The 55,970-nt window shown below is 63.2% G+C and carries 55 protein-coding genes and 1 pseudogene (1 of these 56 running past the window's edge); 37 read left to right on the top strand and 19 right to left on the bottom strand.

Features of this window, described 5'->3' with window-relative positions; genetic code table 11:
* Positions 1-413, bottom strand: the start of a protein-coding gene (locus tag C0456_RS09180; RefSeq protein ID WP_291050829.1) for an MFS transporter. 1,066 nt of this gene lie to the left of the window's left edge; the window shows 413 of its 1,479 coding nt (coding positions 1-413); it begins with the start codon at positions 411-413; the stop codon falls past the left edge of the window.
* A 146-nt stretch (positions 414-559) separates the two neighbouring features.
* Here C0456_RS09180 and C0456_RS09175 point away from each other — a divergent pair, with 146 nt between their 5' ends.
* From C0456_RS09175 to C0456_RS09100, 16 genes are all read left to right on the top strand, one after another.
* A complete protein-coding gene (locus C0456_RS09175) occupies positions 560-1,045 on the top strand; it encodes a hypothetical protein (RefSeq protein ID WP_291050827.1) in 486 nt (161 codons plus the stop codon).
* A 64-nt stretch (positions 1,046-1,109) separates the two neighbouring features.
* Positions 1,110-2,312 carry a DUF2336 domain-containing protein gene (locus C0456_RS09170; protein ID WP_291050826.1) on the top strand — a complete coding sequence of 401 codons (1,203 nt, stop codon included), beginning with the start codon at positions 1,110-1,112 and terminating at the stop codon, positions 2,310-2,312.
* 127 nt (positions 2,313-2,439) lie between these two features.
* Positions 2,440-2,895 carry a Na+/H+ antiporter subunit E gene (locus C0456_RS09165; protein ID WP_291050823.1) on the top strand — a complete coding sequence of 152 codons (456 nt, stop codon included), beginning with the start codon at positions 2,440-2,442 and terminating at the stop codon, positions 2,893-2,895.
* On the top strand, positions 2,892-3,188 hold the full coding sequence (locus C0456_RS09160; RefSeq protein ID WP_035593356.1) for a monovalent cation/H+ antiporter complex subunit F: 297 nt from the start codon (positions 2,892-2,894) through the stop codon (positions 3,186-3,188). Before C0456_RS09165 ends, C0456_RS09160 begins: the two co-directional genes overlap by 4 nt.
* A 1-nt stretch (position 3,189) precedes the next feature.
* The gene (gene mnhG, locus C0456_RS09155) at positions 3,190-3,558 is read left to right on the top strand and encodes a monovalent cation/H(+) antiporter subunit G (protein ID WP_291050821.1); all 369 of its coding nucleotides are present in this window, start codon (positions 3,190-3,192) and stop codon (positions 3,556-3,558) included.
* Positions 3,555-4,166: a DUF4040 domain-containing protein gene (locus tag C0456_RS09150; RefSeq protein ID WP_291050818.1), complete on the top strand. Its 612-nt coding sequence runs from the start codon at positions 3,555-3,557 to the stop codon at positions 4,164-4,166. The genes mnhG and C0456_RS09150 overlap by 4 nt, the downstream gene beginning before the upstream one ends.
* Positions 4,163-4,615 (top strand): Na(+)/H(+) antiporter subunit B, encoded by a 453-nt coding sequence (locus C0456_RS09145; RefSeq protein ID WP_291050815.1) that lies wholly within the window; start codon positions 4,163-4,165, stop codon positions 4,613-4,615. Before C0456_RS09150 ends, C0456_RS09145 begins: the two co-directional genes overlap by 4 nt.
* A gap of 3 nt (positions 4,616-4,618) precedes the next feature.
* Entirely contained in the window at positions 4,619-5,119 is a 501-nt protein-coding gene (locus tag C0456_RS09140) for a cation:proton antiporter subunit C (protein ID WP_291050813.1), read from the top strand.
* Positions 5,116-6,654 carry a monovalent cation/H+ antiporter subunit D family protein gene (locus tag C0456_RS09135; protein WP_291050812.1) on the top strand — a complete coding sequence of 513 codons (1,539 nt, stop codon included), beginning with the start codon at positions 5,116-5,118 and terminating at the stop codon, positions 6,652-6,654. The genes C0456_RS09140 and C0456_RS09135 overlap by 4 nt, the downstream gene beginning before the upstream one ends.
* Positions 6,651-8,159, top strand: coding sequence for a monovalent cation/H+ antiporter subunit D family protein (locus C0456_RS09130; protein WP_291050810.1), 1,509 nt, complete (start codon positions 6,651-6,653; stop codon positions 8,157-8,159). Before C0456_RS09135 ends, C0456_RS09130 begins: the two co-directional genes overlap by 4 nt.
* Positions 8,156-8,599: a hypothetical protein gene (locus C0456_RS09125; RefSeq protein WP_291050808.1), complete on the top strand. Its 444-nt coding sequence runs from the start codon at positions 8,156-8,158 to the stop codon at positions 8,597-8,599. Before C0456_RS09130 ends, C0456_RS09125 begins: the two co-directional genes overlap by 4 nt.
* Positions 8,599-10,374, top strand: a complete 1,776-nt coding sequence (locus tag C0456_RS09120; RefSeq protein WP_291050806.1) for a Na(+)/H(+) antiporter subunit D — start codon at positions 8,599-8,601, stop codon at positions 10,372-10,374. Before C0456_RS09125 ends, C0456_RS09120 begins: the two co-directional genes overlap by 1 nt.
* Before the next feature lie 184 nt (positions 10,375-10,558).
* On the top strand, positions 10,559-10,972 hold the full coding sequence (locus C0456_RS09115; RefSeq protein WP_291050804.1) for a MucR family transcriptional regulator: 414 nt from the start codon (positions 10,559-10,561) through the stop codon (positions 10,970-10,972).
* 147 nt (positions 10,973-11,119) lie between these two features.
* A complete protein-coding gene (locus C0456_RS09110) occupies positions 11,120-11,620 on the top strand; it encodes a PAS domain-containing protein (protein WP_291050802.1) in 501 nt (166 codons plus the stop codon).
* A gap of 100 nt (positions 11,621-11,720) precedes the next feature.
* Positions 11,721-12,065, top strand: coding sequence for a helix-turn-helix domain-containing protein (locus tag C0456_RS09105; RefSeq protein WP_291050799.1), 345 nt, complete (start codon positions 11,721-11,723; stop codon positions 12,063-12,065).
* Positions 12,062-12,724 (top strand): hypothetical protein, encoded by a 663-nt coding sequence (locus tag C0456_RS09100; protein ID WP_291050797.1) that lies wholly within the window; start codon positions 12,062-12,064, stop codon positions 12,722-12,724. Before C0456_RS09105 ends, C0456_RS09100 begins: the two co-directional genes overlap by 4 nt.
* Before the next feature lie 6 nt (positions 12,725-12,730).
* Here C0456_RS09100 and C0456_RS09095 read toward each other — a convergent pair whose 3' ends face one another.
* Together C0456_RS09095 and C0456_RS09090 are read right to left on the bottom strand one after the other, a co-directional pair.
* A complete protein-coding gene (locus tag C0456_RS09095; protein ID WP_291050795.1) occupies positions 12,731-13,150 on the bottom strand; it encodes a SufE family protein in 420 nt (139 codons plus the stop codon).
* A gap of 85 nt (positions 13,151-13,235) precedes the next feature.
* A complete protein-coding gene (locus C0456_RS09090) occupies positions 13,236-14,207 on the bottom strand; it encodes a hypothetical protein (protein WP_291050792.1) in 972 nt (323 codons plus the stop codon).
* A gap of 148 nt (positions 14,208-14,355) precedes the next feature.
* On the opposite strand from C0456_RS09090, the gene C0456_RS09085 reads away from it, so the two are divergent.
* The 8 genes from C0456_RS09085 to C0456_RS09050 all read left to right on the top strand — a co-directional run bounded on the left by C0456_RS09085 (position 14,356) and on the right by C0456_RS09050 (position 21,196).
* Positions 14,356-15,966 (top strand): HAMP domain-containing sensor histidine kinase, encoded by a 1,611-nt coding sequence (locus tag C0456_RS09085; protein ID WP_291050788.1) that lies wholly within the window; start codon positions 14,356-14,358, stop codon positions 15,964-15,966.
* A 132-nt stretch (positions 15,967-16,098) separates the two neighbouring features.
* Positions 16,099-17,337, top strand: a complete 1,239-nt coding sequence (locus tag C0456_RS09080; RefSeq protein ID WP_291050786.1) for a glycosyltransferase — start codon at positions 16,099-16,101, stop codon at positions 17,335-17,337.
* 109 nt (positions 17,338-17,446) lie between these two features.
* Positions 17,447-17,749 (top strand): hypothetical protein, encoded by a 303-nt coding sequence (locus C0456_RS09075; RefSeq protein ID WP_291050783.1) that lies wholly within the window; start codon positions 17,447-17,449, stop codon positions 17,747-17,749.
* Positions 17,750-17,790: 41 nt separating this feature from the next.
* Positions 17,791-18,150: a DUF1491 family protein gene (locus C0456_RS09070; protein ID WP_291050781.1), complete on the top strand. Its 360-nt coding sequence runs from the start codon at positions 17,791-17,793 to the stop codon at positions 18,148-18,150.
* A gap of 61 nt (positions 18,151-18,211) precedes the next feature.
* The gene (locus C0456_RS09065) at positions 18,212-18,544 is read left to right on the top strand and encodes a hypothetical protein (protein WP_291050778.1); all 333 of its coding nucleotides are present in this window, start codon (positions 18,212-18,214) and stop codon (positions 18,542-18,544) included.
* A gap of 105 nt (positions 18,545-18,649) precedes the next feature.
* Entirely contained in the window at positions 18,650-19,054 is a 405-nt protein-coding gene (locus tag C0456_RS09060) for a hypothetical protein (RefSeq protein ID WP_291050776.1), read from the top strand.
* Between the two features lie 78 nt (positions 19,055-19,132).
* The gene (locus C0456_RS09055) at positions 19,133-19,501 is read left to right on the top strand and encodes a hypothetical protein (RefSeq protein ID WP_291050773.1); all 369 of its coding nucleotides are present in this window, start codon (positions 19,133-19,135) and stop codon (positions 19,499-19,501) included.
* Between the two features lie 93 nt (positions 19,502-19,594).
* Complete coding sequence (locus C0456_RS09050; RefSeq protein ID WP_291050770.1) at positions 19,595-21,196, top strand: peptide chain release factor 3; 1,602 nt, start codon at positions 19,595-19,597, stop codon at positions 21,194-21,196.
* Here C0456_RS09050 and C0456_RS09045 read toward each other — a convergent pair.
* From C0456_RS09045 to C0456_RS09015, 7 genes are all read right to left on the bottom strand, one after another.
* A complete protein-coding gene (locus C0456_RS09045) occupies positions 21,165-21,647 on the bottom strand; it encodes a PAN/Apple domain-containing protein (RefSeq protein WP_291050768.1) in 483 nt (160 codons plus the stop codon). The genes C0456_RS09050 and C0456_RS09045 overlap by 32 nt on opposite strands.
* Before the next feature lie 80 nt (positions 21,648-21,727).
* Positions 21,728-23,554 (bottom strand): ABC-F family ATP-binding cassette domain-containing protein, encoded by a 1,827-nt coding sequence (locus C0456_RS09040; RefSeq protein WP_291050765.1) that lies wholly within the window; start codon positions 23,552-23,554, stop codon positions 21,728-21,730.
* A 32-nt stretch (positions 23,555-23,586) separates the two neighbouring features.
* Positions 23,587-24,261, bottom strand: a complete 675-nt coding sequence (locus C0456_RS09035) for a 16S rRNA pseudouridine(516) synthase (RefSeq protein ID WP_291050762.1) — start codon at positions 24,259-24,261, stop codon at positions 23,587-23,589.
* A 7-nt stretch (positions 24,262-24,268) separates the two neighbouring features.
* Positions 24,269-25,312 (bottom strand): methyltransferase, encoded by a 1,044-nt coding sequence (locus tag C0456_RS09030; RefSeq protein ID WP_291050760.1) that lies wholly within the window; start codon positions 25,310-25,312, stop codon positions 24,269-24,271.
* 143 nt (positions 25,313-25,455) lie between these two features.
* Positions 25,456-26,706 (bottom strand): acetyl-CoA C-acetyltransferase, encoded by a 1,251-nt coding sequence (locus C0456_RS09025; RefSeq protein WP_291050757.1) that lies wholly within the window; start codon positions 26,704-26,706, stop codon positions 25,456-25,458.
* A 219-nt stretch (positions 26,707-26,925) separates the two neighbouring features.
* A complete protein-coding gene (locus C0456_RS09020; protein ID WP_291050755.1) occupies positions 26,926-28,521 on the bottom strand; it encodes a DHA2 family efflux MFS transporter permease subunit in 1,596 nt (531 codons plus the stop codon).
* A 1-nt stretch (position 28,522) separates the two neighbouring features.
* Complete coding sequence (locus C0456_RS09015; protein ID WP_291050753.1) at positions 28,523-29,794, bottom strand: HlyD family secretion protein; 1,272 nt, start codon at positions 29,792-29,794, stop codon at positions 28,523-28,525.
* A 105-nt stretch (positions 29,795-29,899) separates the two neighbouring features.
* Between C0456_RS09015 and C0456_RS09010 the strand changes: the two genes are divergently transcribed.
* A complete protein-coding gene (locus C0456_RS09010; RefSeq protein ID WP_291050750.1) occupies positions 29,900-30,550 on the top strand; it encodes a TetR/AcrR family transcriptional regulator in 651 nt (216 codons plus the stop codon).
* A gap of 64 nt (positions 30,551-30,614) precedes the next feature.
* On the opposite strand, the gene dnaJ is transcribed toward C0456_RS09010, so the two are convergent.
* Together dnaJ and C0456_RS09000 are read right to left on the bottom strand one after the other, a co-directional pair.
* Entirely contained in the window at positions 30,615-31,766 is a 1,152-nt protein-coding gene (gene dnaJ / locus C0456_RS09005; protein ID WP_291050747.1) for a molecular chaperone DnaJ, read from the bottom strand.
* Between the two features lie 99 nt (positions 31,767-31,865).
* Entirely contained in the window at positions 31,866-33,167 is a 1,302-nt protein-coding gene (locus C0456_RS09000) for a penicillin-binding protein activator (protein ID WP_291050744.1), read from the bottom strand.
* 47 nt (positions 33,168-33,214) lie between these two features.
* On the opposite strand from C0456_RS09000, the gene rsmI reads away from it, so the two are divergent.
* Together rsmI and C0456_RS08990 are read left to right on the top strand one after the other, a co-directional pair.
* Complete coding sequence (rsmI, locus tag C0456_RS08995; protein WP_291050742.1) at positions 33,215-34,090, top strand: 16S rRNA (cytidine(1402)-2'-O)-methyltransferase; 876 nt, start codon at positions 33,215-33,217, stop codon at positions 34,088-34,090.
* Positions 34,080-34,448 carry a YraN family protein gene (locus tag C0456_RS08990; RefSeq protein ID WP_291050740.1) on the top strand — a complete coding sequence of 123 codons (369 nt, stop codon included), beginning with the start codon at positions 34,080-34,082 and terminating at the stop codon, positions 34,446-34,448. The genes rsmI and C0456_RS08990 overlap by 11 nt, the downstream gene beginning before the upstream one ends.
* Positions 34,449-34,455: 7 nt before the next feature.
* Here C0456_RS08990 and C0456_RS08985 read toward each other — a convergent pair whose 3' ends face one another.
* The gene (locus tag C0456_RS08985) at positions 34,456-34,914 is read right to left on the bottom strand and encodes a cytochrome c (RefSeq protein WP_291050737.1); all 459 of its coding nucleotides are present in this window, start codon (positions 34,912-34,914) and stop codon (positions 34,456-34,458) included.
* A 256-nt stretch (positions 34,915-35,170) separates the two neighbouring features.
* On the opposite strand from C0456_RS08985, the gene C0456_RS08980 reads away from it, so the two are divergent.
* Complete coding sequence (locus tag C0456_RS08980; RefSeq protein WP_291050735.1) at positions 35,171-37,180, top strand: PBP1A family penicillin-binding protein; 2,010 nt, start codon at positions 35,171-35,173, stop codon at positions 37,178-37,180.
* 9 nt (positions 37,181-37,189) lie between these two features.
* Here C0456_RS08980 and C0456_RS08975 read toward each other — a convergent pair whose 3' ends face one another.
* Together C0456_RS08975 and C0456_RS08970 are read right to left on the bottom strand one after the other, a co-directional pair.
* On the bottom strand, positions 37,190-39,574 hold the full coding sequence (locus tag C0456_RS08975; RefSeq protein WP_291050733.1) for a bifunctional diguanylate cyclase/phosphodiesterase: 2,385 nt from the start codon (positions 39,572-39,574) through the stop codon (positions 37,190-37,192).
* 152 nt (positions 39,575-39,726) lie between these two features.
* Positions 39,727-40,809, bottom strand: coding sequence for a GGDEF domain-containing protein (locus C0456_RS08970; protein WP_291050730.1), 1,083 nt, complete (start codon positions 40,807-40,809; stop codon positions 39,727-39,729).
* 434 nt (positions 40,810-41,243) lie between these two features.
* Between C0456_RS08970 and C0456_RS08965 the strand changes: the two genes are divergently transcribed.
* From C0456_RS08965 to der, 6 genes are all read left to right on the top strand, one after another.
* Positions 41,244-41,636: a hypothetical protein gene (locus tag C0456_RS08965; RefSeq protein ID WP_291050727.1), complete on the top strand. Its 393-nt coding sequence runs from the start codon at positions 41,244-41,246 to the stop codon at positions 41,634-41,636.
* 279 nt (positions 41,637-41,915) lie between these two features.
* The gene (locus tag C0456_RS08960; RefSeq protein ID WP_291050725.1) at positions 41,916-42,497 is read left to right on the top strand and encodes an NnrU family protein; all 582 of its coding nucleotides are present in this window, start codon (positions 41,916-41,918) and stop codon (positions 42,495-42,497) included.
* A 57-nt stretch (positions 42,498-42,554) separates the two neighbouring features.
* Positions 42,555-43,382, top strand: coding sequence for a 3-methyl-2-oxobutanoate hydroxymethyltransferase (gene panB / locus C0456_RS08955; protein WP_291050722.1), 828 nt, complete (start codon positions 42,555-42,557; stop codon positions 43,380-43,382).
* 79 nt (positions 43,383-43,461) lie between these two features.
* Positions 43,462-44,178, top strand: a complete 717-nt coding sequence (locus tag C0456_RS08950) for a hypothetical protein (RefSeq protein WP_291050719.1) — start codon at positions 43,462-43,464, stop codon at positions 44,176-44,178.
* The gene (locus C0456_RS08945; RefSeq protein ID WP_291050716.1) at positions 44,175-45,524 is read left to right on the top strand and encodes a PQQ-binding-like beta-propeller repeat protein; all 1,350 of its coding nucleotides are present in this window, start codon (positions 44,175-44,177) and stop codon (positions 45,522-45,524) included. The genes C0456_RS08950 and C0456_RS08945 overlap by 4 nt, the downstream gene beginning before the upstream one ends.
* A gap of 51 nt (positions 45,525-45,575) precedes the next feature.
* Positions 45,576-47,102, top strand: coding sequence for a ribosome biogenesis GTPase Der (gene der, locus C0456_RS08940; protein WP_291050714.1), 1,527 nt, complete (start codon positions 45,576-45,578; stop codon positions 47,100-47,102).
* Between the two features lie 15 nt (positions 47,103-47,117).
* Here der and C0456_RS08935 read toward each other — a convergent pair whose 3' ends face one another.
* The 3 genes from C0456_RS08935 to cysD form a co-directional block, all read right to left on the bottom strand.
* Positions 47,118-48,188 carry a mannose-1-phosphate guanylyltransferase gene (locus C0456_RS08935; RefSeq protein ID WP_291050712.1) on the bottom strand — a complete coding sequence of 357 codons (1,071 nt, stop codon included), beginning with the start codon at positions 48,186-48,188 and terminating at the stop codon, positions 47,118-47,120.
* A gap of 90 nt (positions 48,189-48,278) precedes the next feature.
* Positions 48,279-50,210: a sulfate adenylyltransferase subunit CysN gene (gene cysN, locus C0456_RS08930; protein WP_291050709.1), complete on the bottom strand. Its 1,932-nt coding sequence runs from the start codon at positions 50,208-50,210 to the stop codon at positions 48,279-48,281.
* On the bottom strand, positions 50,210-51,112 hold the full coding sequence (gene cysD, locus C0456_RS08925) for a sulfate adenylyltransferase subunit CysD (RefSeq protein WP_291050706.1): 903 nt from the start codon (positions 51,110-51,112) through the stop codon (positions 50,210-50,212). Before cysD ends, cysN begins: the two co-directional genes overlap by 1 nt.
* Positions 51,113-51,378: 266 nt before the next feature.
* Between cysD and glmS the strand changes: the two genes are divergently transcribed.
* From glmS to C0456_RS08910, 3 genes are all read left to right on the top strand, one after another.
* Positions 51,379-53,205, top strand: coding sequence for a glutamine--fructose-6-phosphate transaminase (isomerizing) (glmS, locus tag C0456_RS08920; RefSeq protein WP_291050703.1), 1,827 nt, complete (start codon positions 51,379-51,381; stop codon positions 53,203-53,205).
* A gap of 36 nt (positions 53,206-53,241) precedes the next feature.
* Positions 53,242-54,162, top strand: coding sequence for a hypothetical protein (locus tag C0456_RS08915; protein WP_291050700.1), 921 nt, complete (start codon positions 53,242-53,244; stop codon positions 54,160-54,162).
* A gap of 96 nt (positions 54,163-54,258) precedes the next feature.
* The gene (locus C0456_RS08910) at positions 54,259-55,413 is read left to right on the top strand and encodes a DegT/DnrJ/EryC1/StrS aminotransferase family protein (protein WP_291050697.1); all 1,155 of its coding nucleotides are present in this window, start codon (positions 54,259-54,261) and stop codon (positions 55,411-55,413) included.
* A 235-nt stretch (positions 55,414-55,648) separates the two neighbouring features.
* Here C0456_RS08910 and C0456_RS08905 read toward each other — a convergent pair.
* Positions 55,649-55,970, bottom strand: a pseudogene (locus C0456_RS08905) (hypothetical protein); the annotation flags it as partial.

Here is a 55,970-nt window from a genome sequence, read left to right as displayed (position 1 = left end):
TGAAGCAGGATCAGCAGCCGGCGGCCATCTGCGCGCTCGGCCACAACGCCGCCGATCAGAAGGAACACAACGGAAGGCGCCGACAAGGCCATATTGGCAAGCCCGAGCGCGAGGCCGTCCAGATGCAGGTGGTTTCGTCCGGTGATCAGGTATGGAAAGAGAACCAGCTGGAGCCCGAACGCCATGAACCAGCTGCACTGGACCCCGAGATAGGCAGGCAGCTCGATCTTCACGCCGCGGCGGAGTTTCCTGGCCCGCCAGTTGGTGGCGGTCACCAGAAAGGACGCGCCTGCCGTGATCGCTTCGCTGACGCCGCTGACGGGTGACGTCACATTCACGGTCGCATCGACTGCGGCCGGGCTGTCTTCCTGAGCGCGCGTTTCTTCGGCGTCTTTTCCGGCTTCTTCTGTCACTGATTGGTCCCCACGCGGCGCATACTCATACAAACCTGCCGATAATGGAACGCGATCGCTAGCAGCAGCCGGGCATGGTTGCAAAGGCAGGACTGTGCCGATAGGTTTTTTATGGCTTGTAAACCATGTGGGTGAGGTCTCTTCCGATGCGGACGTTCCGGTACGCGGTCAGCTGGGGGATCGCCCTCGCTCTGGCGGTGATGTTCCTGCATATGACGCTGCATCCCTGGCCGGCGCCGGGTGTGGGGGATGTGAAATTCTTCGACCCCCCTGGTCAGCACGTGGTTTTCGCTGCGCTGGCGGAGAAATCAGGAATTACCCTGTTCGAGCCGGCAGGCAGGTTTGTGGCTGGATTGCTTGAGCTTGTGGCCGCCATCCTCATCGTCTTGCCCTTCAGCCGCCGGTTCGGGGCAATAATCGCCGTCCTTATTTTCGGATCAGGCGTAGCCCTGCATCTCTCTCCCTGGCTGGGGCGGGAAATCGTGCTTCCGGATGGGGCAATGGATGGGGGAACCCATTTTCTGGTGGCTGTGATCCTGCTTGCCCTCAGCCTGTTGCTGCTGGTGGTCCATCCGGGACGCTCGCGCACAAGCCGGGTGCTGACGCCTGCCCAATACTGGCGGCATGCGTAAACCAGATTCCATTTCTCATTAATAAATTGATGCAAACCTGCCCGGCAACGCCTTAGGTTTGCGCATGGCTGACGCGACAGAGTCCAGAACACATCTGCCGGTAGGGGCTGCTCAGGAAGCGCTTCTCCGCCGGATACTGGATGTTGTCTCGATGCCGGCATCCCGTATCCCGCCTCAGGACCGGCAGATGGCGGGCGATATTCTGCTCGATATGCTGTTTCATGCCGGAGAGCGTGAGCGCGTTATGTGTTCCACCCGCCTGGCGGCGAGCCGCGAAGCGCCCCGGCGCCTCCTCCGGTATCTTGCCCAGTCGAATTTTACCGTAGCCCGGCCATTGCTGGAGGAAAGTGAAGCGTTCGATGACTGCGACCTTGCAGAGATCGTCCGGCAGACGACCCCTGAGCACCGGCTGACGGTGGCCCGGCGGCGGAACCTCTCGGTTGCCGTCACCGCTGCCATTTCAGACGTTGGCGAGCCGCACGTCATGCGGGAGCTGCTGGCCAACCGGACAGCGGCCTTCGCCGAGACAACCATGGACAGGCTCATCGCGGCCTCGCGGGATGAGCCCAGCTATTGTCCGCTCCTGGTCGACCGGATCGAGTTGCGCCCTTCCCACGCGATGGCGATGTTCTGGTGGGCTGATGCGGCCACGCGCCGGAAAATACTGACACGCCATGCGGCTGACCGTCAGGAGATGATCTCTCTCTGCTCGGATGTGTTCGAAATGGCGGCTGTGGAGGGGTGGCAGGATCCTGTCGCGCGCAAGGCGCTGCAGCTGATCGAGCGGCGGCAACGTAACCGGGCGGCGATCGAGCGCAGCCCCTATGACAGCCTTGAAGACGCTGTTCACGCTGCGGCCAGTTCTGGCATGGAAGCAAAGATTGCTCAGGAGATCGGCTATCTCTCGGGCATCAAACCGGTAACGGCCGCCAAGATACTCTCTGATCCGGGCGGGGAAGCTCTGGCAGTGCTCTGCAAGGCGACGGGTCTCAAGCGGGAATATCTCGGCATGCTCTGGACGGCGCTCCGCCGGCCGCTGGAAATCGATCCCGGTGTGCCCCATCCGCAATTCCAGCTGGTTGCGGAAACATATGAGGTGCTTTCGGTCCTCAAGGCGCAGACAACGCTGCGCTACTGGAACTGGGCTTTGTCCTCCGCTTACTCGCCTGCGGCGCTACGCCACGCCCAATCCCTGGGAGAGCCCGCCAATGAAGAGGCTGAGTTCTCGACCGCCCAACGCACTGCTCGCCTCGTCTTCGGGCGTTAGTGTCTTTTTCGGGGCGAACGGGCTTTTCAAGCGGGCCCGCGCCCTTTAGGTGGGTCGTTCACCAAATTGGGATCGGTCGGAGCTGAGGGGCGCTGTGGCGTATTTCTTGGGACTACTGGCGGCCTTGGTGGCTTTCTGGCTCGGTAATTCGGGCCATTACAAGCCGCTGATGCTCGGATTTGGCGGCGCCTCGGTGCTGCTGACGATGATACTTGCCTACCGGCTGGATATCATCGATCGCGAAGGCGCGCCCTATGTGCGGCTGCCTCAGCTGATGAAGTATTATCCCTGGCTGGCGGTCGAAGTCGTCAAGTCGAATTGGGTCGTGATCCGGGCGTGCCTGCGCGCTGATCTGGACATCACGCCGACCCTCGCGAAGATCAAAACCACCTGCAAGACCGACCTCGCCAGAGTGACGTTCGCCAATTCGATCACGATGACACCGGGCACGGTGACTGTGGAAATCGAGGGAGACAAGCTGCTGGTTCACGGGCTCTACGAGTCTGGCACGGAGCCGGAGGGGTTCATTGAAATGGACAAGCGTTGCGCTGCTGCCTGTGACCCCAAGGAGACCCGCGCATGACAGCTGCTGCTCTGATCGCCATTCTGATCGGAATGGTGTTGCTGCTCGTGCGGGCGCTGATGGGGCCGACGCTCTATGACCGCATTCTGGCGGTCAATGCGTTCGGCACCAAGACCGTGCTCGTCATAGGGCTGCTTGGCTATGTGATGGGCCGTCCCGACTTCCTGGACATCGCCATGATCTACACGCTGATCAACTTCGTCACCACGATCGCGATCCTGAAGTTCTTCCGCTACCGCTCCTTCCAGGTGCCTCTTGCGCGGCGGGTTGATCCTGCCAAAGGCGGTGAATGACATGGGCGACTTCTTCGCAAATATTGGAAATTTCTGGGAGTTCCTGCGCCACCCGCTCGGCGGGGTGGCTTGCCTTGCCGGCGGGCTTCTTTGCATTGTCAGCGCTATCGGCGTGCTGCGCTTTCCTGACTTCTATACCCGCCTGCACGCGGCCAGCGTGACCGACACATCCGGCGCCGCGCTGATCCTGATCGGCATGGCCCTGATGGCGCCCAACTGGCTGGTGCTGGTGAAGCTGCTGTGCATCTTCATATTCCTGTTCCTCACCAGCCCCACGGCCTCGCATGCGCTTGTGAACGCCGCGCATGTTGCCGGCCTGCAGCCGCGGATTGGTCCTGTCGGCGCCGCTAATCCGGAGGACGAAGCATGAGGGACCTGTTTACGGCAGATGCCGGCCCGCTGCTGATCAACATCACGCTTCTGGCTATCCTGTTTATCGTGGCGCTCGCCATTGCAAGGCTGCGCAGCCTGTTTGCCATCGTCATGCTGTCGGGCGTCTATTCGCTCGTTTCTGCTGCCTGGTATATTTCCGTTGACGCGGTGGATGTGGGCTATACCGAAGCGGCGGTCGGGGCCGGCATGTCCACGGCGGTGCTTCTGGGGGCGATGCTGTTGACCGCGCGCACCGCCAAGCCCGAAAAGCCCCTGTCGAAACTCGGCCCGTTCCTGGTTTGCGGCGCCACCGCTGCCATGCTGATTTATGCAACAGTTGACCTGCCGGGCCTCGGCGATCCCAACTCTCCCGCCAATACCGGACCGGGCATGACCTATGTGCATGTGAACTGGTTCGATACCGGCGTTCCGAACGTCGTGACCTCGGTTCTGGCAAGCTATCGTGGTTTCGACACGATGGGCGAGACAGTCGTGGTCTTTGTTGCCGGTCTGGCCGTTGCCATGCTGCTGGGCTTTGGCGAACGGTCGCTCGCCGAAACGCTGCGGAACAAAAAGCGCAAGGGCAAAGAGGGCGATGCATCATGAAGAGTGATCATCACGTGATTTTGCGCGTTATCGGAAAATGCTTCATCCCGCTGATCGTGATTTACGGGTTTTACGTCCAGTTCCATGGTGAAGTAGGGCCGGGCGGTGCCTTCCAGGCTGGTGTGGTGCTGGCCGTTGCCATCATCCTTCATTCGCTCACATTCGGCCTCGCCACTACAATGCGCGCCGTGCCGCCAGTATTTGCGCGTACGCTCGCTGCAGTCGGTGTGCTGATCTATGTCGGCGTCGGTTTCTGGTCGATGATGCAGGGCGGCCTGTTCCTGGAATACCAGGCGCTGTTCGGCGAGCCGCCGGGTGGTCATGACGGCCAGCATGCCGGTATCATCATCGTTGAGCTGGGCGTGCTGTTTGCGGTCACAGGTGCGATGATCACCATCTTCTACGCGCTGGCTGGCCGCGTGGCTGAAATCCGTGACGAGGACTGGTAAGCCATGGTCGAATTTGTTCTCGAACGCGCAGGGTACTGGGCAATCATCTGTCTTATGATGATCGGCCTCTACATTGCCTTCTCTGCTGAAAACCTCATCAAGCGCCTCGTCGGGCTGTCGATCTTCCAGACGACAATCTGTCTTTTCTATGTGTCGCTTGCCAAAGTCAGTGGCGGCACAGCGCCGATCCTTCTGCCGGAAGATACGCCGTATCATTCCGACCCGGTGCATGACGGGGTGAACGGTCCAGACTCGCTGCTGGCGGCAACCGGTGAACGCTTCGCCGACCTGCATCACCTTTATTCCAATCCGCTGCCGCACGTCCTGATGCTGACGGCGATCGTCGTTGGCGTGGCCACGCTCTCGCTTGGCCTCGCCCTGATCGTCCGCATTCGCGAAGCCTATGGCACCATCGAAGCCGATGAGGTTCGCGAGATCGACATGCAAACTGCGTTCGCCCAGGAACTCGAAGCAGACAAAGACATCAAAGAGGCTTCGGCATGACGCTGGAATCCGTGCTGACCTCCGCGCCCGCCTGGGCGCTTGCGCACGCGCCGATACTGATCGTTGCAGTGCCGATGCTGATTGCGCCGCTCGTGGCGATCCTGCCCAACGGGCGTGCGGCCTGGCTCATTTCCGTCCTGACGGCGGCGGTATCCTTCTATCTGGCCATCGTCACGCTGGGGCTGGTGCAATCCTCGCCGACAGGGGTCCTGTCCTATGAAATCGGCCGCTGGCCGCCGCCCATCGGCATCGAGTTCCGGACCGATGCGCTGAATGCGATGATCCTGCTGCTGGTGACCGGTATCGGCTTTCTGGCATCGGTATTTTCCTGGCCCACGATTGCCTCCGAGCTCAAGAACCGCAACAAGCTCGGCATGTTCTACGCGGCCTTCCTGCTCTGCATGGCGGGCCTCCTGGGCGTCGCCTCGACAGGGGATGCGTTCAACCTTTTCGTCTTCCTGGAGATCAGTTCGCTGGCCACCTATGTGATGGTTGCCATGGGTGCGCAGCGCGATCGGCGGGCGCTGCCGGCGGCCTTCAACTATCTGATCATGGGTACGCTGGGCGCCAGCTTCTACATCATCGGTATCGGCTTCCTCTATGCGGCCACCGGTACGCTGAACATGGCCGATATTGCAGACCGCCTTCCGGCGCTCACCACCAGCCGGTCGGTTCAGGTCGGCTTCGCGTTCATCATCGTCGGCCTCGGCCTGAAGGCCGCGATGTGGCCGCTCCACCAATGGCTGCCCAACGCCTATTCCTACAGCCCGAGCTTCGTCACCGTTTTCCTCTCGGCAACGGCAACCAAGGTGGCGCTCTACGCGCTGGTGCGCTTCCTGTTCACGGTGTTCCGCCCGGAATACAGCTTTGAGTTGGCAAGCTTCTCCTGGATCCTGGCGCCGCTGGGAATTGCAGCGATGGTCATCTGCAGCTTCCAGGCGGTGTTCCAGACCGATGTGCGCCGCGTCCTGGCCTATTCCTCTGTAGCGCAGGTTGGCTACATGCTGCTGGGCGTGTCACTGGCCACCGCGCCGGGCGTGGCGGCGGGCCTGCTTCACCTCTTCAACCACGCCCTGATGAAGGGCGCGCTGTTCATGGCCATTGCCGGGATCGTGATGACCCATCAGGGCACGACGATACGTGACTTTGCCGGCCTTGGCCGCACGGCGCCATGGACGATGACGGCCTTCGCAATTGCCGGTCTTTCGCTGATCGGCGTGCCGCTCACGGCAGGCTTCATCTCCAAGCTGCAGCTCGGCTACGCGCTGTTTGCCGAAGGCTGGTGGTGGGCGGTGCTGCTCGTCGTGTTCTCCAGCTTCCTGGCTGTCTTCTATGTCGGCCGCATTCTGCAGGCGGCATTCTTCCAGCCGCCCATCAACCCGCGCAAAACCCATAAGGAGGCGCCGCTGCTTATCCTTGTGCCGCTCTGGATACTGGCGCTCGCCAATCTTTATTTCGGCATTGCCGCCGATTTCCCGCTGGGCCTTGCCCGTGACGGGGCCGTGGCTGCCCTTGGTCTGGAGGCGTTCCGATGACCCCGGAAACCCTCATTGCCGCCGTCATTCTCCTGCCGCTGATGATCGCGGCGGGCATTGCCGCCATGGGCAAGTTCCCGAACATCCGGGAAGGTGTCACGATTGTCGGATCGATTGCCCTGTTTGCGGTGGTGATCCAGCTGGCGGCGCTGGTGTCGTCTGGCGCGCGCCCGGAACTGTTCGTCGGCCAGGCCGCGCCGGGGCTGGAGATTGCGTTCAAGCTGGAGCCGCTCGGCGCATTGTTTGCGATCGTGGCCAGCGGCCTGTGGATCGTGAACTCGTTCTATTCCATCGGCTACATGCGCGGGAACCGCGAGCGGAACCAGACGCGCTTCTACATCTGCTTCGCCATCGCCATCTGCGGCGCCATGGGCGTTGCGTCGGCGGCCAACCTGTTCACGCTTTTCATCTTCTATGAAGTGCTGACGCTGTCGACCTATCCGCTGGTCGCGCACAAGGGAGACGCAGCCGCCCAGCGCGGCGCGCGCATCTACCTGCTGACCCTGCTTGGCACCTCCATCGGCTTCTTCCTGACAGCCATCATGTGGACCTGGTTCGTGGCCGGTCAGCGGCTCGACTTTGTCGAGGGCGGCCTTCTGGCGAATGTCCAGATTTCGCCGGTCGTTGCCAGCGCGCTGCTGCTGCTGTTCGTGTTCGGTATCGGCAAGGCGGCGCTCATGCCGTTCCATTTCTGGCTCCCGAACGCGATGGTGGCGCCAACGCCGGTCTCTGCGCTGCTGCACGCCGTGGCGGTCGTGAAGGCAGGGGTGTTCACGGTGCTGAAGGTGTCGATGTATATCTTCGGCGCTGACCTGCTGAACGCGACCCCATCCCGCGAATTCCTGATGGATGTGGCCTGTATCACCATTGTGGTCGCGTCGCTGATTGCGTTGACCAAGGACAATCTCAAGGCGCGTCTTGCCTATTCAACGGTGGCGCAGCTGGCCTATGTCACGCTCGGTGCCATGCTGGCGGACAAGGCCGGCTTCATGGGCGGCTCGCTGCAGATCGCGGCCCACGCCGTTGCCAAGATCACGCTCTTCATGTGCGCCGGGGCTATCTATGTGGCCACGGGTCTCACCAATATCTCCGACATGCGCGGCCTTGGCCGGAAGATGCCGCTGATCTTCATCGCCTTCTTCATGGCCTCCCTCTCGATCATCGGGGTGCCGCCCTTTGCTGGGGACTGGCCGAAGTATGAGCTGATGCAGGGCGCGGTCGACCGTGGGGCAGACTGGGTGCCGTTCATCCTGATTGCGTCTTCGGTGCTGAACATTGCCTATCTGCTGCCGATCCCGATCCTGGCGCTGATGCCGCCGCCACCGGAAGCTCCGGTGAAGGAATTCAAGCGGCCGGGCGGGGCGCCCGCGCTGACGGTGGCGGCGCCGCTGTTCACCGCCTTCCTTTGCCTCATCCTCTTCCTGCTGGTTGATCCGATGGGAGATTTCCTTGCGCCCGCGCTGGATGCGGCCACAACCACAGTTCAGGAGGCCGCGCTGCCATGAGCAACGACACGACCCCTCCCGTCCGGGATACGTCCGGCCGCTTCGTGAAAACGGCGGCTGAAAAGGTGAATGCCATGAGCCGGACTTCGGAAGACGGCATTCATCCGATGTCGCGGGTGCTCTTCGGCTGGACCGAGAAGAAGGGCATTGGCGGGATCATCTTCTGGGGCATGGCTGGCCTGTCGATCCTGCTGGTTCTGCTCGATCTTGTGGTGCCCCGGCATGAAAAGATCGGCATCGCAAATGCTGTCGGTTTTTACGCGCTGTGGGGCTTTGCGGCGTTCTCGTTCGTCGTGCTCATGGGCTGGCCGCTCGGCAAGCTGCTGCGCCGTGACGAAAACTATTATGGCGATCTCAGCGGTCCGCCTGCCGATATCGATCCGGCGATTGCTGACCGCCTGAATGCGGGCGAACCCAAAGCCTTTGAGGGAGAAGAATGATGCCGGCTTGGCTTGCTGCCCTCAATCCCGGCTGGCTGATGATCCTTGTGGGCATCGCTGCCCTTTTCATCCCATACCGCCAGGTTCGCCAGGTGCTTACCGTCGGCACGCCCATCGTCGCGATCGCGCTGCTCGTGATGGCGCCACATGAGGTGGACCTGCTGACCGCCGAAGCGCTCGACATCACCTTCAGCTTTTACCGCGTCGACAGCCTGAACTTCATCTTCGGCCTCGCCTTCCTGATCGCGTCTTTGCTCAATGCCATCTATGCGCTGCACACGAACAATCCCCGCCAGGATGGCATGGCGCTGGCCTATGCCGGCGCGGCGGTTTCGGCGAGCTTTGCGGGCGACCTGATGACGCTGTTCATCTTCTGGGAAATCACCGCCATTACCTCGGTGTTCCTGGTGCTGCAGGCGGGCACGCGGGCGGCCTACTTTGCCTCGATGCGTTATCTGGTGATCCAGATCCTGTCGGGCGTGATCCTGCTCGATGGCCTGTCCTATGTCTGGCGCTACAATGGCACGCTCTCGCTCGAGGCCTTCCAGAGCTTCAGCGATCCCGGCGCGATCTACATATTCATCGCGCTCGGCATCAAGGCGGCCTTCCCCTTCATGCATAACTGGCTGCAGGATTCCTATCCCAAGGCCTCCGTGGTCGGGGCGGTGGTGCTGTCTGCCTTCACCACGAAGCTTGCGGTTTATGGTTTTGCGCGCCTGTTCCCAGGCTTCGATGCGCTGATCTGGATCGGCGCCATCATGACCGTCTTCCCGGTCTTCTTCGCCGTGATCGAGAACGATCTGCGCCGGGTTCTGGCCTATTCGCTGAACAACCAGGTCGGCTTCATGATCTGCGCCATCGGGGTCGGCACAGCCGGGGTGGGCAACGCGCTCGCCCTGAATGGCGCCAGCGCGCATGCTTTTGCGCACATCATCTACAAGGCCCTGCTGTTCATGAGCATGGGCGCGGTGCTTTACCGTACCGGTACGACCAAGGCGTCGGAACTGGGCGGGCTTTACCGCTCCATGCCCTGGACGACGCTGTTCTGCATCATCGGCGGCCTGTCGATCTCGGCCTTCCCGCTCTTCTCCGGCTTCGTCGCCAAGTCGCTGACAATGAGCGCGGTGGCGTATGAAGGCGTGTCGGATGCCGGCATGGTTGTCGTCTGGCTGATGCTGCTCTTTGCCTCGGCAGGTGTGCTTGAGCATTCGGGCATCAAGATCCCGTACTTTGCCTTCTTCGGCCACGACAGTGGCAAGCGGGTGAAGGAAGCGCCATTCAACATGCTTCTGGCAATGGGTATGGCCGCTTTCCTGTGTATCGCCGTCGGCCTCCCCGCGATCATTCCGGGCTTTGGCTATCAGTGGCTCTACAGCCTGCTGCCATATCCGGTTGAGGCTTCCAGCTATCAGCCCTTCACGCTGGAGCACATCCTCACCCAGATGCAGCTTCTGGTACTGGCTACCTTTGCCTTCATTCTGCTCAAGCGCTTCGCGCTCTATCCGGCAGAGAAGCCCGGCACGATCCTCGATACCGACTGGTTCTACCGCAAGGCCGGCTACGGCTTCGTGCAATGGTCGGGCACGGTCTGGGGCAAGATGGGGCCGGCGATGTCCGCCATGTTCTCGCGGCTGTCGGAGAGGGCCTACAAGCGGCTGGAATCTGCCTTCAGTCCGCGAGGAGAGATCGCGCGGGGTGGTTTGTCCGGCGGCGCATCGATCTGGACCGCCGTTATCCTGGCGGCTGTGCTGTTGATGTCCTTCCTGTCGAGCTGACGAAACGGCCAGCCGGAAACCCCGGCTGGCCCGTTTTTCCTGCCCGGGACACGCGCTCACGGATGCAATAAAACCTCAATGGAGGCCGCCCGCCTGGCGGCCTGTCAGACAGTCTCGGAATTTCTGTATTTGACCTTTGTCAGAGGTGACATACGCTTCCCAAGTAATGGACGGGGTGCAGGGTATGCCGGAAGAAGAGAACGTGTCGGTCAGATCGAACGATTTCGTTGTATATGCTACAGAAATTGTGGCTGCTTATGTCCGGAATAATGCGGTGCAGACGACAGAACTTCCGGACTTGATTCGCAATGTTCACCGCTCCCTCGTGGAACTTGGCGATCCCATACGCGAACCGGAGCGGCTGAAACCGGCTGTTTCCGTGAAGAAATCCATACAGCACGACTATCTGATCTGCCTCGAAGACGGGCTGAAGTTCAAATCGCTGAAACGGCACCTGCGGTCAAAATATGACATGTCGCCGGATGAGTATCGCGAGAAGTGGGGCCTGCCGGCAGACTATCCCATGGTCGCCCCAGGTTATTCTGCGCAGCGGTCAAAACTGGCCAAGAAAATGGGCCTCGGCCGCCAAGAACGCTAAGCATAGCGCAAGAAAATACAGGTCATTGCGAAATCGAAACGAAATATTTCGCTAATCTGTGTTAACAAATTCCTTCATCGACTCTTGATCCCAGAGTCTACTCGCGCGATAGGTGATTCTTATCGAATCACCGCGGGGGCGGCAGTCATGCGTCAACAGAATGTTTTTGCCGGTATCACAGATGCTCAGGAAGTGCTGATCCAGCACTGGCAGTCGCGCCGTGATGGCAAGGGGCGGGTCGCAAGAGACAACATCGATCCCGGCGCCCTGCGCAGCGCGCTGGCCTGCATTTCGATCGTCGAAGTGGATGAGGCCGGTGAATGCCGGTTCCGGATCGCCGGGTCGAGGCTGCGGGAGATTTTCGGGGTTGAGGTGCGGGGTATGCGCCTGACGGAAATCGCCGGCGCCCATGGCGAGTGTTATGCGCTTGGGCTTTCCGCTGCGCTGGAGCGGGGCGAGCCGGTCGGCGGCATTATCGAGATCGAGGGCCGGATCCATGCCTGGCTGCGTCTGCCACTGGTGGGCGATGATGGCCAGCTGAGCCAGGTTCTGTGCCATGATGAGCTGCTGCCGAGCCGCAGGCTGCTGCGGACGCTCCCCAAGGATGACGGGCTTATCCAACATTCCAGGTCACGCTTTGCCGCCTGATCCCCAGCATTTTCCGGGCACTTGCTTGCTGGAATAGGAAAGTTATCCTACACCTCTCGATCTCGGCTATGATCTCCTCATAACCGAAGAGGAGTGGTGAATGGCGGAGTTCAATCCCCAAAGAGATGAAGACAGGGCCTATCTGGCGGGCGCGCTGGTGGCTTACGCCCTTGGCCTGAAGGCCGAGGCTGTGCTGTCGGAGGAGCGTGGAAATCCGGTCCATGCGCGCGCCCGGCATATTGCGATGTATCTGACCCATACGGCCTGCGGAATGAGCCTTGCCCGCGTCGCCCGTGCCTTCGGCCGGGACCGCTCGACCATTTCCCATGCCTGCCGGATCATCGAGGATTATCGGGAGGACGCGGATTTCGACATCTGGATCGAACAGCTTTCCAGCGGCATTCAGTCGGTTGTCCTGCTGGGGGCTGCGGAGGTGGCGGTATGAGCCGGGCGAGGTTGCGCGCCTTGAGCGAAACGCAGGTGCGCCGCGTGCTGGCGGCAGGTGGCATGCTGGTGGAAAGCGGCGGCCAGTGGCGGGCCTATCGTTGCCAGGATGCAAGGATGTCGGCTGCGGGGTGCATTTCCCCGCTGATTGCGGGGCGGCTAAAGGCCGAAGGCGCGGTGCACGCGGACCCGCAAAAGCCCCGGCGTTGGCTTGCCATCCAGCCGCTTGCCCCTTCGGGCGCGGCCATTCCTCCGCCAGTCAGGCTGCTGGAAGGAAGGCGTGGGCAGAAGCCGGTTTCCCTGTTCGATACGATCACCGCTGACCTCATCAGCAAGCCCGGCGAGCTGGCAAGGCTCAGGGCGGCCAGCCAGCGTTTCCTTGTCGATATGCATCAGGCGTCCACGCGCCCGTCCAAGCTCGGTGAACGCAGGCCGCCAAGTATGGGGCCGGAGGCGGCGCTGTCACGTCTGGCTGCGCTGGAGGCCGTGATTGGATTGGATAGGTTCCGTCAGCTTGAAAGCCTTCTGGTCCGTTCGGATACGGCGAAAGCCTTTGCGCGTGAGGCCGGGCTGGAGGAACCCGGGGCTTACAAGGCCGCCCTCGCTGCGCTGATGGCGTTGATCGAGGCGTATGATCTGGCGATCAAGGCGCCGCGTTGAAGGTGCTCAGCCTGCCAGAGCGGCCCCGGCATCCCGCCGGATGCGCGCCAGCATTGAGGCGAGCCCGTTGGACCGCTGGGCCGTCAACGCGCCTTTGACGCCGATCTCGTCGAGAAAGCTTTCGGCGTCGAACGCCGCGGCTTCTTTCAGGTCCGATCCGGAGTAGAGACGGATCAGCAGGGCGATGAGACCGGAAACAATCATCGCATCGGACTCCGCCCGCACATTGATCTGGTCATTGTCGATACGGGTGACCATCCAGACTTGCGAGGCGCAGCCGCGTACCTTGTTTTCCTCGGTACGCTCACCCGCTTCCAGCGGCGGATTCTGCTTTCCCAGATCGATGATGTGGGCGTAGCGGGCCTCCCAATCCTCCAGCCAGGAGAATTCTTCGCGAATGTCGGCGGCGGCGTCTTGAATGCTCATCGCCGTCATCTGGGGCAAGCGGGGCAAAAAATAAACCCCGGCGCAGGCCACTGCGCCGGGGTTCATCGGAAATCTTTGGCAGCGCCTATTTGTAAACGGCGCCGAGGCAGTCAGCGATTTCAGCGAGGGCGTGCTGGCTGATGCAGTGGGGAACTTCAAACTCCTGGCCCACGCCGGCGACACAGCCCTGCAGCTGAAGGTTCTGCATTTTCATGCAGCTCTGGACGCTGGGCTCCAGCATCACGCGGCTGAGCCTGGCTTCCTCAACCGAGTCGGCGCCCAGGATGCGCAGCGCGGCGACCGAAGCAATCTGGTTTGCCACCGGCTCCTTGCCATACTTCACCTTCTTCTTCCCGCCCGTGAAATTGCCGGTGAGGAAGGTGGGCAGGCGCACGGCGGTTGCCACATCAGAGGCGGTTGCAACCGCTGTGGTCACGCCGGCAGCGTTGGTGTCGGAAAGCGGCGTGGCGCTGGGCGCCACAAGAGCCGCCAGGATCAGATTGTCAGCGGATTTGCCGCTGCCCTGAAGTAGTTTGACGTTTTCGGCGCGCCGGCCGCCATCCCGGATGCGCGATTTCGCCCAGCCATAACCCTGAAGGGAATATCCCTGCTCCTTGACGATGGCGGCCGTCGAATAGAGCCGTGCCAGGTCTTCATCCGTCACAGCGATGGCAGAGCCGACCGCATCATCGCCGCCTTTGAGCGAGCGCGCATAGCCACCGCCGCTGGCGAAGCTGTTGACCACGCGGTCACGGCCGTAAAATGCCTCGATGTCGCGCACATTGGCGCGGAAATCGGGATCCTGCGAGGCGACAAGGGCGGAATAGGAAATCCAGCCCCGCGTCAGCTGGTCGGCATTGTAGGAGCCGAGTGTTTCGAGGGCGGCATCAATGTCGCCCGAAGATTTGAAAGGTTTCCCGCCGACTTTGTCTGCGTCGGACTGGTAAGTCATATAGACGGCGGCCTTTTCAGAGACCGGGTCCTTGTTTTGAGCTATCGATACGCCGGCAAGCCCAGCTACTGCCAGAACCGCTGCGAAAATCCGCACTGCAGCCATGTTTCTCTCTCCCTCACGCGACACGCGATAGTGATGCCTTAACTTCCCTGACGGGGGAACCTCGCCTTGTCTGTTTGCAACATTACAAATACAGCAGGTGATCGTTCTGGCAGAAAATGCCTAATAAATCTCTCTGGGGTGTTAACGCTTGGACCCCCTTATGTCGCAGAAGCGATTACAGTTTGTCCACGTTGCCTGGCTCGCATTGTGCGGCGGCAGCGGGCTTGCGGGCCTGATCGCGGGCGCGCCCCTGTGGGCGGTGCTTGCGATTATGGTTACCGCGAGTGTGCCGGGAATCGCCGGAAGCCTCGTTCCGGCAGGTGATTCGTCCTGGCGCGGACTGGTCGTGATTTCCTGGACGTTGGTGGCGCTTGCCGGCTTGATTCTGACCGGTGGCGGGGCCTCACCCTTAACCATACTGCTGCTGGCGGCGCCGCTGGCGGGGCTTTTGGCTGGCGCACGGCGCATGGCGGCCGAAGCAGGGGTGTTTGCGACCCTTGCCCTTTTCCTGGCGCTGGTGGGGGGGCAGCTGGGCTGGGTGCCTCAGCCTGCCGCCTGGGCCGGGGCTGTGGCGGTGCCATTTGCCTTCTCAGGGCTCGTCGTTTCGGCCCTGATGGTGTGGATGCTGGTGCATTCCGGCATGGCCGAAAAACTCCAACAGAAACTCCAACCAGCGGCCGTTTCAGTCCCGGAAAACTCCAACGGCGCGGCCGCCGCGCGGCCGCAGGTTCCACGGGTGCCGGGACGCGGCGCAGCGCTGCTGGATGTGACGCCGGAAGGGCGCCTGCGCGGGGTGGCCGGGGATACATTCGGGCTGCATGCCCTGAGACCGGGCGCGGCGCTGACATCGCTTTTCGAACCCGGCGGATTACCCGGCGACGTTACCCAGCCTGGCGCGCGGGTGACCGGGGAGGCCACTCTGGTATCTGGCCAGCGCGTGCTGATTGCTGCCGAGACGAGTTCTGGCGGTGCCACCCTGCTCCTTTTCGCGCCGCCGGCCGGATTGGCTGATCCCGCTGAGGACGCCCGCGTGGCGTTTGAGGAAGAACTGAAACGGCGCACGGCCTTCTTCGCCTCTCTCGGCCATGATTTGCGCACGCCGCTGCACGCCATCCTGGGCTATGCCGAGATCATGCAGGCCGAACTCATGGGGCCGATGCCCGAAGTGTATGCGGACTATCCGGCGATCATCCATGAGAGTGGTACGGACCTTCTGCTGCTGGTCGATGATATACTCGACCTTGCCCGCGCCGAGGCTGGCCAGCCGCGTCTTGATCCCGAACCGGTGGATCTGGCGGCGTCTGCCGAATCTGTCATGCGCCAGCTGAAGGGCCACGCAGACCGGGCCGGGGTGACGCTGAAGCTGAAGTCGCAAGGCGAGGCCTGGGCAGAGGCGGACGCGCGCGCCGTGCGGCAGATCTGGCAGAACCTCGTTTCCAACGCGATCAAATATTCGGGTAACGGCAAGACGGTGACACTGGAAACGCGGATCGAGGGGGGCGCCGCAATCCTCAGCGTTCAGGACAGGGGCGCGGGTATTCCCGCTGACGATCTTGCCCGTCTCACCCAGCCCTTCGTCCAGGCGACCGGTGCCAAGGCTGGAACCGGGCTTGGCCTGTCGGTCGTACGCCGGTTTGCAGAGTTGCACGGCGGCGAGCTGCGCCTGAGTTCGAAACCGGGACGGGGAACCAGGGCAGAGGTCATCCTGCCCCGTGCCAGCGAGGCCGATCTCCGACCACTGGACGAAGCGGCGGAGTGACCACCATTTCGCCGCGATTATGTGCGGAATGTAGGGTAAATCCGGTGTCAGCGGGGCTTCTAGCATGAAGCTTGCAGGCGCCCGGATGGCTGGGATTTTACCGGGTGTAGGGACGCGCCCGGGAGATTGGGGATGTCTGTGAAGGTATTGTATATAGCCACGCGCTGGCCGTGGCCGGTCGAGATGGGCCGTCAGCGCATGATTGCGCAGACGCTTGAATTTGCGTCTGCGCTTGGCGAGGTTCACCTCCTCTCCTTCGGAGAAGCGCCCAAGACGCCCGCCCCGGATTACATCCGGTCCTCCGCAATGCTGGAAATGTCGGGGATAATGGGGCTGGCCCTCAGCCTGATCACGCGCCCGCTGCTGCCGCTGCAGAGCCATCTGTTCCTGAACAGGAAGGCGACCACGGCCGTGATGGACACAGTCGAACGCATTCGTCCCGATGTCATCGTGTTCGACATGGCGCGCCTCTCCCATCTCGCCCTCGCCATTCATCGCCGCTACCCCGACGTTCGCCTTGTCCTCGACATGGATGACCGGTTGTCGAAACGGTATCAGCGGATGCTGGCCAATGAGACTGTGGGCGATCTGGGCGGCACATTTGAATCGCGGCTTCCGGGCGCCATCCGCTTCCTCGTGCCGAGGCTCAAGAAGCTGCTGCTGCGCGTGGAAAAGCAGTTGATGGAACGCTCCGAACGCCGCGCGGCGGATGTATTTGACGCGATCCTGATGGTGTCGGCGCTGGAAGCGGACGAGATGCGGGCAGACTGCCCTGGAAGGGCCAGTGTTGTTGCCTTCCCGCCGCTGATCGCCGAACTGCCGGTGCCGCTGCAGGATTTCAGCCGGAGCGTGCGTTTTGTCTTCATCGGCAATGCCGGTTACGCGCCCAACGCCGAAGCGCTTGACCTGCTCGATCGCGCCGCTGTGCAAGTGAGCCGGAATACAAGCAGTTCGGATGCGGATTACTGCTTCCAGGCAGCCGGCAAGCCGCTGGCCGATGCGGCCTATCAGAAGGTCGAGGTGGCCGGTTTCGTGCCCGACCTTTCAGAGTTTCTGGCAGGCGACGCCGTGCTGGTGGCGCCCATCCTTCAAGGCACGGGCATCAAGACAAAGATCATCGATGCGCTGGAGCACAGTGTTCCGGTCATCACCACGCCGGTCGGCGCCGAAGGCCTCGGTTTGACCGAGGATGAGCACTTCATCTGCGTGCAGGGGGAAGACGATCTGGCGCAGGCCTGTCTTGACATCGTCCGCTCTCCCGAAGCCCGTGGACGCCTTGCGAGAATGGCGGCAGCGGCGCGCGACAAGGGCCTGACGACCCAGAACCGCACGATCCTCAGGGACCGGTTGGCTTTTGCGTTCGGTCTTTGAGGCGCAGCCCGGCCGCCATCATTCCGGCCTCAAAAAGCGGTGGCTTAGCCTCCCGAAGCGTGGCACGCTTGCCTATTACTATCAGCCAAGGGGATATCTCAAAATGAGAATGGCAATTGTGGCGGGCGCACTGGCGCTTGCGCTGACCGCATGCGGCGGTACTGGGGCAGCCAAGGCCTCGATAGTGAAAGCCTGTACGGAGTCGGCCGCAGACAACGCAATGTGTACGTGTATTGCTGATGGCTTGGAGAAAACTCTCGACGCCAAAACCTTCAACACTGTTGGCAAGGCAATGGCCAAGGGTGAAGAAAAGGGGGGTGAGGTTCTTGATAAGCTCCCGGCTTCGGAGAAGGCAAAGATAGAAGGCGCGATGATGTCCGTCGGCATGCAGTGCGCCTTTGGCGGCGCCTGAAGCGTGACGGGCAGGCGTGAGGCGGGACATTCGGACCGATGATGGAACGCCTGCCAGCCAGACTATGGACGGACGCGCTGATCCGCCGGGCAAATCTTGCCGGCGCCAGCGCGTTCGTCACCCAGCACGGCGATGAAGATCGCGGCGATGTGCTGGTGAAGGTTGCCCGTCTCGATGGCACGGCCGCAGCCTATATTCCGTCCATGAACATGGAGGGCGAACGGGTCTTCCTCAATCTTCTGGTCCAGGGGATCGGCCCGGACGAAGCTGCCGTGGACGACTATGTCCGCCGCGCGAAGGCACGCGACAGCGACCTGTGGGTCATCGAGATCGAGGATCGGCAGGGCCGCCATTTCCTGACCGAAGACGTTGAAGGCGAGCCCCCCGGATCAGGGGAATGACTGCGGCACGCGAGTGGGTAGCGTTCCCATCGGGGGAACCACCGGCTTGCAGGAGTGCCTTATGCTGAGATTTCCGGGAACATGTCTCGTCGCGGTCTGCCTGAGTGGCATCGCTTTGGCTGAAAACATGCCCGCCTGCGGACCTGAACTTGATGAAGCCATGCGCCTCGCCGCCAGAGAGGAAGCCCGGCAACACATTCTCCTAAACGAACTGGCTGAGATCCTCACATGGATCGAGTACGACTATGATGCTGGCCGGATCGAGGAGGCTGAATTCCTGGAAGAGATGGAAAACGGGGAACCCGAATTCCCGATTTATCAGGCCCGCTACGATGCCGCCAAAGCTGCCCATGACCGTCTGAAAGCAGCCCAGGCCGCTTGCCCGGCCGAGTGAGACGCTGGGGCCGCGCCCCTTTTCCGCCGCAAGACTGATGCGACTGTAATCTGGCCATCTTGCAATGCGCGAGGCATCCTCCCTTCACTGATAGGAGGAGATTCCATGAAACTGATCATTGCCTGCGCGCTGGCCGCGCTGACGCTTACCCCCGCCGCCTTTGCCTGCGAATCCTATGTCGCCGATGTGAACAAGGCCGGTCTTGCCGTGAAGGCGGCCAACAATGAGCGGATGGCGGTGCAGACCCGGTTTGAGGACGCCGAAAAGGAGCGCAGCCTCGTCCGCAAGGAAATCGACACCAAGGGCAATACGCCGGAGCGTCAGGCCGAGATCGATTTCTTCCGGGGCGAGATCCGCGCCGCCGAGCTTGCCTGGACCGACCGCCAGCCCGAATGGGACGCGGCAGAGGCTGAGTTGGTCACCGCGATTGCCGCCCATGAAGGCGCGTGTGGCGCAAATGCGCGCACCGGTGTCCTGATGGAAGCCCTCGGACTGAAACTGAACCGCTGACGGCAGCCACATAAACCGCCTGTTTACCCTATCCCCGCAGGTTGTGGCCTGCTGGGATAATCGGGGGCTTGGGCGGCAATGCTGTTCCTTCTGAATGACATCGTGACCGAGATCGAGGCGCCCGAAATGCGGCTGCTCGTGCGGAAAGCCGTGTTTGGCGGCGATGTGCACGGGATGCGGCCCCGCGAGGCGATGGACCTGGTGCGCGGCCGCCTGCAGGCGCTGCATGACCGGGGCCAGGTGCCCGACCGGGCGATGGTCGATGACCTCGCCGCCCTGATCATCGCCAAGACCGGCGCCAATGCGGCGCTGTTCCCCGTGCATGACGGCCGCGTGGCCGAAGCGCGCCTGACGATCCTGCCGGAAGCCATCCTCGACGCTGTGCGTACGCGCCTCGCCGAAGGCCGGGGCACCGATACGGGCGCGTTCTGGACGCGGGCGGCTTAGGCGGGAGCGGCCCGCCAAGGCAGGCAACCCCTTCTATCCATGGCCTAAATCGGTTAGGCCCTCGGCCAGATCATCTAAGACCGGCCCATCCCCATGTCGCACGTTACCGAAGCCGCCCGGCGGCGCACCTTTGCCATTATCTCCCACCCTGACGCGGGCAAGACCACGCTGACGGAGAATATCCTCCTGGCGGGCGGTGCCATCCGGGCGGCAGGGGAAGTGGCTGCGCGCGGCGAGGCCCGGCGCACAAAGTCTGACTGGATGAAGATCGAGCGCGACCGGGGCATCTCGGTTTCCGCCTCGGTGATGACGTTCGAATTTGACGGCTTCATGTTCAACCTGCTCGACACGCCGGGCCACGAAGACTTCTCCGAAGACACCTACCGCACGCTGACCGCCGCTGACTGCGCCGTCATGGTGCTCGACGCCGCCAAGGGTATCGAGCCGCAGACGCTGAAACTGTTTGAAGTCTGCCGGATGCGGGACATTCCGATTGTCACCTTCATCAACAAGATGGACCGCGAAGCGCTTGAGCCCATCGCGCTGCTGGATGAAGTGCAGGACAAGCTGCAACTCGACACCGCGCCGCTCTACTGGCCCGCCGCCAGCGGCCAGCGCTTTGCCGGCATGCTGGACCTTGCCCGCAACCAGTTCCTCCAGTTTGAGCGCCGCCCCGGCGAGCCAGCGCGCATCGGTCCGGCCACGGAAATCCCCGGCGATGAGGTCAGCCTCAAGGCGGGTCTCGACCCCTACGTCTTCGCCGAAATGGTGGAGGGGATTGAAATGGCCCGCAGCCTGCTGCCGGAGTTTGACCCGGAAGCCTTCCGCGCCGGGAATATGACGCCGGTGGTGTTCGGCTCGGCGCTGCGCTATTTCGGCGTGGCGGAACTGCTCCGCACGCTGCATGCCTATGCCCCCGGCCCCCGGTCTCAGAAGGCCGTGAAGAAGGGCGCTGAAGTCATGATCTCGCCGGACGAGCCTTCCGTCAGCGGATTTGTCTTCAAGATCCAGGCGAACATGGACCCCAACCACCGGGACCGTGTGGCGTTCCTGCGTCTCTGCTCGGGTGAGTTCCGGCGCGGCATGCGCCTGAAGACCACCAGCGGCAAGCAGCTCAACATCCACAATCCCCTGATGTTCATGGCGCAGGACCGCGAGATCGCCGAGACCGCCTATGCCGGCGATGTGATCGGCGTGCCCAACCATGGCCAGCTGCGTGTGGGGGACTCGCTCTCTGAGAATGGCGACATCCAGTTCGGCGGCATCCCAAACTTCGCCCCGGAACTCCTCCGCCGCGCCCGCGTGAAAGACCCGATGAAGGCCAAACACCTGCGCAAGGCGCTGGAAAGCCTCGCCGAAGAGGGTGTCACGCAGCTGTTCCTGCCCGCCATCGGCTCCGACATGATCGTCGGCGCCGTCGGACAGCTGCAGTTTGAGGTGATGATCGAGCGGATGACGGCGGAGTATAATCTCGAAGTCATGTTCGAGCAGGCGCCCTATAACGTTGCCCGCTGGATGGCATCAGACGATCCGAAGAAGCTCGAAGAGTTCCTTGAGCGGAACAAGTCAGCCACCGGAACAGACCTTGACGGCGCGCCGGTATACCTCGCGAAGAATGCCTGGGATGTTGGCTATGCCCAGGAGAAAAATCCGGGCATCCGCTTTACGGCAACGAAGGAGCGGGCGCTGGCGTAAGCCCGCCGCTGAGCTGGCCCGGTTCAATCTGCGGGGCGGGTGCCGGTTCGGGCACATCCCCAAGAATTGCCGTCTTGAGGCGGTTGGCGACGCCGGAGGTGGCGAGCGGATTTTCTTCCTTCCGGCCCTGGCCGCGCTTCAGTTCGCAGCGTGCCCGGGAGGCGCCGTAAGTATCCACATAAGACCAGGCCTTGCAGCTGGCGTCCTCGTCACAGGCCGTTTCGCAGGCGAGCGCCGAGGCGGTGTCGACCACGGAATATGTCGCGCCAAAACGATAGATATTCGGTTCATGACTGGCCGGGGCGGGCGTGTAGGCCGCCTCGGTCACCGTTCCGGTGGCCTCCAGCGGCGCAATGGGTCTGACGGAAAGCGTCCTGCCCTCCTTGCCATCGGCATGGGCGCTGGCGGCAAGGCCAAGACAGGCGGCGGCGATCAGCATGGCAAGGCGCATGGGTTCGGGCTCCGGCAATAATCTGCGGCGAAGGCTACCCGCCCCGTATTAACGAAGCGTTTGCCTTACAATTCGAGGGCCTAGTTGCCGAGGCTTTCCCGCTTCTCCTCGATTTCCAGCCACTCCATCTCAATCCCCTCAAGCTCGTTACGCGCCGCGCCAATACGGGCAGACTTCTTGTTGAAGCCGCCTGGATCACGGGCATAGAGCTGCGGATCGGCAAGGTCTGCCTCCAGCTTTGCAATTTCCGCCTGAAGCTTCGGTATGAGCCCGTTGATCTCCTTCTGGCGGTGCTCGTCCTTGAAGGAGAGTTTCGTCTGAGCTTTGGCTTTGGCCGGGGCGGGCGCGGTGGCAGACGACTTCTGAGGCTCCGCCTTCGGAGCATCCTTCCGGCGCACGTCTTTGAGCTGTTCCTGCGCGTCGCTCCATCCGCCCGCCGTCTGGATCCATTCGCCCCCGCCGATGGGCGAGAGACAGCTCGTCACCGTCGCATCCAGAAAGGCGCGGTCATGGCTGACGAGGATCAGCGTGCCCTCATAATTCAGCAGCATGTCTTCCAGGAGGTCGAGCGTCTGCATGTCGAGATCGTTGGTCGGCTCGTCCATCACCAGAAGGTTTGACGTGCGCGCCAGGCCAATGGCGAGGGCCAGCCGGTTGCGCTCCCCGCCCGACAGCGCGCCAACAGGCTGGCGCAGCTGCTCCGGCTTGAACAGGAAGTCCTTCGCATAGGCGGCCACATGGCGCTGATGGCCCTGCACCGTGATCGAATCCCCGCCTTCCGGCGCGAGGGCTTCCCAGATCGTGTCCCTGGCGTTGAGGGTATCGCGCGTCTGATCCTGATAGGTCACCTGCAGCGTCTTGGAATGGTAGAGCGTGCCGGCATCGGGCGGGATTTCGCCCAGCAGCAGGCGCACCAGCGTCGTCTTGCCCGCCCCATTTGGCCCGATAATGCCGATCCGGTCGCCCCGCAGGATGCGCAGATCGAGATCCTTCGCAATGATGAGTTCCGTGCCGTCCGGGGTCTGATAGGTTTTCGAAAGGCCCTTGGCCTCAATCACCTTCTTGCTGAGGGAGTCGCCGGCATCCGCCGTAATCGTCGCCAATGCCTTGCGGTCGTTCAGCGCGCTGCGCACCTGCGCATGTTCCACCTTCAGCTGGCGCAGCCGGGCGAGGCGGCCCTGGTTACGCTTGCGCCGGGCGGTGACGCCGCGCGCCAGCCAGTGCTGTTCGTCCTTGAGGTGAGTTGTCATCCGCTTCAGCTGGCGCTCATCCTCCTCCTCGATCTGCTCGGCCCACTGATCAAACTTCACATAGCCTTCCGGGCTTTTCAGCACCTTGCCCTGCCGCAGCCAAAGCGTGTTTGTGGAGACATTCTCCAGAAAGCGCCGGTCATGGCTTACCACCAGCACAACCCCGTTGAACGCCTTCAGCCGGCCTTCCAGAAACTCGATCATCGGTACGTCGAGATGGTTTGTCGGCTCGTCGAGCAGGAGTATCGTCGGTTCCTGCGCAAATGCCTTGGCGAGCGCGGCGCGGCGCATCTGCCCGCCTGACAGTGTCTTGGGATCGGCGGCCGGATCGATGCCGAACTCCATCAGCTCGGCCTCGGCCATATAGGCCGCCTCCAGCCCGTCAGCGGCATAGTCGAGCACTGTGGCGTAGCCGGAGAGGTCCGGTTCCTGCGCCACGCTGGCGAAGGTCACGCCCGGCTGGCGCCACACTTCGCCGGAATCGGGCTCGGCCGCTTCCGAGACGATCTTCATCAGCGTGGATTTGCCCGCGCCATTGCGCCCCACCAAGGCGGCCCGCTCGCCCTTCGACAGCGCCAGCGTCACCCCTTCAAACAGGGGCGTATTGCCAAATGAAAGCCGCACATCGGTGAGTGTAATCAGGGGAGGTTGAGCCATAGCGGTGAGATAGCGGCTGGCGCCGCCCCGCGCTAGGGGCAGATCGCCGCCCGCTCCTCCGTTGTCAGCAGGCGCCATTTGCCTTCTGCCAGATCGCCCAGCGTCAGCGGGCCAAACCGACTCCGGTGGAGGGCTTCGACATGGTTGCCGGCGGCGGCGAACATGCGGCGCACCTGGTGGTAGCGGCCTTCGGTGAGGGTGAGGCGGGCGGTGCGCGCTCCGGTCACTTCAAGCTCTGCCGGCAGGCAGGGCTTGTCCTCGCCGCGCAGGATGAGAGAGCCAGAGGCGAAAAACTCGCGCTCAAACCCCTCCAGCGGGCGCGCCAGCGTCGCCTCATAGGTCTTGGGGATGTCAGACTTTGGCGAGATCAGCTTGTGCAGCAGTGCCCCATCATCTGTGAACAGAAGAAGACCGGTCGTGTCCGCGTCGAGTCGTCCGACAGAGGAAATCTTGGGGTCGCGCTTGAGAAAGCGCGGTGGCAGAAGATCATAAACCAGCTTTCCCTGATCCTGATGCGAGCAGGTATAGCCCGCCGGCTTGTGTATCATCAGCACCATGCCGGGCGCGGGGTCCAGCGGCTCGTCGTCAAAGCGCACATCCTCGCCCCAGCCGGTGACCCGTCCGCGCCGGATGGCCACTTCCATTTCCTTGCGCGAGCCATAGCCGAGGCCGGCAAGGTATTTTGCGAGCTTGCGGGTATCGTTCATGCCCGGCTCATTTCTGGCGCTTGGGCTTTTCAGCCTTGATGATCTTGTAGCCGTCTTCGTCTTCCAGCATTTCCTGACCGCGGAAGCAGGCAGAAATTTCTGCCTCATACGGAAGATGCCGGTTGGCCACCAGCCACAGCGTGCCCGAGGGCTTCAGCGTAGCGGCGGCGGCCCGGATGAAGGCGCGGCCAAGCTCGGAATTGTCTGCCCGCCCCGTATGGAAAGGCGGGTTCATCACGGCGAAATCATAGGTCGCCCGGGGCATGTCCTTCAGCGCGTCGCCCCAGGTCAGGGTGCAGCGCTCTCCAAACTCCGCCATTGTCTGTTCCTGGCAGAACAGCGCGCGGTAATCGGCCTCGAAGAGGTCCATCCGTTCGACCTTGTCGCAATGGCGCAGGATTTCCCGGCTGAGGAATCCGTTGCCGGCGCCGATGTCGACCCCGATGCCCTTGGTGTATTCCGGCACGCTGTCGGCCAGAAGCTCACTGCCCGGATCAATCCGGTCCCAGCTGAAAAGGCCCGGCCGGCTCCAGAGGCCCGGTTCGATTTCGCGCGGGGCGTCCTCCTCGATCCATTCCTGCGCCAGGTCTTCATTCACGAGGCTGGCATGCTTCACGGTCCAGAAGGCCCGGCATTTGTGCTTCGACAGGCTTTCGGCGTCACCGGCAATCTCGGCCAGGGTCTTCTCGGCCGTCTTGCCGCCCAGCGTATTTGGCAGGCTGGCCAGCACATAGCCGCCCTCGGGCGCCGCCAGCAGGGCGCGGGCATAGAGCGCGCGAGCATAGTCACGCTGCCGGGGCGGCACCACGATGGTCAGCATCGCCTCGGGAATGTCCACGCTGTCAGGCGTCAACACATTGTAGCCCGCTGCCTTCAGGGTGTCATATGCCGGCTTGAGGCTCGTGCGGCAGACTACGCGCTCCTTTGGCAGCTGAGCCATCCAGCTGCCCGGTTCGGCATTCAGCACCAGGATCGGGCCGTGTTCGGGCACGGGAACGGCGCCCGTATCCAGCGCCAGCAGCAATGTATCAAAAACAACAGTATCCATCATGCAGGCACCGATAGCCGCCCGCGCGCCCGGAGGAAAGCCGTCTCGCGCTGAGGGCGCAGGGGAATCTGCACCTGCCAGCCCGCCAAAGAAAAACCCCGCCGGCGCGAACCGGCGGGGTTTTGCCTTTATTGCGGATGGGAAAATCAGGCGCTGAGGCGCTCGATGATGATCGCCGGGGCCATGCCGCCAGCGGCACACATCGTCACGAGACCATAGCGCTTCTGCGAACGCTCAAGCTCGTCAAGGGCGGTGCCGATGAGGATCGAGCCGGTAGCGCCGATCGGGTGGCCCAGCGCCATGGCGCCGCCATTGATGTTCACCTTCTCGCGGTCGAGCTTCAGGTCACGGATGAATTTCTCGGCAACCACCGAGAAGGCCTCGTTGATTTCCCAGACGTCGATATCGCTGGTGGTGAGACCGGCTTTCTCGAGCACTTTCTTCGCGGCCGGAACCGGCGCGTTCAGCATCAGCGTCGGGCAGTCGCCCATGTTTGCTGTGGCCACGATGCGGGCGCGCGGCTTCAGGCCATGTTTCTTCATGTAGTTTTCAGACGCCATCAGCACGCCGCCCGAACCGTCGACGACGCCTGAGGAGTTACCGGCATGGTGCACGTGCTGGATCTTGCCCTTGAGCTGCGGATAGCGGCTCTCGATCAGGCTGCCATAGGTGGTGCCCTGGTCGTCGACCGGGATGTTCCAGAACATGTTGAACACGGTCTTCAGGCCACCCAGGCTTTCCATCGTGGTGCCGGGGCGGGGGAATTCTTCATGGTCGAGGGCGAGCGTGCCATCGACATTGTAAACCGGAACAACCGACTTGTTGAAACGGCCTTCCTTGATCGCCTGGGCAGCGCGCTCCTGAGAGACGACGGCGAGGCGGTCAACCGCTTCCCGGTCGATGCCTTCCAGCGTCGCGATGGCGTCCGCGCAGCAGCCCTGCTGGGATTGCGGATGCGATGCGCGCAGGCGCAGGTTGCCAGCGTCCATCATCGGCGGGGTTTTCGGGTCAGCCGAAGCGGCCGTGTAGCTCATCATTTCGCAGCCGCCGGCGATCACGCAATCTTCCATGCCGGACATGATCTGTGCCGCCGCGAGGCTCACCGTGGTGATGCCCGAGCCGCAGAAACGGTCCAGCGTCACGCCCGAGGCCTTGACGTTGTAGCCCGCGTCGAGGGCGGCCATGCGGCCCATGTCCCCACCCTGCGCGCCGCGCTGGCTGGAGGTGCCCCAGATGATGTCGTCGACGGTCTCGGTGTCCAGCTTGTTGCGGTCGCGCAGCTGGCTGAGAACGGTGGCCGCAAGGTGCTGCGGGTGCATGTGGGCGAGAGCGCCCTTGCCGACCTTGCCGACGCCGCGCGGCGTACGGACGGCATCAACGATAAAGGCATCAGCCATGATGTTACTCCCTGTCTTTGTGATGGTAGGCGCGTTCAGGCAGCGTCTGTTTTCAAGGCTTACGCGTGCGTAAGGAGCATGGGAAGCCGTGACGCCGGGTCAGTCGATGAGATGGTTTTCCGGCCGTTAAGTTCTGCGCCGGTCATCCGTGCGGCTTCCTGGTCCGGGTTCTCCGCCTGAATTGCGGACCGCCAGAGGAAGTCGAGCGCCCGTCCCGCGTCAGTGCGCCGGGCCTGCGGGGGCATTTACCGGCTTCTTCAGCACAAGCAGCGCCAGAAGCATCAGGCAGAATGCCATCGCCATCGCCATGAACAGGTTGTTGAACGTCATGGTCATCGCTTCGATCTTCATCCGCATCACCAGCTGCGCATAGGCCGCGGCCGCCGGATCCGTCAGGCCATGGGCCGCGCCGGCCGCTTCGGCCTGTTGCAGGAAAGCCTGCACTTCCGGCCGCGCGGGATCGAGGCCGGAGGCAATTTCCTGCTCATGCAGGGCGGTGAAATGATAGGTCATCGTGTTCAGCGCCGCGATGCCGAAAGCCCCGCCCAGATTGCGCACCACGGTAAACAGGCCCGAAGCATTCGCCACCATCGGCGCAGGCAAGGTGCCAAGCGCCAGGTTGGACACCGGCACCATGGTCATGATGAGGCCGATCCCGCGCAGCGCCTGCGGCCACATCAGCTCGTTGAATCCCGATTGTGCGGTCAGCTGCGCATTGCCCCAGAGGCCCGCCGTCACCAGTACGATGCCCATGCCCACCACAAGCCGCGGATCATACCGCTTCGTCAGCGCGCCCGAGAGTGGCCCGCCGATGAACATCGCGATGCCGGAAATACTCATGATCTGGCCGATCTGCAGCGGCGAAAACCCCCGCACCTGCCCGAGGAACAGCGGCAGGATATAGACCGAGCCGTAAAGCCCGAGGCCAACAATGGTGGCAATCACGGCGCCGGACCAGAAGTTCCGGTTACGGAACACCATCAGGTCCACGATCGGCGTATGATAGGTAAAGGAGCGGAAGAAGAAGATCACGCCCGCCACTGCGCACAGGGCCGCCCCGTACACGATGCCCCTGTCGGTGAACCAGCCTGCGCTCGGGCCTTCGTCGACGACCCATTCGAGGCTGCCGAGAAACAGCGCCATCGCCGCAAAGCCAAGCACATCCAGCCGGCGTAGCAGAGCGAAGTCGCCCTTCTGTTTGGGTACGAACAGATAGACCAGCACGCAGGCGGCAATGCCAGGGCCGATATTGATCAGGAACAGCCAGTGCCAGCCCAGATGCTCGGTCACCCAGCCGCCCAGTGTCGGGCCAATCGACGGGGCAAGCGTGGCCACCATGCCGATCATCACCTGCTGCGTCATCGATCGCCCACCGGGAAACAGGGTGAAGGCTGCCGCCATCGTGGTGGGCACCATCGCCGCGCCGGCAAAGCCCTGAATGGCGCGGAAGAAGATCAGCGAGTCGAGATCCCAGGAAAGCGCGCAGAGCAGGCTGGTAACGGTAAATGCGCCCGCCGACAAGATGAACAGGCGCCGCAGGCCGAACACCCGGTTGAGGAAGCCCGAGAGCGGAATGCCCACAACCTCGGCAATCAGATAACCGGTCTGTACCCAGGCGATCTCTTCGCCGCTGGCGGCCACGCCCGCCTGGATCTGACGGATGGAACTTGCCACGATCTGCACGTCAAGGATCGACATGAACATGCCGATCACCATTGCGAAGAAGCCGATATGCAGCGTCAGGGGTATCTTCTCTTCCGCCGCGCTGGCTGCGGGAGAAGTGCCTGCACCGGGTGAGGCGGTGGCGGCGGTCATGTCAGCTCTTGGCGGGCTTTACCGAAACAGTTGCCTCAACCGACAGGCCAGGCCGCATCAGGCCCGTGGCGAGCGCGTCCTCGGCAATCGCAATCCGCACCGGAACCCGCTGCACGATCTTGGTGAAGTTGCCCGTCGCTGTATCCATCGGAATGAGGCTGAACTGGCCGCCAGAGGCGGGGGCCAGCGATTCCACAATGCCATGCACCTTCATGTCCGGATACGCATCAATATGCAGCTCCACCGGCTGTCCAGGCCGCATCCGGCCAAGCTGGGTTTCCTTGAAATTGGCAATCACATAAGCGCTCTGTGTCGGGACGATCGCCATTGTCTGCTGGCCGGGACTGACCAGTTGCCCCTGCGAAACCGTCCGGTTGGTGACGATCCCGTCCACTGGCGCGCGGATTTCAAACCGGCCGCTGTCAAGGGTGGCGGCGTCAACGCGCGCCTTCGCCGCGGCCACCTGCGCGTCGGCGCTGGCGATGGCGGCTTCTGCAGCGCCAATGTCTTCCTGCGCGCGGGCGAGCGATGTGCGCGCCACAGAGATGCGGCTTTTCTGGGAAATGATGGCGGCGCTGGCCTGATCGGCCGACGCATTGGCCGCGTCCGCCCTGGTGGCGGCCGTGTCGAGCCCGGCCTTGGGATAGAAGCCGCGCTCTGCAAGCTTCTGGTCGCGGGCAAGTTCATCCTGGGCGAGGCGGGCATTGGCATTGGCGGCCTCGGCCCCGGCGTTGAGTTCGGAGAGGCGGTCGTTTTCAGCGGCGAGGCTGGCAGCCGTGCCCGCAGCGGTGGATTTCAGCGAAGCCAGCTGGGCGCGGGCCCGGGCGGCTTCTGCCTCGGCGGCGGCCAGGGCGGCGCGCGCCTCTTCCATCCGCGCGGCAGCATCCGCCCCTTCCAGCCGGATCAGGAGATCGCCGGCCTTCACCGGCTGATTGTCCGTCACGGCCACTTCTTCAACATAGCCCTGCACCTTGGGCGCCACCAGCGTGATGTCGGCGCGCACATAGGCGTTGTCGGTGGAAACGTCGAACCGTCCGGTGGTCCACCAATCGATGCCTTTCCAACCGATGACCAGGGCCAGCAGCAGGCCAAGCCCGGTCAGGATGTGGCGGCGATACCGCTGGGCAAAGCCGGCCGGTTCAGGCTCGGCACTGGCATCTTCGGCAGGGGTGGCGGGAGGGGGTGGGGACGGTTGGGAGGGCGCAGGCCCGGGCTCAGAACGGGGAGGAATCGGCTGAGCGGCAGGCTTCGGGGAGAGAGTTTGTGGGCGCATGGCACTTGTTTCTGATGTCCGGGCTGATGATTTCCCGAAACTGTAATCTTGATTACACCATCAAAATGTGTAATGTCAATTACACCAATTCGGGAAAGTGCATCCATGTCTGACTCTTCGGAAAAAGCTTCAGAAACAGCGCTTACGGGGCGCCCGGGCCGGGCCGCCCAGCGCCGCGAGGCGTTTCTGGATGCTGCGCGGGATGTGTTCCTGGAGCAGGGATATGAAGCCGCCAGCATGGCCGAGATCGTGGCGCGGGCAGGCGGCTCGCTCTCCACGCTCTATGCCCAGTTCGGAGACAAGGAGGGGCTGTTCCTCGCCGTCGTCACCCGCCGCGTGAAGGAGCTTTCCGGCGCCCTGCAGCTGGAAATCTCCGCCCAGGCACCGGCGGAGCAGGGTCTGCGCCGCATCGGCCAGAACTTCGTCGCCCATCTGCTGACGCCCACCGGCGTTGGGCTTTACCGCGTCATCCTCGGCCTCGCGCCAAAGTTCCCGGATCTATCCCGCCAGTTCTACGAGAAAGGCCTCAGCGAAGTGCGCGCCGCCGTTGCCGCCTATCTGATAGACCGGGAAGCGGCCTGCGAACTCAAACTGCGCGACCCCCACCGCGCCGCCAGCTTCTTCCTAGAAATGGTCCGCGGCACCCTGGCGCACCGCGCCCTTCTGAACCCCGGATACTTTCCGGATGCAGACGAAATTCGTGACGTGGTGGACGATGCCGTCAGCCTCTTCCTGGACGGCCTGCGCCAACGCTGAGCAGCCGCGCCCGTGCCGCTTTGTCAGATAACAGAGGATAGGCTGGCGGTGTGAAGTCGCGCTGTCAAACCGGGCGTTTCTCGTCGCCTTCGCCGCCCCAGAAGCGTTTGATCTTGCCGAGGAAGCCTTCGCTTTCCGGGTGGCAGTCTGCGCCGGAGCAGTCACAGAACTGGCGCAGCAGTTCCTTCTGGCGGGCTGTGAGGTTCTGCGGGGTTTCCACGAACATCTCGACATAGAGATCGCCCGTCTGCCCATTGGCGCGCACGCTCGGCATGCCCTTGCCGCGCAGGCGCAGCTTGCGGCCCGTCTGCGCGCCTTCGGGGATGGCCACGCGGGCGCGGCCGCCATCGATGGTCGGAATGTCGATCTCGCCGCCAAGGGCAGCCGTGGTCATCGGCACCGGCGCGCGGCAATAGAGGTTGGGCCCGTCGCGCTCGAAGATGTCATGATCCACCACTTCGACGAAGATGTAGAGGTCGCCCTTCGGCCCGCCGGCGCTGCCCGGTTCGCCCTCGCCGGAAAGCCGGATGCGCATCCCGCTCTCGACGCCGGCGGGGATCTTCACCTGCAGCTTGCGTTCTTCCTTCACCTGGCCGGCGCCGCCGCAATTCTTGCACGGCTTGCGGATGATCTGGCCGCGCCCCTGACAGATATGGCAGGTGCGTTCCATGGTGAAAAAGCCCTGCTGGGCGCGCACGCGGCCATGGCCGCCACAGGTCTCGCAGGTTTCCGGCTTGGTGCCCGGCGAGGCGCCGCTGCCTTCGCACGGGCGGCAGGTCACCGCCTGGGGCACATGGATGGTTTCATCCTTGCCGTAGAAGGCTTCTTCCAGCGTGATTTCGAGGTCATAGCGCAGGTCTGCGCCGCGCTGCGGGCCGCTGCGGCGGCGGCTGGAGGCAAAGCCCCCGCCAAATACCTGGCTGAACAGATCCTGGAAGATGTCTTCCGGATTGCCGCCCTGGCCGAACGGGTTGCCGCCCATCCCGCCATTCTCAAAGGCGCCATGGCCATAGCGGTCATAGGCTGCCCGTTTCTGCGGATCGGAGAGCACGGCATAAGCCTCGCCGACCTCCTTGAACTTCTCTTCTGCTGCGGCATCCCCGGCATTCTGGTCGGGGTGATACTTCATCGCCAGCTTGCGATAGGCTGATTTCAGCGCCTTCTCGTCGACGCCGCGGTCAACGCCGAGCACTTCGTAATAGTCGCGCTTGTTCATGTTTTCGTCGCTGCCTGAACTCTGGTCCGCCCTGTGCGGGTCATTTGGGGCGCCCTCCGGCCCCCCGCAAGGGCCGGAGTCAGGTGCAGTTCAGGCCAATTAGCTACCACCCGGCGGGAATTGGGTAATACCTTTCTCCACGACAGAGGCGCCGCCGCCGCCGATCTGCTTCACGGCCAACCCGCGCTGGGCGGTGCCGTCGAGGCGATAGCGGAAGAGGCCGTTAACCCCCATGAAGCCGTTGGGATCGGTCACGCCCGAATGCTGGATCGCCCCGGTAGCCGACAGGTTCACCGCCATGGCCGCAGCGTCATAGGCGGCGGCTGCCAGGTCGGTCGGCGCGCGGCCATAGATCCGGCGATAGGTGTCCCTGAAGGTCGTCATATTGTCCGGATCTGGCGTGGCGAAGATGCCGCCTTCCAGCGTCGGCTCGCGCCAGACGGAGCTGTCATCCCAGTTGCTCGTCCCCATCAGGCGCACGCGCTTCAGGTCCACGCCATTATAGGGCAGCAGCGGCGCCACTGCGAGCAGGCGTGTGCCGCGCTCGGGGATCATCACGCCCACCCGCTGGTTGGCGCCGGCATATTCGGCCTTCACCACGCTGGCGATCTGGCGGGCCTGATCGCCGGCCCCGGAGTCTGCCGGATAGAAGGCGCTCGAGGCCATCCGCCAGCCATTCCGGGCCGCTTCGGCGCGCATCGCGGCTTCCACCTGGCGGCCATACGGGCTGTCCGGGCCGAGATACACAAAGGTGCGCGTGCCCCGGCTGGCGGCATAGCCCATCACGCGGATGACTTCCTCCTCCGGCATGATCGAGGCGAGATACGCCCCGCCACCCGCAGCGGTCGGATCGTTCGAGAAGGCCACCACGGGGATCGATTTGCGATTGGCTGCCTGTTTCACCCCGCCCACATTGGCGGCAAACAGCGGCCCCAGAATGATGTCGGCGCCTTCCTTGATGGCTTCATCGGCCCGCGCTTCGGCGGTGGAGGCGCGGCCTGCCGTGTCCATCGGCATGATCAGGAAGTCGGTTCCCGCCAGTTCGAACAGCGCCAGTTCGATCCCGGCCAGCATGCTCTCGGCTTCGGCGCGCACATTGGCGCTCGGATGGGTGAAGGGCAGCAGCACGGCGGCACGTTTCACATCCTTCCCGCGCATGAATTCCGGCGTCAGACCGCCATCATCGCGGTAATAGGGTTCGGCCATCTGGCCGGTGTCGTAAGTCTCGCCGGGCCTTGGCTGAACCGGCTCCCCGGTCACCGGATCGACGCGCGGCTGGCCTGTCCCGATGGAGACCGGCGGACGCGCCGGCGCCGAGGCGCAGGCTGTCGCCAGAAGCAGCGAAGCCAGCACAAGGCTTGGCGCCCGGAGTTTCCTGAGTAAGGGTGGCAACAATGTCATCTTCCGATCCTTCCGACGCCAGTTCGATTCCAGCCGAAGGCGACTCTATGAGCGCCGCCGGTGCCGGGCAACAGCCCGTTGCCGTTTCTCCCGGCCTCTATGTTGTTTCCACCCCGATCGGCAACCTCCGGGACATCACCCTGCGCGCGCTGGACATCCTGTCCGCTGCCGATGAGGTACTGGCCGAAGACACCCGCGTGGCGGCAAAACTAATGTCCGCCTACGGGATTAAAGCCCGTCTCAGCCCGTACCATGACCATAATGGGGCCGAACGGCGGCCACAGATCCTCGCCCGCCTCGCAGCAGGTGGCCGCATCGCCCTGATTTCGGATGCTGGTACGCCGCTGGTGTCGGACCCCGGCTGGAAGCTGGTGCATGACGCGCTGGAGGCGGGCCACAAGGTTCATCCCGTGCCCGGCGCCTCAGCGCTGCTGGCGGGGCTCGTCGCCTCGGGCCTGCCGAGCGACCGGTTCATGTTTGCCGGCTTCCTGCCGCCCAAATCCGGCGCCCGCAAATCCGCGCTCGAAACCCTCAAACACGTCCCCGCCACGCTTGTCTTCTATGAGAGCGGCCCACGCCTTGCCGAAAGCCTGGCCGATCTCGCCAGCGTTCTGGGCGGGGGCCGCACCGCCGCCGTCGCCCGCGAGCTGACCAAGATGTTTGAGGAAACAAGGCGCGGCACGCTGGAAAGCCTCGCCCGTCATTATGAAGAGGCCGGGCCCCCGCGCGGCGAGATTGTCGTCCTCGCCGGGCCGCCGGAAGAAAGACACGCCACCGCCGCTGATCTCGACTCCGCCCTGCGCGACGCCCTGAAAACTATGCCCACCAAGGAAGCGGCCAGCAGTGTCTCCGAAGCCCTCGGCCTGCCGCGCCGCGAGGTCTATCAGCGCGCCCTCCAGATCAGATCGGAAGATGCCGGCTAAGCGCCAGATCGCCGAGGCGCGGGGGCGGTCTGCCGAGCGCCGCGCCGCCCTCTGGCTGCGCCTGAAGGGCTATTCCATCCTGGCTGCCCGCGTGAAGCTGCCGGTGGGCGAGATCGATCTTGTCGCGCGCAAGGGAAAGCTGATTGCCTTTGTCGAGGTCAAGGCCCGCGCCCGGCAGGAGGATGCCCTCGGCGCCGTCAGCGTGCAGTCCTGGCAGCGCATTGCCCGCGCCGCCGAGGCCTGGATGGGCCAGCGCCCGAAATTCGCAGATTATGGCTGGCGCTATGACATCGTCGCGCTCGCCCCCGGCCGCCTGCCACATCACCTGAAGGATGCCTGGCGTCCCGGCCTGGCTTAGCCGGGCCTCACTCCACCGCGGTGGGCGGGGTCTCCTGAATGCTCACCAGATAGGCCAGCAGCACATCCATCCCGAGATCGCCGAACACGAAATCCGGCATCGTCTCATGACCGACATGGATGCCCGCCCGGAAGTCTTCAGACAGGTTTTCCGGGGAGTAGAGCGACAGCACATAGCGCAGCGGCGGGGCGTCTGCCCGCAGGCTCGCATCCTGGTCCAGCCCATGGCAGATCGCGCAATGGGTCTGCGCAATCGCCTTGCCATCGGCAATCGAGGCCTCATCCATCGGGATGCCCAGCGCTTCCACATCGAAGACCGGCGCGGCCGGCTCCGCCGGGGTCTCCAGCCCCACACCGGGCGAGGGCACATGCGGCTGCTCTACCGGCTGGCGCTCACAGGCGGCCAGCGTCATGAAGCCTGCGGCCAGCAGGATGGCAACCGGGCGGAAAGGCAGGGAAGGGCGCATCGGCGGGCTCCTTTGCAGAAAGTTGGGGCAGGGCGCTGCAGGCCAGAATCGGCCCTTGATCCCTCACTATATCACACTTTCATCCTGCCACCGGCCTCCCGGAAGGCAAATCCCGTACTTTTCCCTAGCGGGGTGCACGCTCAGGGCCTGTACTCAGCGTTCCGTTCCAGCCGGTGCCTTCACCCTGCCGTAATCTTCTATCAGTTAGGCTCCGGGTTTCAGGCACACTCCAGCATTCAGGCCGGGCCATTCACGCATGACCGACAGCCATCAACCGCCCCGCATGCCAAGGGTCATCCGCGTTCCCGCGCAGGCGCTTTCGCCGCGCCGGCTGAGCCCGCTGCGCATCCTGCTGATCGCGATCGGCGCCATCGCCCTCTGCGCCGGCGCCTGGGGCCTGTGGAAGTGGCAGAGCCTGCATTCGGGCATGCCCCGCCTGCCCGAAGTGTCCGAGCTCTGGCAGGCCCAGCGCGAGGCGGCCATCGAGTTCATCGACGCGGAAGGCAAAACTCTCGCCGTGCGCGGCCCCCGCTATGGCCGCGCCATCACCGTGACGGAGCTGCCCAAACACGTCTCCCAGGCCTTCATCGCGGCCGAAGACAAGCGCTTCTACGAGCATGACGGCGCCGATGAGGCCGCCATCGCCCGCGCCGCCCTCTCCAACGCCGCGGCCGGCGAAACCGTCTCGGGTGCCTCCACCATCACCCAGCAGGTGGTGAAAAACCTCGTTCTCGACAGCCGCCAGACGATGCAGCGCAAGGCGCAGGAAATCACCCTCGCCCGCCAGCTCGAAAAACGGATGACGAAAGACGAGATCCTCTCGCTCTATCTCAACCGCATCTATTTCGGCGCAGGCCTCTACGGCATCGACGCGGCCTCGCGCTTCTATTTCGGCAAGCCTCCGGCCGAGCTTCAGATCCATGAAGCCGCCCTCCTGGCCGCGCTGCCCAAGGCCCCCTCCAAGCTCAACCTGCGCGACAATCTGGAAGGCGCCAAATCCCGCCAGCTCTATGTGCTCAAGGAGATGGAGAGCGAGCGCTACATCTCGCGCCAGGAAGCCGCCGCCGCCCGGGAAGCGCCGATCAACATCATCGCCGCCCCGCGCTACGATCCCCAGCTTGGCTACGCCCTCGACATTGCTGCCGAGCGCCTGAAAACCCTGCTGCCGCGCGTGCCGGGGGATGCCGTCGTCCAGCTGACCATCGATCCGAAAATCCAGCAGAAGACGCAGACGCTGCTCAGCGAGCGGATGACCAAGGATGGCAAGGCCGTTGCCGCCAGCCAGGTCTCGGCCCTGATCCTTGATCGCAATGGCGCCGTCGTGGCCCTCACGGGCGGGGTCGATTACGCTGCCTCGCCCTTCAACCGGGTCACCCAGTCACGGCGCCAGCCCGGCTCCAGCTTCAAGCCCTTCGTCTATGCCCTCGCCCTGGAAGACGGCTATTCGCCCTATGACGTGTTCAATGACCGGCCGATTTCCATCGGCAAATGGCAGCCGGTGAATTATAGCGGCGAGTATCACGGGCCGATGACACTGTCTGAAGCGCTCGCCCGCTCCACCAACACGGTGGCGGCCGAGCTTGGCAACGAAACCAATCCCGAGCGGATTGCGGCCCTGGCCAAACGCTTCGGCATCGCGAGCGAGATGAAGCCCTTCCCCTCCATCGCCCTTGGCAGTCAGGAAGTCAGCCTCTGGGAACTCGTGCGCGCCTATGGCGTCTTCCAGTCCGGCGGCTACCGGATGGAGCCCTACCTCATCGCCCGCGTGACGGATTCGCGCGGCCAGGTCTATTTCGAACATCCCGTCTCCGAGCGCGAACGTGTGTACCCGGAAGACCTCGCCGCAGAGATGAACGCCATGATGATGCGGGTCATCACCGCCTCCTTCGGCACCGGCGGGCGCGCCCGCATCCCGAACTGGACCGTCGCGGGCAAGACCGGCACCAGCCAGGAATCGCGCGACGCCTGGTTTGTCGGCTTCACGGCGGCCTATATCGGCGGTGTCTGGGTCGGCAATGATGATGACAGCCCCATGCGCCGGGTCACCGGCGGCGGCCTCCCGGCTGAACTCTGGGCAGACATCATGAAGGTTGCCCATGAGGGCAAGAAACCTGAAGCTCTCTTCGGGGCAAACCGGGCCGTGGTGCTTGATCCGGCAGCGGAGCAGCGCATCACCTTCTATCGCGGCATGGCCCAGGCCTTCGCAGCCGCTTCGGGGGGCTCCCGCAGCGCCAGCCGCGGCGGCCCGGTCCAGCAGACGGAATAACGGCCGCGATCAGTTGGCGCGGGCAATCTTCTGCAGCGGGGCCTCATCGGGCTCGGCTGGCAGGGACGCTTCGTACTCCGCCGCCGCCGCGTCGATCAGATGCTGCATGGCCTCCATCGGCTGGGGCCGCCCGACCAGATAGCCCTGCAGCTCGTCACAGCCATGGCCGCTGAGGAAGTCTGCCTGGTAGAGTGTTTCCACCCCTTCGGCCGTGCAGCGCAGTCCCAGCAGCTTGGCCAGCGCCAGCGTCGCCTGCGTGATGGCGCGGCTTTCCGCATCGGTCTCGATCCCGCGCACAAAGCTCTGATCGATCTTGATCTTGTGGAAGGGGAACATCCGCAGATAGCTCAGCGAGGAATATCCCGTCCCGAAATCATCCAGTGAAATCCGCAGGCCCATATCGCGCAGCTGATGCAGACGCTCCAGCGCAAAGCCGGTATCTGCCATCAGGACCGATTCAGTGATCTCCAGATCTATGCGGGACGGGTCCAGCTGGTTGGCGGCCAGCGCATGCACAATCGTAGACACAAGGCTTGTCGCGTTCATCTGCAGCGGGGAGATATTGATCGCCATGCGGATATTCGCCGGAAGCTGAGCCGCTTGCGCCATGGCCGTGCGGATAATCCATTCGCCCATGGGCACGATCAGGCCGTTTTCCTCCGCCAGCGGAATGAACTCGGAAGGCGGAATGATGCCAAGCTTGGGGTGATGCCACCGCACCAGGGCCTCAAAGCCCACCACCTTGCGCGTCTCTGCGCTGACCTGGGGCTGATAAACGAGGCGCAGCTGACCCTGGGTGATGGCTTCGCGCAGTTCCACTTCCCCGCGCAGGCGCGCGGCGGCCTTGTTGGCCATGTCCGGGGTGAATAGCGCCCATCGTCCGTTGCCCTTCTGGCGCGCGGCATGCATCGCCAAGTCTGCATGGTTCATTGCCATTGCGGCATCGAGATCGGGTTCGTCAAACCGGCGCACGCCAATCGAGGCGGTACACACAATCGTTGCGTCCCATATGGAGTAGGGTTCGTTCAGATAGGCGCTCAGCATATCGAGGAATGCTTCCAGCCCGCCGACGCTGGCCTGGCGTTTCACCGCCAGGATAAAACCATCGCTGGAAATCCGGGCCACGAGGTCGTCGGCGGCCGCATGTTCGGTCAGCCGGTTTGTCACCTGCCGCAGCAACTGGTCTGCCGCCTTGTGGCCAAGCGTGTCATTGATCACCTTGAAGGAATCAAGATCGAGACAGATCATCGCCCGCATCGAGGAAATTTCCAGCGGCGCGCGCGTCCACTCCTCCAGAAGCTCCAGAATATGGGCGCGATTGGGCAGGCCGGTGAGGTCATCATAATGGGCCAGCCGTTCGATCCGGTCTTCGGCCTGCTTGGCCTGCGTCACGTTCGAGGCCACCCCGCGGAAGCCCATGAACCGCCCGTCCTCATAGATCGGCTTGCCGGTCAGGGCGACCCAGCACTTTTCCGGGCCAGACACGCGCACCTGCAGCACCACATCATGGAAAGGTTCGTGGGCGTGCATGGCCTCTTCAAGTTTCCGGCGCGCTTCGCAGCTCTGGAACAGCGAGAAGAAATTGCGGTCCGCGTGCATGAAGGATCTCGAAGCGTCGGTATTCTGCCCATTGCAGGGCACGCTCTCCATCCGGAAATCAGCGTTGGTCTGCCACAGCCAGTCCGAAGAACTTTCGCCGAAATCCCGCAGCAGCAGGCTGATCACCTGAGATTGTTCACTGACTGCCGCCTCGCTGAGGAATTGCAGCACGAACTGCCGGTGGGCCCAGAGAACGGAATAGATCAGCACAAAGACATATATGATGGACAATACGCCAACCACCTGGCTGGTCGCGTCTCCGCGCAGGAAGCCCGCGCCGCTCATGCCGAGGCTGATCGGCACAATGAAGCAGAGGGCCGCGCGCGGCACGCGGGCGAGCAGGAAGGTGCCGCCAAATGCCATGCCGGTCGCAATCAGCATCGTCACCATGAATTGCATGTCCGGCGCGTTGATGGCCACCAGCATGGGCAGGGCCGCCCAGAAGAGCCCATGCATCGTCGAATTCTTTGCGCCTATATCCAGCTTCCGGGCGGCATAGTCTTCCTTGTGGCTGTATTTCAGTCCCCGGACGTGATGCACATAGGTCACGATGTTCAGAAGGGTCAGCGCGGCGCCCCAGACAATCATCATCGGGTTCAGGTTTTTCGAGCCCAGTTCCAGGAGGACAATTGCGGTATTCATCAGCCCGACAAGAATCATCAGCACAATCAGATGGTTGATGGAACTGACCTGTTTGGCCTGAAGCGCTGCCTGCAGTTTCTCCGGCACAGGCACTGGCCGGATAAACATTGCCAGTTTTTCGACCTCTGTGCGGATTCTGCGGAGAATTGCCATTGCCAGCCTCTTGGGCACTAATTTGGCATTTTCTCTAACATATCAGAGTTAACTTCCCGGAAAGACCGCGCTGGGAAGTTGTGCGGAAGGGATTTACTCTTTGCAAGGAATTGATCCGGCGGCCAGGGCGGGCCTGGCGGCGCCGTGATGGATTATCCCAGCCCCGGCGCGCAGACGCGGTTGCGGCCCTTGGCCTTGGCCTCATAGAGGTATTTATCCGCCTTCTGCATAAGTTCGCGCGGGGTCATTTCCGGCTTGTACTGCACCACGCCGAAGGACGCGGTGACCACCGGCAAGGCTACCGGATTGCCATCCAGCTGGTGCTCGGTCTGGCTCAGCAGATGCTTGATGTTCACCAGCCGGTTATAGGCCTCCATCAGCTGGCTGCCGGGGAAGAGGATTGCAAATTCCTCGCCGCCATGCCGGGCCACCAGCCGCGGCTCATCCGCATTGGACGAGATCAGCCGCGCGAAGTTCTGCAACACCACGTCACCGGCCTCGTGCCCGTAAGTGTCATTCAGCGCCTTGAAATGGTCGAGGTCTGCCATCGCCACGCACAGCGGCTCGCGCGTGCGGTTGGCCTGCTTGATGGCGTCTTCCAGCGTCTTGTCGAAGGCGCGGCGGTTGGGAATGGAGGTCAGCGGGTCGCGCAGGCTCTGCGAGCGCACCTCGTCCAGCTGGTCGCTCAGAACCGCGATGAGGGTCTGCGACCGGACAAGGCCCTGGTTGAGCTCCATCGTCATCGCGCTCATCCGGCGGTTTTCCTCGATCAGTCCGGAAACCAGAGAGTTGAGCTGTTCGGGTGAGGTTGCCGCCTTGGGCAGGTCCTGCTCCAGCGTCGTCAGCGTCTCGGAAAACGCCGAATTCTGCTGCAGGCTCGCATCGATCACGCTCAGCACTTCGCCAATCTCGTCGCCAATCGCCTGGCTCAGATCATGCGCTGCAAAAGCGCTTTGGTCCTCGGCCAGATAGGCCTGGAACAGAACGTCGATGTCATAGGGCGAAATCGTGTCCTGCCCCAGCAGCAACTCGTCAATCTCGGCCACAAGCGCCGGATCAGACTTGGTCGAATAGGCAAACCACACCGCATAGGCATTGGGGTAGGGCGCCGTCTTGTATTTCTCGCTGAGCTGAAAAACGCGCACGGCGGCCCTGCAGGCCTCTCGAAAATTCAGCTGGGCCCTGGCGTCAGAGCCATGGGTCAGCAGGGTCCGGTCGATCAGTTGCGCGCCCATGGCGGGTCTATCCAGTCTTGGTCAGATGTTATGGCATACCATAAGAGAGTTTGAGGACAGTTAATACCGGTTGCCGCGTTTTTTTTGTCCTTAAAGGTTGCAAAAGCGTTCCGGAAGTGTCCGGACCTGCCTTTGGAGCGCCGTTGGAGTTTTTTTGGAGCTTTCTGCAAAAAACTCCAACGCCGCAGCCCTCACCTCCCACGCGCTTCGCGCGCGGGCCCCTCCTCTCCCAGAGGGAGAGGGGTTGGGACCTCACCGCGAGCACAACGCTAAACCCCTCTCCCGCGAAGTGGGAGAGGAGGGGCCCATCGCAAGGCGATGGGAGGTGAGGGCCTTCAACCCTATCCAACAAATTTCCCGCTGAACCTGCAGCACTTAGGCGATTTCCAGAAATTTCATCCACCCCCTCCGGGAACGGAGGTATACTCCTTCGCATGTCGCCCCAGATCGCCGCCCGCCTCTATGCCCACGTATTGCCAGTCTTCTGGCCATACCTCTGGCTGCAGCTGCGCTGGATCTTCAAACGTCAGGACAAGGAACTCAGGACGCTTCTGATCTCGGTCTCCAAATGGGGTCACGTCCACATCGTCCATGTCGGCGACTACTGGCGCGCTTACAAAAAGCCGAAAGCCGTCAAACCGAGCTGGGATGATCCCGTCTGGGAAAGCCACACTGCGCCAAACCTCGTTGGAGTTTTTCAGGAGGACTCCAAAACCCTTCTGGCTGCCAATTCCTCAGCCCCCAACACAAGTATCCTCCCCTGCGAAGCGGGGGAGGTGGACGCGAAGCGGACGGAGGGGGGAGCCCCACACCCCGACACCTCCTAGCTGCAAGCAGCCCCACCCCCACCCTCCCCGCTTGCGGGGAGGGGGCAAGTCGCGCCCTAGGGGAAAGTCGCCCTCCGCTGAAACCCTACCTCTCCCCACAAAGCAACAGGCCCCCTCCCCACGGATGTGGGGAGGGATGGGGTGGGGCACCTCTCAAGAAAAAAGCAAACACCGGCCGCGCCCCCCGCGCGTTCCGGCCCTCCGTGCTGCCCCAAACGCGGCGCTTCCCGCCATTCCCCAATCAGTTTACCCTGCCGCCAAACGCTGGGAGGCACCGCCATGACCTATCTCATTCTGGGGATCATCATCTTTTTCGGAGCGCATCTGTTCAGCGCCTTCCGCAGCCGCGCGCCGGGGAAGGATCTGAAGGCAAAGCTCGGCTACGGCCCCTATATGGGCCTCTACAGCCTTGTTTCGGCTGTGGGGCTTGGCCTGATGATCTGGGGCTTTGACGCCGCCCGGCCCGCGCCCATCCTCTACACGCCCCCTACGGGCCTCGCCCACCTCAACCTTGCCCTGATGCTGCCGGCGATGATCCTGCTGGCGGCCGCCTATCTGCCCACCGGACGCATCAAGAAGGCGGCGAAGCATCCGATGCTGGCGGCGGTGAAGATCTGGGCGCTGGGCCACCTGCTGGCCAATGGCGAGCTGAATTCCGTCCTCCTTTTCGGCAGCTTCCTTGCCTATGGGGTGATTGACCGGATTGCCCTCAAAAAGCGCGGCGATATCGGCCCCGGCCCGGACGCGCCGGTTTCCGCCGTTGGCGACATCGGCGCGGTGGTCATCGGGGCAGGGGTGTATGCCGCCATCCTGCTCTGGCTCCACCCGATCCTCTTCGGCATGCCCGCCCTCCCGCAATAACCAGCCCGGCAAAGGCATTGCTTGCCCGCCGGGGGCGGACCCTGTAATCGCAGGGCCATGTCAAAACAGACCCAGACCGCCAGAAAGACCGTCAAGGACATCGCCGCCGCCAAGGGCGCGACGCCGCTTGTCATGTTGACGGCTTATGACGCTCCGACCGCCGCGATCCTCGATCCCCATTGCGACATCCTGCTGGTGGGCGACAGCCTCGGCATGGTCGTCCATGGCCTCCCGTCGACCGTCGGCGTCACGATGGAGATGATGATCCTGCATGGCCAGGCCGTCATGCGCGGCTCGCAAAGTGCGATGGTCGTCGTCGATATGCCTTTCGGTTCGTATGAAACCAATGCCGATCAGGCCTTCCTGAACGCGGTGCGGATCATGAAGGAAACCGGCTGCCAGGCGATCAAGATCGAAAGCGGGGCTTATGCCGCCGGCCAGATCGCCCACCTCGTGGAGCGCGGCATCCCGGTGATGGGCCATATCGGCCTGCGCCCGCAGGCGATCCATGTCGATGGCGGCTTCCGCGCCAAGGGCCGCACGGAAGATGAACGCGCCCGCGTCCTCGCCGAGGCCCGCGCCGCCGCCGATGCCGGCGCCTTCTGCATCGTCATCGAAGGCGTCGCCGAGGATCTCGCCGCCGCCATCACCGCCGAAGTCAGCTGCCCTACCATCGGGATCGGCGCCTCGGCCGCCTGCGACGGCCAGGTTCTGGTCACCCAGGACATGCTCGGCCTGTTCGACTGGACGCCCAAGTTCGTCCGCCGCTACGCCGATCTGCGCGAGGCCATCGATCAGGCCGCCGCAGAATACGCCGCTGACGTGCGCGCCCGGCGCTTCCCGGGCACGGCTGAAACCTACAGCCTGCGAAAACAAGGGTCTTAACAGCGCTGATCCGTTGCAGGCCCGCCTTGGGCCGTCTAGGTTCGCGCCCGAGTCCCCAAACCCCCGCCGGAGCCCCAGCGTGAGCGACATTTTCACTGAAGTTGACGAAGGCATTCGCCAGGAAAAGCTGGGAACCCTTTGGAAGAAATGGCGGCCCTTCGTTTATGGCGGCGTGGCGGCCCTGATCATCGGCGTCGCCGTCAATGAGTTTGTGCTGGCCCCGCAGGCCGAAGCCCGGCGCGAAGCCCGCGCCCTGGCGCTGGAAAACGGCATCCGCGCGCTGGAAGACGCCCGCTATGCCGAGGCTGAGGAAGCCTTCACCAGGATCATGAACGAGGATGCCAAGCTCGCCCCGCTGGCCGCCCATTTCCTTGCCCAGACCAAATATGAAGGCGGCGGCGATGCCGCCGGCGCGGCTGAGCTGCTCGCCTCGGTCGGCGGGGTCGAAGGCGGCCCGTATGAGCGCCTTGCCCTCCTGAAGTCGGCCTACTTCAAGGCAGACGAGCTGAGCCTCGCAGACCTTGAGACCACCCTTGGCAGCCTCGTCACCGATGACAGCACGGTCGGCGCGCTCGCCCGGGAGCTGGTGGCGGCCAAGGCCTATGAAGCGGGCGATTTTGCCCGCGCCCGTACCGAATATAACCGGCTGCGCCTCGACGCTTATGCGCCGCAGGGGCTGGTCCGGCGGGCCGAGATCGCCCTGGCGGCGATCCCGGTTCAGACCGGAACTGAAGAAGCAACAGAGGCCGCGCCCGCCGAGGCGGCACCGGCCGAGCCGCAGGAGACCGGCCAATGAAGTTTGCCCGCACCATTCTTGTCAGCACGACACTGGCAGCCGCGCTCGCCCTGTCGAGCTGCAGCAGCCTGCCGAGCTTTGGCAACAACAAGAAGGCGGAGCAGACCGCTGAAGAGAGAGCCGGCCGTCTGGCGATGGTGCTGGATGATGAGCGGGTAACGCCCGAGCCCGGCCTCGCCGGCGTGGCCATCGACCTGCCGCCAGCCGTCTCGGTCAATGCCTGGCCCGAAGCGGGCGGCAACCCGGCCAAGGTCACCGGCCACATCCAGGCCGCGCCGGATCTGAAGATCGACTGGCGGCGCTCCGTCGGCAAGGGCTCCAACAAGCGCTCCGCCCTGACCTCCGCCCCGGTCACCGATGGCACCCTCATCTATGTGCTCGATTCCCAGCAGACCGTGCGCGCCCTGCGCCTGTCGGATGGCGGCGCTGTGTGGTCGGAACGGCTGAAAGGGCTCTCCCGCCGTGACAAGGCCGCCGTCGGCGGCGGCCTGGCAGTTACCGGCGATACGCTGGTCGTCGCCAGCGGCTATGGCTATGTCGCCGCTCTGAACGCGGCCAATGGCGCCGAAAAATGGAAGCGCCCGCTCGGCGTGCCGATGACCGGTTCGCCGACGATTGCCGATGGGCGCGTATTCATCAATTCCAACAATAATGAGATATTCGCCCTTGATCTGGCCACCGGCCAGACGCTGTGGAGCGATCAGGCCATCTCCGAAACCGCCCGCGTGCTGGGCAGCCCGAGCGTAGCCGCGGTCGAAGAGTTCGTGATTGCGCCTTTCTCTTCGGGTGAGATCATTGCCTATCTGGCCGCCAATGGCCGCCGTCTATGGACCGATGCGATCCAGCAGGCCGGCGGTTTCACGCCCATTTCGGAGATCAACGATATCGGCTCGCGCCCGATCCTCGGCTCCGGTCTGGTGTTTGCGTCCAACCAGTCGGGCGCCACGGTGGCCATTGATGGCCGCACCGGCACCCGCGTCTGGGGCAAGACCATCGGCTCCACTCGCGCGCCTGCCCTGGCCGGCCGCTATCTGTTCGTGGTTGGCATCAATGGCGAACTCGCCTGCCTCGACGCCCAGAATGGCGATGCTTTCTGGGTGACGGAGCTGCCGCAGTTCAAGAATGAGAAGAAAAAGAAGAACCGGATCAGCTATTCTTCCCCGATTATCGCGTCTGACCGGGTCCTGGTGGCCTCTTCAGAGGGGGAACTGCTTGCATTCTCCACGCAGACCGGGCAGCAGACCGCTTCGCTGAAACTTGGCGATACGGTGTATCTTGAGCCCATCGCGGCTCAGGGTAAGCTTTACATCCTGACGGATAAGGCACGCCTGATCGCCATCAGATAATTCGGGCCGGGGCGACCCTCCGGCTCATAGCCGCTGCGGAGGGCGTCTGCCTTGCCATTGAAGCTCGCCATTGTCGGCCGGCCAAACGTCGGTAAATCGACCCTTTTCAACCGTCTGGTTGGGAAGAAGATCGCGCTTGTGGACGACCAGCCCGGCGTCACCCGGGACCGCAAGATGGCCGAAGGCCGGCTTGCCTCGCTGCCCCTGTCGCTGATCGACACCGCCGGTTTCGAGAATGTGAAGGATGACAGCCTGGAAGCGCGCATGCGCGCCCAGACCGAAGCGGCCATCGCGGAGGCCGATCTTGTCCTCTTCCTGGTCGATGCCCGCGTCGGGGTGACCCCGGAAGACGAGACCTTCGCCGCCCTCTTGCGCAAGGCAAACCTTCCGGTCGTGCTGGCCGCCAACAAGGCCGAAGGCCGCGCCGGGGAAGCAGGCGTGTTCGATGCGTTCCGCCTCGGTTTCGGCGAACCGGTCGGCCTCTCGGCCGAGCATGGCGAAGGCATGGCCGAGCTTTACGAAGCGATCCGCAATGCCCTCGGCCCGGAAGCCTTCGAACGTGCCCTCGAAGAGGCCGAGCCTGATTATGCCGGCGGCGCGGGCGACGACATTCTCGACAAGCTCGCCCATATCGACATTGAAGACACGACGATGTCGGACGAGGAACTCGTCGCGGCCATCGAGGCGGCCGATGTGGACGCCCCGGCTGCGCCGGTTCAGGCAGACCGGCCGATCCGCCTGGCCATCGTCGGGCGCCCGAATGCGGGCAAGTCCACCCTGATCAACCAGCTGCTGCAATCAGACCGTCTGCTGACCGGGCCGGAAGCAGGCATCACGCGCGATTCCATTACCATCGACTGGGAATGGGAAGGCCGTCAGATCCGTCTCGTGGATACCGCCGGCCTGCGCCGCAAATCCAAGGTTCAGGAACGGCTGGAGCGGATGTCCACCGCCGAGACCATCCGCTCCCTGAAGTATGCCGACATTGTCGCCCTCGTGATGGACGCGCATGAGGCGATGGAGAAGCAGGATCTGCAGATTGCCGATCTTGCCCTGCGCGAAGGGCGGGGGCTCGTGCTCGTCATCTCCAAATGGGATACTGTTCAGGATACGGATGCTGCCGCGCGGCATATCCGCGACATGGCCAACCGGCTGATGCCGAATGCCGGCGGCGCGCCGGTGGTGTTCCTCTCCGGCCTGACGGGCCGGAACATCGATAAGCTGATGCCGGCGGTGGTGAAGGTCTACAAGGACTGGACGGCGCGCGCCAAAACCGGCGACCTCAATCGCTGGCTGCGCCATACGGTCGAGCATCACCCGCCGCCGAGCGTGCAGGGCAAGCGGATCAAGCCGCGCTATATGGCGCAGATGAAGGCGCGTCCGCCAACCTTCGTGCTGATTGCCTCGCGCGGGGATCAGATGCCGGAAGGCTACAAGCGCTATCTGGTGAACGGTATCCGCGAGGCGTTCGACATGCACGGCGTGCCGATCCGCCTGTTCGTGCGCCAGGGGAAGAACCCCTATGCCGGCAAGGTCGGCCCGGATGGCCCGCCGCGCTACAAGCGCCGCAACGAGTAGCCGCGCACCTCCGCGTCAGAGATAGCTGTCGAGCCCGCGATCCTTGAGGGCCTGAACGACCTTGCCCACATCCTGCGCGCTGTTCTTCGAGGCGACGAGGACGCGCTTGCCATCGGCAACCACAACCAGGTCTTCAACGCCCACCAGCGCAACCAGTATTCCGTCTGCGGCATGAACGACGCATTCTCCCGCCGAGATGCTGACCGGCTCGGGAGAATTTGTCCGCCCGGAAACATCGCCAATCATCGCCCAGGTGCCGATATCGCTCCAGGCGCATTCCAGCGGGGCATAGACGGCGGCGCGGCGGGTCTGCTCCATGATCGCATAGTCGATCGACGTGCTGCGGATGGTGGCGAAAATGTCCGGGTCCAGAAAGACCCGCGTGCCGTCCGTGCGGGCAGCGCTCAGCGCCTGTGAAGAAGCCTCCAGAATATCCGGGGCAAACGCTTCCAGTTCGGCCAGAAGCGTGGCCGCATCGAACAGGAAGATGCCAGCATTCCAGCTATACTGCCCGCTGGCCAGATAGCTGGCGGCGGTGGCGTGATCGGGCTTTTCCTTGAAGGCGGTAACGCGCGAGACCGGGCCGGAGAGCGGCGCACCGGCCTGAATATAGCCAAAGCCGGTTTCCGGCCGGCTGGCGGCAATGCCAAAGGTGGTGATGTAACCGGCCTGCGCGGTGGCGGCGGCTTCGCGGATGGCATCGGTGAAGACCGTGGGCCGCCCGATATAATGGTCGGACGGCACAAGCAGGCCGAGTCCACCGGGAAACCGGTCTGCAATCACGCGCGCGGCAATCGCTGCGACCGCCGCAGTATTCTTGCCCATCGGCTCCAGCAGGATGGCGGCGGCTTCCACGCCGATTTCCGCCAGCTGCGCCTCGATCAGGTCGGCATAGGCTGCGTTGCTGATGATGATCGGCGCGGCGAAGGCGCCTGCGCAGTCCGGTGCCTGAAAGCGCAGGACTGTCTCCTGAAACACCGATTTGTCTGAAACGAGGCCGTGAAACTGCTTGGGACGCGCCTTGTCAGAGGCCGGCCAGAGCCGCGTGCCGGCGCCGCCGCACATGATCACGGGATGGATACTCATACTTCGCTCGCATCAGTGGCTGCCCGTGGGCAACAATGCCCATCGGCGCCGGATATGCAAACTGTGGGCCGTTTTGAGGTTAAATCGGCGTCAAATGCCGCTGCCAGGGCCTTCCCAGATGCTGAGGAAGCCCTTTTTCTGGAGGTAAACGAATATTTCCTCGGCCGCCTCGTCGGCGGAGCGGTCTGCCGTGCTGATGCGGATTTCCGGGTTCAGCGGCGGCTCATACGGGCTGTCGATGCCCGTAAAATTTCGGATCTCGCCGGCGCGGGCTTTCTTGTAGAGGCCTTTGACATCGCGGCTTTCGGCCACCTCCAGCGGCGTATCGACATGGATTTCGATGAATTCGCCTTCCGGCATAAGGCTGCGCGCCAGCTGGCGCTCGGCCCGGAAGGGCGAGATGAACGAGACCAGCGTGATCAGGCCCGCGTCCGACATCAGCCGGGCCACATTGGCCACGCGGCGGATATTCTCCACCCGGTCGGCATCGGTGAAGCCGAGATCGCGGTTAAGGCCGTGGCGGACATTGTCGCCGTCGAGAATGAAAGTGTGGCGGCCATAGGCGAAGAGGCGCTTCTGCAGCGCATTGGCGATGGTCGATTTGCCTGAGCCAGAAAGCCCGGTGAACCAGAGCACGGCCGGGCGCTGGCCCTTCTGTTCGGCGAGGGCATCGCGGCTGATGTCGAGGGCCTGCCAGTGGATGTTGGACGCGCGGCGCAGGGCAAAGTCGATCAGGCCAAGGGCGACAGTGTCGTTCGACTGGCGGTCGATCAGGATGAACCCGCCAGTTTCCCGGTTGTCCTTATAGGGATCAAACGGGATCGGCTGGTCCAGCGACAGGGTGGTGACGACGATCTGGTTGAGCTCCGCCGAGCGGGCAGAGGTTTCCGCCAGCGTGTTGACGTCGATGCCATGCTTGGGCGCGTTGACCGTGGCGGTCACCGTCTTGGCGCCAGCCTTCAGGATGTAGCGCCGGCCTGGCAGCAGGGGTTGCTCGTTCATCCAGAGGAGGTGAACCTGGAACTGGTCGGATACCTCCGCAGGCTGATCGGCCGAGACGATCATGTCGCCGCGGGAGGTGTCGATTTCGTCCGCGAAGGTCAGCGTGACGGACTGGCCGGAAACGGTTTCATCCAGGTCGCCGCCGGCGGTGACGATACGGGTGATGGTCGTCTCGCGGCCTGAGGGGAGCGAGCGCACCTTGTCGCCCGGCCTGATGCTGCCGCTGGCGACCTGGCCGGCAAATCCGCGGAAATCGAGATTGGGGCGGCTCACCCACTGAACCGGAAGGCGGAATGGCCGGGCAGCGCGCTCGTCCTCGATCTCGACCGTTTCGAGATATTCGATCAGGCTCGGGCCGTCATACCAGGGCGTCTCGGGCGAGCGCTCGGTCATGTTGGTACCCGCCAGCGCCGAGAGAGGGATAGGCTGGATACGGACCTTTCCGGGCAGTCCTTCGGCAAAGGTCATATAGTCGGCCACGATGTCGTCGAAGATATCCTGATTGAAGCCGACCAGGTCCATCTTGTTCACGGCCAGCACCAGATGGCGGATGCCGAGGAGGCTCGCGATAAAGCTGTGGCGGCGCGTCTGGGTCAGCACGCCCTTGCGCGCATCGATCATCAGGATGGCGGCGTCGGCGGTCGAGGCGCCGGTCGCCATATTGCGCGTATACTGTTCATGTCCCGGCGTGTCGGCCACGATGAACTTGCGCTTCTGGGTGGCAAAGAAACGGTAGGCGACATCAATGGTGATGCCCTGTTCCCGCTCGGCGGCGAGGCCGTCGACGAGGAGGGCAAAATCGATGCTATCGCCTTGCGTGCCGACTTTTTTGGAATCGTTTTCCAGCGCGGCGAGCTGATCCTCGAAGATCATCTTCGAATCGTAGAGCAGCCGTCCGATGAGCGTGGACTTGCCATCATCTACCGAGCCGCAGGTGATGAAGCGCAGCAGGGATTTGTTTTCATGCGCCTCGAGATAGGCGCCGATATCCGAAGCGATGAGATCGTCATTGAGGCGCATCAGAAATAGCCCTCCTGCTTCTTCTTCTCCATCGAGGCGGACTGGTCCTTGTCGATGGCGCGGCCCTGGCGCTCGGAGGTGGTGGTGAGAAGGATTTCCTGGATGACCTCATCCAGTGTGTGGGCGGTGCTTTCCACTGCGCCGGTCAGCGGATAGCAGCCAAGCGTCCGGAAACGGACGGATTTGACTTCTGCTTTGGCGGCAATCTCGGCGGGCACCCGGTCGTCATCCAGCATGATCAGCGTGTCGTTCCAGGTCACCACAGGGCGGGGCGCAGCCATATAGAGCGGCACCAGTTCGATCTTCTCGCGGCGGATGTATTGCCAGATGTCGAGCTCGGTCCAGTTGGACAGCGGGAAGGCCCGCAGGCTTTCGCCTTTGTGCATGCGTGTATTGTAGAGGTTCCAGATTTCCGGACGCTGACGTTTGGGATCCCAGCGGTGCCCGGCCGAGCGGAACGAGATGACGCGCTCCTTGGCGCGAGATTTTTCCTCGTCGCGGCGCGCCCCGCCAAAGGCCGCATCGAAGCCATACTTGTCGAGCGCCTGTTTCAGCGCGGCGGTCTTCATCACATCCGTATGATAGGCCGAGCCATGGCTGAACGGGCCGACGCCTTCGCGCACGCCGTCTTCATTGGTGTGCACTAGCAGCTCCAGGCCCAGCTCCTTCACCTTGCGGTCGCGGAACGCGATCATCTCGCGGAACTTCCAGCCGGTATCGACATGCAGCAGCGGGAAAGGGGGCTTGGCCGGATAGAAAGCCTTCATCGCCAGATGCAACATCACCGCCGAATCCTTGCCGATGGAATAGAGCATCACGGGCTTTTCGCATTCGGCCGCCACCTCCCGCAGGATGTGCAGGCTTTCGGCTTCCAGCCGGTCAAGATGGGTCAGGTTGGGCAAGGCTACTGGTCCTGTTCTGGCACTCTGCGCGTTCCGTAGCGGGCCTTGTGGGGAGAAGGAAGGCTCTGTGACGGCTGCGCATTGACCCTTCAGTAAAGCTAAACGAAAGCGGGCCGGGCGCCAGACCCGAATCCGCCGCAATCGGTGTCACAAATGCACATAAATCGTCATTGTGCAGCCCGACTCGCGAGGTTTATGGAAACGATCAAGCCTATGGCAGAGCATTTGCAGGGCGCAGGCTGGGTCAGAGAACCGGAGTACCGATCATGTGTGGTATCGTCGCGATTGCAGGCAAGGATGAAGTGGCAGGCCGTCTGGTCGATGGCCTCAAGCGGCTTGAGTATCGCGGCTATGACAGCGCCGGGGTGGCCGTGGCCGCAGCGGGCGGGGTCGAACGCCGCCGCGCCAAGGGCAAGATCGTCAACCTGCAGGAGCGCCTCACCGAAAGCCCGCTGAAGGGCCTTACCGGTATCGCCCACACCCGCTGGGCCACGCATGGCGCGCCCAATGAGACCAACGCCCACCCCCACCAGTCGGGCGCGGTCGCCATCGTTCACAACGGCATCATCGAGAATTATCGCGAACTGCGCGAGGACCTTGAGAAGCGCGGCCGCACGTTTGAATCGGAAACCGACAGTGAAGTGATCGCCCAGCTGATCGACGCCTATATGGGCGAGGGAAAAGACCCCGTTGCCGCTTTTGAAGAGGCGCTGAAACATTTCGAGGGCGCCTTCGCCATCGCCGCCATCTTCGCCAATGACCCCGAGCTGGTGATCGGCGCCCGCAAGGGCTCGCCGCTGGTGCTCGGCTATGGCGAGGGCGAGATGTATCTTGGCTCTGACGCCATCGCGTTGGCGCCGCTGACGCGCGAGGTCACCTATCTTGAAGAGGGTGACTGGGTGGTGATGCGCCGCAACGCCTTCGACATCCGCAATGTGCGCGGCGAGCGGGTGAACCGGCCGCGCGTCACCTCTGCGGTTAATGACGCGCTGATCGAGCGCGGCGAGTATGATCACTTCATGCTCAAGGAAATCCACGAGCAGTCTGAATCCCTCGCCCGGTCGATCATGCCCTATATCAACCAGGCCGATCAGACCATCAGTATACCCGAAGCTGCCCGGTCGCTGTTTGCCGATGCCGACCGCGCCGTGGCGATTGCCTGCGGCACGGCCTATTATTCCGCCTTCACCGCGAAATACTGGTTCGAGCAGATTGCCCGCCTCGCCTTCGAGCCGGACATCGCATCGGAGTTCCGCTATCGCCGCCCGGTGCTGCCGGTCAAAGGCCTGTCGATCTTCGTCAGCCAGTCTGGCGAGACCGCCGATACGCTGGCGGCGCTGCGCTATTGCCGCGAAAACCGCACGCCCGCGATTGCCGTGGTCAACGTGCCGGAAAGCTCGATTGCGCGGGAAGCCGCCTCCATCGTGCCGACCCATGCCGGGCCAGAAATCGGTGTTGCCTCGACCAAGGCTTTCACCGCGCAATTGTCCGTGCTCGCCATTCTGGCACTGTCGGCCGCCAAGGCGCGCGGACACCTGCTGCCGGGTGATGAGGTGAAATTCGTCCGTAGCCTGCTGGCCCTGCCGCGCAAGGTGACGCAGGCGCTGGAATCTGCGGCTCATGTCCGGGAAATCGCCAAGCACATTGCCGGCAAGCGCGACATCCTCTTCCTCGGCCGTGGCCGGTATTATCCCCTCGCACTGGAAGGCGCGCTGAAACTCAAGGAAGTGTCCTACATCCATGCCGAAGGCTATGCCGCCGGCGAATTGAAGCATGGGCCGATTGCGCTGATCGAGAAGGGCCTGCCGGTAATCGTTGTGGCGCCGAAGGACGAACTTTTCGAGAAGACCATCTCGAATGTCGAGGAAGTGCGCGCGCGCGGCGCCGAGGTGATCCTGATCTCCGACGCAGCCGGCATCAAGGCCGCGGGCAAACGCGCCGATCATGTGATCGAGCTGCCCGACGGCGACGAGATTTCGCTGCCCATCCTTTCGGCCATTCCGTTGCAGCTGCTGGCTTATTATGTCGCCCTGACGCGGGGCACGGATGTTGACCAGCCGCGCAACCTCGCCAAATCGGTGACGGTGGAATAACCTGCCGCTTCGGGAATCAGGCGAAGAGGCGGGCCAGTGGCATCGATCAGTGAAATTGAGGCGCGCGTCCTCGAGCGGCTCGCGGAAAAGGGGCCGCAGATCGGCAAGGAGCTCGCCTTTGCCATGCCGGATATTCCGGTGCTCGCCCTCTGGCAGGCCTGTTTCCGCAGCCAGTCTTTCCTGATCTCTCACTTCGCCAGCTATTATCTGCGCTATGACATTACGCGTGAGGATCAGGTGCGGCTCAGCCCCTCCATCCTGCGGGACTTCCTCTCCTTTACCCTGTTCGGCCTGCCGGGCCAGCGCGAGCAGATGATCGAGCGGCAGGGATTTCTCTCGAACACGCACCGCGAGATCAGCCGGGAGAAGATCGCGCTTGCCCAGTCGGCCATGAAGGCGGTGTTCCTCAAGCTCAGCCGCGAAACCCGCAGCCAGCTTTGCGCCTTCATCGCCGGCGACCTTGCCTATTTCCTCGCACATAATGAGCCGCGCGAACATGCCGCTTCGGGCGAGATGGTGAAGGGATCGGATGTCGACATCGTCATCATCCTTTCCGACGCCCTGCCCGAAGAGGTGAAGGAGACGATTGACTCGGAGATGGTGCGCCTGAAATCGATCTACCTGCGGCACCCGGATTATCGCCAGGAAATCGACTTCATCACCAAGCGCCAGTCGGTCATGGAACGCCAGTTTGGCTATGGCGATATCCATGACAAGATTGCCAGCAAGATTGCCTATGAGTCGATGTTCCTCGGCGGATCGCTGACGCTTTACATGGAAGTGCGCGATGCGATGTCGCGGCTCGGCGTGGACAAGCTGATCGAGGCGGATTTCGATCATGCGCTCAAGGACCGGAAGAATGCCATGCGCAAGCTGCTGCATGTTGATGCCACCACGATCGACGATGAGACCCGCTCGCTGTTCTATTTCTCGCAGGAACGCGTAGAGTTTTCCTGACACAGGCTGAAACCAAGTGTGACTGGAAAGCGCGCGCGAGGCGCGCCAAACAGCGCCGGCAAGCCCTTGCCGGCTCAAGATCAGGATACCGGACCCATGCAATTCATTGACCTTCAGGCCCAGCGCCGCCGCATCGAACCCCAGATCAATGCAGCCGTTCAGTCCGTCATCGAAAGCGGGCGGTATGTTCTGGGGCCCGAGGTCGGCGAGCTGGAGAAGCAGCTGGCGGCCTGGTGCGGGGCGAAACATGCGGTGAGCTGCGCCAATGGCACCGATGCGCTGGCGCTGGCCCTGATGGCGTGGGCGCTGAAGCCGGGGGACGCGGTGTTCTGCCCGAGTTTTACCTTCGTGGCGACGGCGCAGGTGGTTCCGTGGCTGGGGGCAACGCCGGTGTTCGTGGATATCCACGCCGACACCTACAATATGGACCCGGCAAGCCTTGAAGCGCAGATTGCGCGGGTGAAGGCGGAAGGCAAGCTGAAGCCAAAGGTGGTGATTGCGGTGGACCTCTTTGGTCAGCCAGCGGATTACCCTGCGATCAAGGCGATCTGCGACCGGGAAGGGATGAAGCTTATCTCCGATACGGCGCAGGGTTATGGCTGCACGCTGAATGGCCGGCATCCTTCAGACTGGGCCGACATTGCCACAACGAGCTTCTTTCCGGCCAAGCCCCTTGGATGCTATGGCGATGGCGGGGCGATCGTGACCAATGACAGCGCGCTCGCAGAACTGATCGAGTCGCTACGGGTCTATGGCAAGGTGACGCCGACCGATGCGGCGCAACGCAATTTTCATCATGACCCGAAATATCTCTCCCTCCGGGTGGGGATGAATTCGCGGCTGGATACGATCCAGGCGGCGATCCTTCTGGAGAAGCTGAAGATCTTCGCCGATGAGATCGAGAAACGCGAAGCTGTTGCCCGCCGCTATACGCAGGCGCTGGAGGGCAAGGTGCGCCGTGTGCCGAAGGTGATTGCGGGCGGGCAGAGCGTTTGGGCGCAATATGTGATCGAGCACGAGAACCGCGACGGGCTGCAGGCGCATCTGACCGCCAAGGGCATTCCGAGCATGGTCTACTATCCCGTGCCGATCCACCAACAGGATTTCGCCGCCCGCTTTGCCCCGGCTGAGGGAACTCTGCCGGTCACTGAAACGGCGAGCCGGCATGTGCTGGCCCTGCCGATGCATCCTTATCTGGGGGTGGAGGATCAGGACCGGGTGATTGAGGCGGTGCTGGGGTTTAACGGCTGAGGGTTTCCTGATCTTTGCCCTTCTTTCGTCACCCTCGATGCGCGCGAGCGCATCTGAGGGCCCATCTCCTTGCCTTTTCCCTTGCGCCTGCGTCACCGGCAGGAGCTGGGCCCTCAGATGGCCTTTGGCCATCGAGGGTGACGAGGGTTCACTGTGCCTTACTTGCAGCGCCCTTATCCTCCCCTGCGAAGCGGGGGAGGTGGCAGGCGGCGTCAGCCGGCTGACGGAGGGGGGCCTAGCCGCTGTTTATCCCGGCCCAATCCTGAGGCCGGGCTTCTTCGTCCAGGCGGAGCAGCAGCGCATCGGTCCAGGGCGACAGGCGGCGGATGATGTGGCCGGGGACAGGGAGATCCTTCAGGACACGGCCATTCCGCCTGCGGAGCAAGCGGGCAAGGCGCAGGGCGTGTTGTTCGGGGTGATTCAGCACCAGTGCAAGGCGCCGGGCGGCTTCCATCATCAGCGCCCATTGCACGAAAGGGGTGTCGGCGCCGTCCGATTTTGAGGCGGCGCGGGCGAGGCGCGTTTCTTCGATCAGGCAGAAGAGGGCTTCGCGGCGC

The organism is Hyphomonas sp. (genome assembly GCF_013823385.1).
GTDB lineage: Bacteria > Pseudomonadota > Alphaproteobacteria > Caulobacterales > Hyphomonadaceae > Hyphomonas.
The sequence above is the reverse complement of the archived record's forward strand: the minus strand, read 5'-3'. Positions and strand labels throughout refer to the sequence as shown.

Bases quoted from the DNA above. Each gene is read 5' to 3' on its own strand.
- C0456_RS09140 (WP_291050813.1), top strand. From the start codon at position 4,619: ATGGTCGAATTTGTTCTCGAACGCGCAGGGTACTGGGCAATCATCTGT.
- C0456_RS09030 (WP_291050760.1), bottom strand. From the start codon at position 25,312: ATGATGGATACTGTTGTTTTTGATACATTGCTGCTGGCGCTGGATACG.
- C0456_RS09115 (WP_291050804.1), top strand. From the start codon at position 10,559: ATGCCGGAAGAAGAGAACGTGTCGGTCAGATCGAACGATTTCGTTGTA.
- C0456_RS09120 (WP_291050806.1), top strand. From the start codon at position 8,599: ATGCCGGCTTGGCTTGCTGCCCTCAATCCCGGCTGGCTGATGATCCTT.
- C0456_RS09130 (WP_291050810.1), top strand. From the start codon at position 6,651: ATGACCCCGGAAACCCTCATTGCCGCCGTCATTCTCCTGCCGCTGATG.
- C0456_RS09145 (WP_291050815.1), top strand. From the start codon at position 4,163: ATGAAGAGTGATCATCACGTGATTTTGCGCGTTATCGGAAAATGCTTC.
- C0456_RS09170 (WP_291050826.1), top strand. From the start codon at position 1,110: ATGGCTGACGCGACAGAGTCCAGAACACATCTGCCGGTAGGGGCTGCT.
- C0456_RS09055 (WP_291050773.1), top strand. From the start codon at position 19,133: ATGCTGTTCCTTCTGAATGACATCGTGACCGAGATCGAGGCGCCCGAA.
- C0456_RS09065 (WP_291050778.1), top strand. From the start codon at position 18,212: ATGCTGAGATTTCCGGGAACATGTCTCGTCGCGGTCTGCCTGAGTGGC.
- C0456_RS09105 (WP_291050799.1), top strand. From the start codon at position 11,721: ATGGCGGAGTTCAATCCCCAAAGAGATGAAGACAGGGCCTATCTGGCG.
- C0456_RS09095 (WP_291050795.1), bottom strand. From the start codon at position 13,150: ATGAGCATTCAAGACGCCGCCGCCGACATTCGCGAAGAATTCTCCTGG.
- C0456_RS09075 (WP_291050783.1), top strand. From the start codon at position 17,447: ATGGCAATTGTGGCGGGCGCACTGGCGCTTGCGCTGACCGCATGCGGC.
- C0456_RS09100 (WP_291050797.1), top strand. From the start codon at position 12,062: ATGAGCCGGGCGAGGTTGCGCGCCTTGAGCGAAACGCAGGTGCGCCGC.
- C0456_RS08975 (WP_291050733.1), bottom strand. From the start codon at position 39,574: ATGGCAATTCTCCGCAGAATCCGCACAGAGGTCGAAAAACTGGCAATG.
- cysN (WP_291050709.1), bottom strand. From the start codon at position 50,210: ATGCGCCTCAATGACGATCTCATCGCTTCGGATATCGGCGCCTATCTC.
- C0456_RS09025 (WP_291050757.1), bottom strand. From the start codon at position 26,706: ATGGCTGATGCCTTTATCGTTGATGCCGTCCGTACGCCGCGCGGCGTC.
- C0456_RS09125 (WP_291050808.1), top strand. From the start codon at position 8,156: ATGAGCAACGACACGACCCCTCCCGTCCGGGATACGTCCGGCCGCTTC.
- C0456_RS09135 (WP_291050812.1), top strand. From the start codon at position 5,116: ATGACGCTGGAATCCGTGCTGACCTCCGCGCCCGCCTGGGCGCTTGCG.
- C0456_RS09150 (WP_291050818.1), top strand. From the start codon at position 3,555: ATGAGGGACCTGTTTACGGCAGATGCCGGCCCGCTGCTGATCAACATC.
- mnhG (WP_291050821.1), top strand. From the start codon at position 3,190: ATGGGCGACTTCTTCGCAAATATTGGAAATTTCTGGGAGTTCCTGCGC.
- C0456_RS09040 (WP_291050765.1), bottom strand. From the start codon at position 23,554: ATGGCTCAACCTCCCCTGATTACACTCACCGATGTGCGGCTTTCATTT.
- C0456_RS08935 (WP_291050712.1), bottom strand. From the start codon at position 48,188: ATGAGTATCCATCCCGTGATCATGTGCGGCGGCGCCGGCACGCGGCTC.
- C0456_RS08910 (WP_291050697.1), top strand. From the start codon at position 54,259: ATGCAATTCATTGACCTTCAGGCCCAGCGCCGCCGCATCGAACCCCAG.
- C0456_RS08945 (WP_291050716.1), top strand. From the start codon at position 44,175: ATGAAGTTTGCCCGCACCATTCTTGTCAGCACGACACTGGCAGCCGCG.
- C0456_RS09050 (WP_291050770.1), top strand. From the start codon at position 19,595: ATGTCGCACGTTACCGAAGCCGCCCGGCGGCGCACCTTTGCCATTATC.
- C0456_RS09070 (WP_291050781.1), top strand. From the start codon at position 17,791: ATGGAACGCCTGCCAGCCAGACTATGGACGGACGCGCTGATCCGCCGG.
- C0456_RS08990 (WP_291050740.1), top strand. From the start codon at position 34,080: ATGCCGGCTAAGCGCCAGATCGCCGAGGCGCGGGGGCGGTCTGCCGAG.
- C0456_RS09090 (WP_291050792.1), bottom strand. From the start codon at position 14,207: ATGGCTGCAGTGCGGATTTTCGCAGCGGTTCTGGCAGTAGCTGGGCTT.
- C0456_RS09110 (WP_291050802.1), top strand. From the start codon at position 11,120: ATGCGTCAACAGAATGTTTTTGCCGGTATCACAGATGCTCAGGAAGTG.
- C0456_RS09060 (WP_291050776.1), top strand. From the start codon at position 18,650: ATGAAACTGATCATTGCCTGCGCGCTGGCCGCGCTGACGCTTACCCCC.
- C0456_RS09015 (WP_291050753.1), bottom strand. From the start codon at position 29,794: ATGCGCCCACAAACTCTCTCCCCGAAGCCTGCCGCTCAGCCGATTCCT.
- C0456_RS09080 (WP_291050786.1), top strand. From the start codon at position 16,099: ATGTCTGTGAAGGTATTGTATATAGCCACGCGCTGGCCGTGGCCGGTC.
- C0456_RS08985 (WP_291050737.1), bottom strand. From the start codon at position 34,914: ATGCGCCCTTCCCTGCCTTTCCGCCCGGTTGCCATCCTGCTGGCCGCA.
- C0456_RS09020 (WP_291050755.1), bottom strand. From the start codon at position 28,521: ATGACCGCCGCCACCGCCTCACCCGGTGCAGGCACTTCTCCCGCAGCC.
- C0456_RS09045 (WP_291050768.1), bottom strand. From the start codon at position 21,647: ATGCGCCTTGCCATGCTGATCGCCGCCGCCTGTCTTGGCCTTGCCGCC.
- C0456_RS09000 (WP_291050744.1), bottom strand. From the start codon at position 33,167: ATGACATTGTTGCCACCCTTACTCAGGAAACTCCGGGCGCCAAGCCTT.
- C0456_RS08980 (WP_291050735.1), top strand. From the start codon at position 35,171: ATGACCGACAGCCATCAACCGCCCCGCATGCCAAGGGTCATCCGCGTT.
- C0456_RS08965 (WP_291050727.1), top strand. From the start codon at position 41,244: ATGTCGCCCCAGATCGCCGCCCGCCTCTATGCCCACGTATTGCCAGTC.
- glmS (WP_291050703.1), top strand. From the start codon at position 51,379: ATGTGTGGTATCGTCGCGATTGCAGGCAAGGATGAAGTGGCAGGCCGT.
- dnaJ (WP_291050747.1), bottom strand. From the start codon at position 31,766: ATGAACAAGCGCGACTATTACGAAGTGCTCGGCGTTGACCGCGGCGTC.
- C0456_RS08970 (WP_291050730.1), bottom strand. From the start codon at position 40,809: ATGGGCGCGCAACTGATCGACCGGACCCTGCTGACCCATGGCTCTGAC.
- C0456_RS08960 (WP_291050725.1), top strand. From the start codon at position 41,916: ATGACCTATCTCATTCTGGGGATCATCATCTTTTTCGGAGCGCATCTG.
- C0456_RS09010 (WP_291050750.1), top strand. From the start codon at position 29,900: ATGTCTGACTCTTCGGAAAAAGCTTCAGAAACAGCGCTTACGGGGCGC.
- panB (WP_291050722.1), top strand. From the start codon at position 42,555: ATGTCAAAACAGACCCAGACCGCCAGAAAGACCGTCAAGGACATCGCC.
- C0456_RS09160 (WP_035593356.1), top strand. From the start codon at position 2,892: ATGACAGCTGCTGCTCTGATCGCCATTCTGATCGGAATGGTGTTGCTG.
- C0456_RS09035 (WP_291050762.1), bottom strand. From the start codon at position 24,261: ATGAACGATACCCGCAAGCTCGCAAAATACCTTGCCGGCCTCGGCTAT.
- C0456_RS09175 (WP_291050827.1), top strand. From the start codon at position 560: ATGCGGACGTTCCGGTACGCGGTCAGCTGGGGGATCGCCCTCGCTCTG.
- rsmI (WP_291050742.1), top strand. From the start codon at position 33,215: ATGAGCGCCGCCGGTGCCGGGCAACAGCCCGTTGCCGTTTCTCCCGGC.